Annotated in this window: 55 protein-coding genes (2 of these 55 cut by a window edge); 31 read left to right on the forward strand and 24 right to left on the reverse strand. The window is 68.7% G+C overall.

What is annotated here, in order from left to right; genetic code table 11:
• On the forward strand, positions 1 to 84 hold the end of the coding sequence (locus ABZV44_RS04205) for a hypothetical protein (RefSeq protein ID WP_354831833.1). It extends 621 nt beyond the left edge of the window; 84 of the gene's 705 nt are visible here — the last part of the coding sequence; the start codon falls outside the window, past its left edge; the stop codon is at positions 82 to 84.
• Between the two features lie 177 nt (positions 85 to 261).
• Here the strand turns inward: ABZV44_RS04205 and ABZV44_RS04210 are convergent, their stop codons facing one another.
• From ABZV44_RS04210 to ABZV44_RS04235, 6 genes are all read right to left on the reverse strand, one after another.
• The gene (locus ABZV44_RS04210; RefSeq protein WP_354831835.1) at positions 262 to 999 is read right to left on the reverse strand and encodes an LpqN/LpqT family lipoprotein; all 738 of its coding nucleotides are present in this window, start codon (positions 997 to 999) and stop codon (positions 262 to 264) included.
• 156 nt (positions 1,000 to 1,155) lie between these two features.
• Positions 1,156 to 1,668 (reverse strand): hypothetical protein, encoded by a 513-nt coding sequence (locus ABZV44_RS04215; protein ID WP_354831837.1) that lies wholly within the window; start codon positions 1,666 to 1,668, stop codon positions 1,156 to 1,158.
• A complete protein-coding gene (locus ABZV44_RS04220; protein WP_354831840.1) occupies positions 1,659 to 3,593 on the reverse strand; it encodes a BTAD domain-containing putative transcriptional regulator in 1,935 nt (644 codons plus the stop codon). Before ABZV44_RS04220 ends, ABZV44_RS04215 begins: the two co-directional genes overlap by 10 nt.
• Before the next feature lie 119 nt (positions 3,594 to 3,712).
• Positions 3,713 to 4,723, reverse strand: a complete 1,011-nt coding sequence (locus tag ABZV44_RS04225; RefSeq protein ID WP_354831843.1) for a nucleotidyl transferase AbiEii/AbiGii toxin family protein — start codon at positions 4,721 to 4,723, stop codon at positions 3,713 to 3,715.
• Positions 4,720 to 5,370, reverse strand: coding sequence for a hypothetical protein (locus tag ABZV44_RS04230; protein ID WP_354831845.1), 651 nt, complete (start codon positions 5,368 to 5,370; stop codon positions 4,720 to 4,722). The genes ABZV44_RS04225 and ABZV44_RS04230 overlap by 4 nt, the downstream gene beginning before the upstream one ends.
• 54 nt (positions 5,371 to 5,424) lie before the next feature.
• Positions 5,425 to 6,849 carry an amidase family protein gene (locus ABZV44_RS04235; RefSeq protein ID WP_354831847.1) on the reverse strand — a complete coding sequence of 475 codons (1,425 nt, stop codon included), beginning with the start codon at positions 6,847 to 6,849 and terminating at the stop codon, positions 5,425 to 5,427.
• Between the two features lie 156 nt (positions 6,850 to 7,005).
• On the opposite strand from ABZV44_RS04235, the gene ABZV44_RS04240 reads away from it, so the two are divergent.
• The 7 genes from ABZV44_RS04240 (at position 7,006) to ABZV44_RS04270 (ending at position 12,310) form a co-directional block, all read left to right on the forward strand.
• The gene (locus ABZV44_RS04240; protein ID WP_354831849.1) at positions 7,006 to 7,983 is read left to right on the forward strand and encodes a LuxR C-terminal-related transcriptional regulator; all 978 of its coding nucleotides are present in this window, start codon (positions 7,006 to 7,008) and stop codon (positions 7,981 to 7,983) included.
• Between the two features lie 232 nt (positions 7,984 to 8,215).
• A complete protein-coding gene (locus tag ABZV44_RS04245) occupies positions 8,216 to 8,659 on the forward strand; it encodes a PaaI family thioesterase (RefSeq protein WP_354831851.1) in 444 nt (147 codons plus the stop codon).
• 129 nt (positions 8,660 to 8,788) lie between these two features.
• Positions 8,789 to 9,091, forward strand: a complete 303-nt coding sequence (locus ABZV44_RS04250) for an urease subunit gamma (protein ID WP_326310528.1) — start codon at positions 8,789 to 8,791, stop codon at positions 9,089 to 9,091.
• Positions 9,092 to 9,096: 5 nt separating this feature from the next.
• Positions 9,097 to 9,408 (forward strand): urease subunit beta, encoded by a 312-nt coding sequence (locus tag ABZV44_RS04255; RefSeq protein WP_354833091.1) that lies wholly within the window; start codon positions 9,097 to 9,099, stop codon positions 9,406 to 9,408.
• Positions 9,408 to 11,129: an urease subunit alpha gene (locus ABZV44_RS04260; protein WP_354831855.1), complete on the forward strand. Its 1,722-nt coding sequence runs from the start codon at positions 9,408 to 9,410 to the stop codon at positions 11,127 to 11,129. Before ABZV44_RS04255 ends, ABZV44_RS04260 begins: the two co-directional genes overlap by 1 nt.
• A 121-nt stretch (positions 11,130 to 11,250) precedes the next feature.
• The gene (locus ABZV44_RS04265) at positions 11,251 to 11,922 is read left to right on the forward strand and encodes an O-methyltransferase (RefSeq protein WP_354831857.1); all 672 of its coding nucleotides are present in this window, start codon (positions 11,251 to 11,253) and stop codon (positions 11,920 to 11,922) included.
• Between the two features lie 118 nt (positions 11,923 to 12,040).
• Complete coding sequence (locus ABZV44_RS04270) at positions 12,041 to 12,310, forward strand: hypothetical protein (RefSeq protein ID WP_354831860.1); 270 nt, start codon at positions 12,041 to 12,043, stop codon at positions 12,308 to 12,310.
• Positions 12,311 to 12,350: 40 nt separating this feature from the next.
• Here the strand turns inward: ABZV44_RS04270 and ABZV44_RS04275 are convergent, their stop codons facing one another.
• Positions 12,351 to 12,905, reverse strand: a complete 555-nt coding sequence (locus tag ABZV44_RS04275) for a PadR family transcriptional regulator (protein ID WP_354831863.1) — start codon at positions 12,903 to 12,905, stop codon at positions 12,351 to 12,353.
• Positions 12,906 to 12,981: 76 nt separating this feature from the next.
• On the opposite strand from ABZV44_RS04275, the gene ABZV44_RS04280 reads away from it, so the two are divergent.
• Positions 12,982 to 13,401, forward strand: a complete 420-nt coding sequence (locus tag ABZV44_RS04280) for a nuclear transport factor 2 family protein (RefSeq protein WP_354831866.1) — start codon at positions 12,982 to 12,984, stop codon at positions 13,399 to 13,401.
• Positions 13,402 to 13,405: 4 nt separating this feature from the next.
• Positions 13,406 to 13,816 carry a YchJ family metal-binding protein gene (locus ABZV44_RS04285; protein ID WP_354831869.1) on the forward strand — a complete coding sequence of 137 codons (411 nt, stop codon included), beginning with the start codon at positions 13,406 to 13,408 and terminating at the stop codon, positions 13,814 to 13,816.
• A gap of 30 nt (positions 13,817 to 13,846) precedes the next feature.
• Here the strand turns inward: ABZV44_RS04285 and ABZV44_RS04290 are convergent, their stop codons facing one another.
• From ABZV44_RS04290 to ABZV44_RS04305, 4 genes are all read right to left on the reverse strand, one after another.
• Complete coding sequence (locus ABZV44_RS04290) at positions 13,847 to 14,788, reverse strand: formylglycine-generating enzyme family protein (RefSeq protein ID WP_354831872.1); 942 nt, start codon at positions 14,786 to 14,788, stop codon at positions 13,847 to 13,849.
• 11 nt (positions 14,789 to 14,799) lie between these two features.
• Positions 14,800 to 17,151, reverse strand: coding sequence for an arylsulfatase (locus tag ABZV44_RS04295; protein WP_354831874.1), 2,352 nt, complete (start codon positions 17,149 to 17,151; stop codon positions 14,800 to 14,802).
• 168 nt (positions 17,152 to 17,319) lie between these two features.
• Positions 17,320 to 17,529 (reverse strand): hypothetical protein, encoded by a 210-nt coding sequence (locus ABZV44_RS04300; protein WP_354831877.1) that lies wholly within the window; start codon positions 17,527 to 17,529, stop codon positions 17,320 to 17,322.
• Between the two features lie 39 nt (positions 17,530 to 17,568).
• Entirely contained in the window at positions 17,569 to 18,237 is a 669-nt protein-coding gene (locus ABZV44_RS04305) for a TetR/AcrR family transcriptional regulator (protein ID WP_354831880.1), read from the reverse strand.
• A gap of 112 nt (positions 18,238 to 18,349) precedes the next feature.
• On the opposite strand from ABZV44_RS04305, the gene ABZV44_RS04310 reads away from it, so the two are divergent.
• Positions 18,350 to 19,849 (forward strand): MFS transporter, encoded by a 1,500-nt coding sequence (locus ABZV44_RS04310; RefSeq protein ID WP_354831882.1) that lies wholly within the window; start codon positions 18,350 to 18,352, stop codon positions 19,847 to 19,849.
• On the opposite strand, the gene ABZV44_RS04315 is transcribed toward ABZV44_RS04310, so the two are convergent.
• The gene (locus ABZV44_RS04315) at positions 19,846 to 20,682 is read right to left on the reverse strand and encodes a hypothetical protein (protein WP_354831884.1); all 837 of its coding nucleotides are present in this window, start codon (positions 20,680 to 20,682) and stop codon (positions 19,846 to 19,848) included. The genes ABZV44_RS04310 and ABZV44_RS04315 overlap by 4 nt on opposite strands.
• A 118-nt stretch (positions 20,683 to 20,800) precedes the next feature.
• Between ABZV44_RS04315 and ABZV44_RS04320 the strand changes: the two genes are divergently transcribed.
• Complete coding sequence (locus ABZV44_RS04320; RefSeq protein WP_354831887.1) at positions 20,801 to 21,703, forward strand: SDR family NAD(P)-dependent oxidoreductase; 903 nt, start codon at positions 20,801 to 20,803, stop codon at positions 21,701 to 21,703.
• Here ABZV44_RS04320 and ABZV44_RS04325 read toward each other — a convergent pair.
• Positions 21,692 to 22,669 (reverse strand): zinc-binding dehydrogenase, encoded by a 978-nt coding sequence (locus tag ABZV44_RS04325; RefSeq protein WP_354831888.1) that lies wholly within the window; start codon positions 22,667 to 22,669, stop codon positions 21,692 to 21,694. The two genes, ABZV44_RS04320 and ABZV44_RS04325, sit on opposite strands and share 12 nt — an antisense overlap.
• A gap of 205 nt (positions 22,670 to 22,874) precedes the next feature.
• On the opposite strand from ABZV44_RS04325, the gene ABZV44_RS04330 reads away from it, so the two are divergent.
• From ABZV44_RS04330 to ABZV44_RS04345, 4 genes are all read left to right on the forward strand, one after another.
• The gene (locus ABZV44_RS04330; protein ID WP_354831890.1) at positions 22,875 to 23,102 is read left to right on the forward strand and encodes a hypothetical protein; all 228 of its coding nucleotides are present in this window, start codon (positions 22,875 to 22,877) and stop codon (positions 23,100 to 23,102) included.
• A 61-nt stretch (positions 23,103 to 23,163) separates the two neighbouring features.
• Positions 23,164 to 23,796, forward strand: a complete 633-nt coding sequence (locus ABZV44_RS04335; protein WP_354831893.1) for an urease accessory UreF family protein — start codon at positions 23,164 to 23,166, stop codon at positions 23,794 to 23,796.
• A 67-nt stretch (positions 23,797 to 23,863) separates the two neighbouring features.
• Positions 23,864 to 24,577, forward strand: coding sequence for an urease accessory protein UreG (gene ureG, locus ABZV44_RS04340; protein WP_354831895.1), 714 nt, complete (start codon positions 23,864 to 23,866; stop codon positions 24,575 to 24,577).
• Positions 24,567 to 25,217, forward strand: a complete 651-nt coding sequence (locus ABZV44_RS04345) for an urease accessory protein UreD (protein ID WP_354833093.1) — start codon at positions 24,567 to 24,569, stop codon at positions 25,215 to 25,217. Before ureG ends, ABZV44_RS04345 begins: the two co-directional genes overlap by 11 nt.
• A 25-nt stretch (positions 25,218 to 25,242) precedes the next feature.
• Here ABZV44_RS04345 and ABZV44_RS04350 read toward each other — a convergent pair whose 3' ends face one another.
• Positions 25,243 to 26,247, reverse strand: a complete 1,005-nt coding sequence (locus tag ABZV44_RS04350; RefSeq protein WP_354831898.1) for a nucleotidyl transferase AbiEii/AbiGii toxin family protein — start codon at positions 26,245 to 26,247, stop codon at positions 25,243 to 25,245.
• Positions 26,248 to 26,649: 402 nt separating this feature from the next.
• On the opposite strand from ABZV44_RS04350, the gene ABZV44_RS04355 reads away from it, so the two are divergent.
• Positions 26,650 to 27,351, forward strand: a complete 702-nt coding sequence (locus tag ABZV44_RS04355) for an SDR family oxidoreductase (protein WP_354831900.1) — start codon at positions 26,650 to 26,652, stop codon at positions 27,349 to 27,351.
• 28 nt (positions 27,352 to 27,379) lie between these two features.
• Positions 27,380 to 27,799, forward strand: a complete 420-nt coding sequence (locus ABZV44_RS04360; protein WP_354831903.1) for a tautomerase family protein — start codon at positions 27,380 to 27,382, stop codon at positions 27,797 to 27,799.
• Positions 27,800 to 27,918: 119 nt separating this feature from the next.
• Here the strand turns inward: ABZV44_RS04360 and ABZV44_RS04365 are convergent, their stop codons facing one another.
• From ABZV44_RS04365 to ABZV44_RS04385, 5 genes are all read right to left on the reverse strand, one after another.
• Entirely contained in the window at positions 27,919 to 28,158 is a 240-nt protein-coding gene (locus ABZV44_RS04365) for a hypothetical protein (RefSeq protein ID WP_354831906.1), read from the reverse strand.
• A gap of 197 nt (positions 28,159 to 28,355) precedes the next feature.
• On the reverse strand, positions 28,356 to 28,502 hold the full coding sequence (locus ABZV44_RS04370; protein ID WP_354831908.1) for a hypothetical protein: 147 nt from the start codon (positions 28,500 to 28,502) through the stop codon (positions 28,356 to 28,358).
• 16 nt (positions 28,503 to 28,518) lie between these two features.
• A complete protein-coding gene (locus ABZV44_RS04375; RefSeq protein WP_354831911.1) occupies positions 28,519 to 29,967 on the reverse strand; it encodes an NAD(P)/FAD-dependent oxidoreductase in 1,449 nt (482 codons plus the stop codon).
• A 216-nt stretch (positions 29,968 to 30,183) separates the two neighbouring features.
• A complete protein-coding gene (locus ABZV44_RS04380) occupies positions 30,184 to 30,972 on the reverse strand; it encodes a tat pathway signal sequence (RefSeq protein WP_354833094.1) in 789 nt (262 codons plus the stop codon).
• Positions 30,973 to 31,163: 191 nt separating this feature from the next.
• Entirely contained in the window at positions 31,164 to 31,316 is a 153-nt protein-coding gene (locus tag ABZV44_RS04385; RefSeq protein ID WP_326361853.1) for a hypothetical protein, read from the reverse strand.
• Between the two features lie 231 nt (positions 31,317 to 31,547).
• On the opposite strand from ABZV44_RS04385, the gene recC reads away from it, so the two are divergent.
• The 5 genes from recC to ABZV44_RS04410 all read left to right on the forward strand — a co-directional run bounded on the left by recC (position 31,548) and on the right by ABZV44_RS04410 (position 42,946).
• Entirely contained in the window at positions 31,548 to 34,868 is a 3,321-nt protein-coding gene (gene recC / locus ABZV44_RS04390) for an exodeoxyribonuclease V subunit gamma (RefSeq protein ID WP_354831914.1), read from the forward strand.
• A gap of 49 nt (positions 34,869 to 34,917) precedes the next feature.
• Positions 34,918 to 38,550, forward strand: a complete 3,633-nt coding sequence (locus tag ABZV44_RS04395; RefSeq protein WP_354831916.1) for a UvrD-helicase domain-containing protein — start codon at positions 34,918 to 34,920, stop codon at positions 38,548 to 38,550.
• Entirely contained in the window at positions 38,547 to 40,439 is a 1,893-nt protein-coding gene (gene recD / locus ABZV44_RS04400; RefSeq protein WP_354831919.1) for an exodeoxyribonuclease V subunit alpha, read from the forward strand. Before ABZV44_RS04395 ends, recD begins: the two co-directional genes overlap by 4 nt.
• A 174-nt stretch (positions 40,440 to 40,613) precedes the next feature.
• Complete coding sequence (locus tag ABZV44_RS04405; protein ID WP_354831921.1) at positions 40,614 to 41,456, forward strand: alpha/beta hydrolase; 843 nt, start codon at positions 40,614 to 40,616, stop codon at positions 41,454 to 41,456.
• Between the two features lie 35 nt (positions 41,457 to 41,491).
• On the forward strand, positions 41,492 to 42,946 hold the full coding sequence (locus ABZV44_RS04410) for an NAD(P)/FAD-dependent oxidoreductase (protein WP_354831924.1): 1,455 nt from the start codon (positions 41,492 to 41,494) through the stop codon (positions 42,944 to 42,946).
• 122 nt (positions 42,947 to 43,068) lie between these two features.
• On the opposite strand, the gene ABZV44_RS04415 is transcribed toward ABZV44_RS04410, so the two are convergent.
• Together ABZV44_RS04415 and ABZV44_RS04420 are read right to left on the reverse strand one after the other, a co-directional pair.
• Positions 43,069 to 43,431 (reverse strand): hypothetical protein, encoded by a 363-nt coding sequence (locus tag ABZV44_RS04415; RefSeq protein ID WP_354831926.1) that lies wholly within the window; start codon positions 43,429 to 43,431, stop codon positions 43,069 to 43,071.
• A 47-nt stretch (positions 43,432 to 43,478) separates the two neighbouring features.
• Complete coding sequence (locus ABZV44_RS04420) at positions 43,479 to 44,186, reverse strand: TetR/AcrR family transcriptional regulator (RefSeq protein WP_354831929.1); 708 nt, start codon at positions 44,184 to 44,186, stop codon at positions 43,479 to 43,481.
• A gap of 89 nt (positions 44,187 to 44,275) precedes the next feature.
• On the opposite strand from ABZV44_RS04420, the gene ABZV44_RS04425 reads away from it, so the two are divergent.
• Together ABZV44_RS04425 and ABZV44_RS04430 are read left to right on the forward strand one after the other, a co-directional pair.
• Positions 44,276 to 45,847 carry a succinic semialdehyde dehydrogenase gene (locus tag ABZV44_RS04425; protein WP_354831931.1) on the forward strand — a complete coding sequence of 524 codons (1,572 nt, stop codon included), beginning with the start codon at positions 44,276 to 44,278 and terminating at the stop codon, positions 45,845 to 45,847.
• 34 nt (positions 45,848 to 45,881) lie between these two features.
• Positions 45,882 to 46,709 (forward strand): SDR family oxidoreductase, encoded by an 828-nt coding sequence (locus ABZV44_RS04430; RefSeq protein ID WP_354831934.1) that lies wholly within the window; start codon positions 45,882 to 45,884, stop codon positions 46,707 to 46,709.
• Between the two features lie 725 nt (positions 46,710 to 47,434).
• Here ABZV44_RS04430 and ABZV44_RS04435 read toward each other — a convergent pair.
• Positions 47,435 to 47,833: a VOC family protein gene (locus ABZV44_RS04435; RefSeq protein WP_354831937.1), complete on the reverse strand. Its 399-nt coding sequence runs from the start codon at positions 47,831 to 47,833 to the stop codon at positions 47,435 to 47,437.
• A 102-nt stretch (positions 47,834 to 47,935) separates the two neighbouring features.
• Between ABZV44_RS04435 and ABZV44_RS04440 the strand changes: the two genes are divergently transcribed.
• The gene (locus tag ABZV44_RS04440; RefSeq protein WP_354831939.1) at positions 47,936 to 48,931 is read left to right on the forward strand and encodes a YafY family protein; all 996 of its coding nucleotides are present in this window, start codon (positions 47,936 to 47,938) and stop codon (positions 48,929 to 48,931) included.
• A gap of 939 nt (positions 48,932 to 49,870) precedes the next feature.
• Complete coding sequence (locus ABZV44_RS04445) at positions 49,871 to 50,101, forward strand: DUF6400 family protein (RefSeq protein ID WP_354831942.1); 231 nt, start codon at positions 49,871 to 49,873, stop codon at positions 50,099 to 50,101.
• Between the two features lie 118 nt (positions 50,102 to 50,219).
• On the opposite strand, the gene ABZV44_RS04450 is transcribed toward ABZV44_RS04445, so the two are convergent.
• The gene (locus ABZV44_RS04450; protein ID WP_354831945.1) at positions 50,220 to 50,603 is read right to left on the reverse strand and encodes a transposase; all 384 of its coding nucleotides are present in this window, start codon (positions 50,601 to 50,603) and stop codon (positions 50,220 to 50,222) included.
• A 376-nt stretch (positions 50,604 to 50,979) separates the two neighbouring features.
• On the opposite strand from ABZV44_RS04450, the gene ABZV44_RS04455 reads away from it, so the two are divergent.
• Both ABZV44_RS04455 and ABZV44_RS04460 read left to right on the forward strand, forming a co-directional pair.
• On the forward strand, positions 50,980 to 51,984 hold the full coding sequence (locus tag ABZV44_RS04455) for a metallophosphoesterase family protein (protein WP_354831947.1): 1,005 nt from the start codon (positions 50,980 to 50,982) through the stop codon (positions 51,982 to 51,984).
• A gap of 474 nt (positions 51,985 to 52,458) precedes the next feature.
• Positions 52,459 to 53,919: a class I adenylate-forming enzyme family protein gene (locus ABZV44_RS04460; protein WP_354831950.1), complete on the forward strand. Its 1,461-nt coding sequence runs from the start codon at positions 52,459 to 52,461 to the stop codon at positions 53,917 to 53,919.
• Here ABZV44_RS04460 and ABZV44_RS04465 read toward each other — a convergent pair.
• On the reverse strand, positions 53,916 to 54,170 hold the full coding sequence (locus ABZV44_RS04465) for an acyl carrier protein (protein ID WP_354831952.1): 255 nt from the start codon (positions 54,168 to 54,170) through the stop codon (positions 53,916 to 53,918). The genes ABZV44_RS04460 and ABZV44_RS04465 overlap by 4 nt on opposite strands.
• Positions 54,171 to 54,251: 81 nt before the next feature.
• Here ABZV44_RS04465 and ABZV44_RS04470 point away from each other — a divergent pair, with 81 nt between their 5' ends.
• Together ABZV44_RS04470 and ABZV44_RS04475 are read left to right on the forward strand one after the other, a co-directional pair.
• Positions 54,252 to 55,532, forward strand: a complete 1,281-nt coding sequence (locus ABZV44_RS04470; RefSeq protein WP_354831955.1) for a hypothetical protein — start codon at positions 54,252 to 54,254, stop codon at positions 55,530 to 55,532.
• A gap of 155 nt (positions 55,533 to 55,687) precedes the next feature.
• Positions 55,688 to 56,021: the 5' portion of a hypothetical protein gene (locus ABZV44_RS04475; protein WP_354831958.1), read on the forward strand. The gene runs 32 nt beyond the window's last position; only the first 334 of its 366 coding nucleotides appear in the window; the start codon lies at positions 55,688 to 55,690; the stop codon falls past the right edge of the window.

Below are 56,021 nucleotides of genomic sequence, written 5' to 3' on the forward strand. Positions count from 1 at the left end.
TCGGAGGGCGCCCGCCGCGGCCAGGCCATGCTGGCCGCGTTCGAGGACCGCGGTCTACCGGTCCGCCGGGCCTGCATCAGGTAGGCCCGACCCGCACCTGGCGTCGCCCGGTCGGGACCGGATCCGGTTTCGACCGGGGTCAGGAGACGGCCACCGGCCCTGCTCCGTCGCCCGCGGCCCGGGTAGAGTCGGACCGCCGCCGGGAAACAAGGGCCAGAGCAGAACCCACAGCACGCCACAGACATTGGCGGGCTTCGCTTCTCAGACCGTGATGGTGAGCTGCTGGTCGATGGTCTCGATGGCCGACTGCAGTACCCCGGCCTGGTCCTGGTTGCTGGTGGCGTTCAGCTGCAGGACGTAGTAGACGCCGCCGGGTCCCGGAATGACCACGGTCTCCTGCGCGGACACCGCGGAAATGCCTTGCAGCGTGTAGGTTCCCGCGATCCGGTAGGCGGGGAATCCGGAGACGGTGGTGACCGAGCCGGTGCCGATCCGGGTGAAGCCGGGCAGGTTCTTCATCTCGCCGGCGGCGTCGGCGATCAGCTTCTGCGGATCGACCGTGCCCTGCAGTTTCGACAGCAGCGCAATGATATTCGGGGTGTAGTTCGCCCCCACCGCGTCGGGGCCGCTGTAGACGATCGCGCCGATGGCGTAGTCGGGGGTGTCGGATCCGGCGTCGGCCCAGCCCGCAGGGTAGGGCAGGCTGATCGCCGGTGCGCCCGGATCGCCGTTGTGCACCGGGGTTTCGGTGATGTGCTGGTCTTTGATGTAGTCGGCGATCGTGTAGTTCGAGCCGCCGGTGGTGTCGAGCGTGCGCGGGGCGAGTTTGCTGTTGGCCGGATTCGCCGATGTGGTCGGCTTGGTCGCGCTCGAAGTCACCGCCGCCGAGGACGCCGGAGCGCTCTTCGCGCTGTCCTTGCCACCGCAGCCGGTGAGCGCCACGCTCACCGCCACCGCCGCCACGGCGACCCCGATCAGGCCGCGATTTCCCATCATCATGGGCACCTCCTTGTCGAATCGAGCCGTCGAAAGGTAGCTACCCGGAATTGGGATTCGATTGGAACCGCCGTCCATGCCGGTTCCAATCCGTGCCGGTTACGGTCCGCGAGACCCGGTACAGCGGAACCAAGGAGCGGCCACGTGCCCAGCGTCCTGTTATTCGTGCGTGGCGTCCCGGCGCAGCCCGGCGATGCGGGCCGACAGCAGCGGATCCCACGCGTGCTCGCCGGTGGCGTCCGCGATCCGCTGTGCCCGGGCGAGCAATCCGCGCGACTCGGAGGTGCGGTCGTGGTGCGTTTCGATATCGGCGAGCAGGGCCAGGAAGAACGGGGCCATGACGGTGCTGCCGTCCTCGGTGATGGCGTCGTACGCCGCGAAGGCGGCGGCCGGATCGGTGTGGTCGCCGGTGAGTGTGCGTGCCCAGACCTCGACCACCTTGGCGCAGGCCGCCCACTGGCCACCGCCCGCGGCGCTGAGTTCCGCGTGTACCGCCGCGGCGGCGCCCGCGGTGCCTTCGGTGACGCCCAGCACGCCGTAGACCTCCACGAAGGTCAGCCGCGCGGCCAGGATGTTGAAGACGTCACCGCGAGTCCGGGCCAGCTCCAACGACATTCGGCAGTATGCTTCGGCGGCGGCACGGTCGCCGCGCAGCGCCTCCATCAGTCCCATCCAGCAGTACACCCGGGGATGGAAGAAGTGTGTCGGGTCGCTGACCGTCTCCGGTGGCGGGAAGGTCTCGAGCATGCGGCGGGCGCGGGCACGCGGTGCTCGTCGAGCAGACCCGTCTCGTAGGCCGGTCGCAGCTGCGCCCGGACCGACGGCACCGGCGAGTCGAGGATGCCCGCGAGCGTCGCGACATCGAACTCCGGGCCGATCACCGCGGCCGCGGCGAGCGCGCGCCGGCTGGGCTTGCCGAGCACCGCCAGCCGGCGACCGACCGCGGCGGCGATGGCATCGGGAACGGCGTCGAGGTCGGGCACGGCGGGGCCGCCCGGGTGTGTGCCGACCGCGTGCGCTCGCACCAATTCCTTGATGTAGAAGGGATTTCCGCGGGCATGCGCCCACAGGTGCTCCGACAGTTCCGGGGTGGCCGACGTGCCGGTGAGCCGCTCGATCAGCTCGCCGACCGCGTCGCGATCGACGCCCCGCAGGGGCACGGTCGAGATCTCGCTCGATGCGATGAGCTTCTCGTACAGCTGCCGGTTGACCGGGCGGCCGCTGCCGAAATATGTCCAGGTGCAGACGATCTGGATGGGCAGGCGGGCGATGCGGGCGGCCAGCAGGAGCAAGGCGCTGCCGGAGGCGGCGTCGGCGAGGTCCAGGTCGTCGATGACCAGCAGCAGCGGGCGCAGGGCGGCCAGCTCGGCCAGGACGGTCACGATGCCCTCGAAGAGGGGAAACCCGGCCGCGGCGGGCCCTGGCGCGTCCGCCGCCGCGCCGGTGTGCCATTCGGGCACCAGCGCGTCGATGACGCCGGGTGCCCTGTGGCGCACCGCGTTCCGGCCCGCCTCACCGAATTCGTCACCCAGCCGGCGCAGGATCTGGATCCACATCCACAGTTGGGGGACGCGGATACCGGTGGGGTGGGCCGCCCAGGCGACCGTCAGACCAGCTGCGCCGGCGCGGCCGGACACCGCGTCGGCCAACGCCGTCTTGCCGATTCCGCTCTCCCCGGTCACCACGATCAGACCGCCCGACCCGGCATGGGCGCGTGTCACCGAGTCGGTGAGCGCCGCGAGTTCGCCCGCGCGGCCGACCAGGGCCGGTCGGCGGGCGTCCGGTCCGGTCACGACAAGTGATGCGGGCGAAGGTCTTTCGAGCAGCAGATCGGTGGAGTTCTCGCTGATCTTGCGATACAGGGTACGCAGATCGTCGCCCGGCGGTGCCCCCACCTCGCGGTCGAGTGTGGCGCGGGCGCGCTCGAAGGCGCCCAGCGCGTCGGGCCCGCGTCCGGTGCGGAAGAGCGCGAGCATCAGGTGGCCCCACAGCTTTTCGTGCACCGGATCGTTCGCGAGGGCGGCCTCGAGTTCCGGTATCAGTTCACCCCCACCGCCCAGCCGCAGCGCGGCATCGAATCGGGACTCGACCGCGAGCCTGCGTAGCGCCGAATACCGCAGCACTTCCGCGTGGGCGAACCCGTGATCGGCGAATTCGCCGAAAGGCGTACCGCGCCACAGTCGCAACGCCGCGGTCAGCATGTCGAGCCCGAGTTGCGCGTCGTCGCGGCCGAGCGCCGCACGGCCTTCATCGACGAGGTGTTCGAAGGTGGCGAGGTCGAGCCGATCCTCGCCCAGCAGGGTCAGCCGATAGCCGAGCGGCAAGGTCTCCAAGCGCGTCACCGGGGCATCGGTGTCAGCGGCCGTCAGGCACCGGCGGAGATTGGAGACATAGGACCGCAGTGATACCAGCCCTTTGGCGGGCGGCTCGTCGTACCACAGCGCGTCGGTGAGCCGATCGACACCGACGACCGTGCCACGCTCGGCCAGCAGTACGGCGAGTACGCACCGCTGTTTCGGCCCGCCCAGGGCCGCCGGGGTCCCGTCGACGCACGCCTCGATCGCGCCGAACAGCGAGTACTCGACCGGACCGGTCATGCGGATGCGTCTCTCTCGGATGGGCGAACACGGCGAAAAGCGCAGATTTGGTTTGTAACACGTACCGCCGCGCCCCGCCCGCCGGTCACAGAAATTCAGCGCATGAGCGTTGATCCCTGTCAGCGCTGCTCACCGAGCTCCTCCGGGTGGAAGGCCGGCGCGAGGGCTTCGGTCAGCCGCCGGGCGAAGGCCTCCTGCTGGTCCGCCAGGTCCGGGCGGTCCTTCGCGAACTCGGCCCAGTCGGCGTCGATGGCGATCTGCCGCAGCTGGATGAACCGGGTGTCCGGGGTGACCGCGCGAAGCAGTTCCGGCGTCGGCGTGCAGTGCTCGGCGAGCAGGACGGCGTCGTAGAGGTCCTTACCCTCGGGGAAGCGGTCGTCGGTGAGCCACAGCAGTTTCCACGCCAGCGACAGTTCCGGGCCGGCCGCGAGCATGGCGGCGGCCGGGCCGGGGCGGCCCAGGCGAGGGATCTCGGTCCAGCGCGGCGGTTCGGGCAGGGGTTCGTTGAACACGAAGTCCAATTGCACGGTGCCGGAGGGGATCCGGGCATCGAGGGCGGTCCAGGGCATGACCAGACGGCGACCGGGGACGCGGTCGTAGGTCCAGATGTCGGCATCGACGGCCTCGCCGGCGTGGAGACGGATCGACTGGGAGGCCTCGGCGGACGCGGCCACCCGGGCGGCGATATCGGCGAGCATGCTGTCGGTGAGGTCGCTGTGGAACTCCCACTCGGTGGGCAGCACGATGAAATCCACGTCGCCGGGCTCGCGGGCCAGGTCGCCGAACCAGGCGCCGAGCAGGACGCTGCCGCGCAATACCAGGTGGTCGGTCCAGGGAGAATCGGCGATGGCCGCCAGCACGGAATCGAGGGCGTCGCGGCGAGCGGCGAACCAGGCCGCGGCCAGGTCCGCGTCGTCGAAGTGCGGTTCGCTCAAACGCATCCCCATGCGATGCGCCGCCATGGCGGGATCGAAGACCGGCCGCTGCAGGACGCCGTCACCCGCGACCGGCAGCAGCGTGCGGGGCAGGTCGCGTAGTTCCCGGTCCGCTGCGGACGGCGGCTGGGCCGGGACCACGGCGATGGGCTTCCACGGGCCGGGCCCCAGGGCGGTCCACGGGGTGGTTGTCATGGCCGATTCCCTCCCTCGACGATCCAGCCGGCGTCGATCGACTCGTCCGTGTCGAGGACGACGAATTCACGTTCGGCGGAGAGTACTTCGTAGTTGTTCGCTTGCAGCGCGGTCACCAGGGCGGTGTGGCGGGCGGTGGCGGTGGCGTCGCCGACCAGGCGGCAGCGCTGGGTGACGAACCGCTCGGTGCGGCCGCCGGGACGGGTGCGGCGGGCATTGGCGGAGAGGTGTGCGGTGTGGGCGGTGGCGAGGCGGGCGAGTGCGCGCACCTCGGTGCCGGGTGTGAGCAGCAGTTTGATGTGGTGCTCGAAGTAGTATCCGGCACCCAGTGCGACGGCGGCGTCATCGGTGGCGGGCACGCCTGTCGTCCAGGGTGTCGCCTCGATCTTGGTGCGGACCACCTCGAATCCTGCGGCATCGAGCCGCGCGGTGCGCGCCGCTACCGAATCCGCAACCGCGGGAAGCGATCCCGCGGCGCGGACGGTGAGCATCGGCTGGTCGATGACGCGGCCGCGCTCCAGCACGATGTGCACGAACTTCAATCCGTGTGCGGCGGCGTACCGTTCGAGGCGTCCGGCATCGGTCGCGCGCACGGTGAGGTGGGCTTCGAAGTCGCCGTGGAAGATCGGGGGAGCGGTCGCGGTCACCGCGCCATCCTCGCAAACCCACCGCCGTGCCGTCGCAGGGTTTTCGGCGGCGGATCAGTGCGCGTAGATCCCGGGACGCTGCCGGTGCCAGGGGAGGCGGCGCTCCAGGTCGGCGGCGATGGCGAGCAGGGTGGCCTCCCGGCCGTAACCGGCGACGAACTGCACACCGACGGGGAGGTTCGAGGCCGAGCGGCCCAGCGGCAGCGAGATGGCCGGGTTGCCCGTCGCATTGAACAGCGCGGTATACGAGCCGAATTCGAAGATCTTGCGATACCACGCGGGTGCGGTCAGCGCCGGATCATCGGCGTCGAGGTGGCCCAGCGGCAGCGCCGGCCGCGCGGTGGTGGGGGTCAGGTACAGGTCGTAGTCGGTGAGCAGGCGGGCCACCGCGCGGCGCGCCGTATTGAAGGTCGACTCGACCGCGTACAGATCGGCCGCGGTGCGGGTGGCGCCGTAGTCGACACAGGCGCGGGTGGTGGCCTCGAGGTGATCGGCGCCCGGCGTGACGCCCAGCGCGGCCGCGGCGGTGGCGACGGCGTCGGCGAGGAAACTGCACCAGGCGTCGAGGTTGGCGCGGTGGAACGCCTCGTAATCGACGGCGGGATCGGCCAGTTCGACCTGATGCCCCATGTCGGCCAGTTCGCGGGCGACGTCCGCGACCGCCCGCGCGCAGTCCGGATCGGCCTGCGACAGGTCGGCGGTCACGGCGATGCGCAGCACGGGCGCGGGCCGGGTGATGAGCGTACGGAAGTCGGCCGGCTCGGCGGGGAACAGGTACTTGTCCCCGGGTTCGCTGCCGTGCACGGCGTCGAGCAGGCCCGCGCAGTCCCGCACCGTCCGGGTGACCGCGAACTCCACACCCATACCCAGCAGCGGATCGGCGTAATCGGGTGCGGCGGAGACCCGTCCGCGACTCGGCTTCAGCCCGACCAGTCCGCACACCGCCGCCGGGATCCGGATGGATCCGCCGCCGTCATTGGCGTGCGCGACCGGCAGCGCCCCGGCAGCCACCAATGCGGCTGCGCCGCCGCTGGATCCGCCCGCGCTGCGCGCCGGATCCCACGGATTCCGGGTGGGGGCACCGTAGGCGCGGGCCTCGGTGGTGGCGTTGAAACCGAGCTCGGGGGAGGTGGTCACCGCCATGGTGGCCAGGCCCGCGCGCCGGAAGCGGGCCATCAGCGCGGTGTCGTGCGGGTGCGCCACACCGTCGCCGAACAACCGGCTGCCATTGCGCTGCGGCACGCCCGCCGCGTGGATGATCAGATCCTTGATCGCGAACGGCACGCCGGCGAAAGGACCGGACGGGTCGTAGTCCAGCGGCTGCTCGAAGACCTCGCCCACGACCGCCCCGAGCTGGGGATCGACCTGGGCGATCGCGGCCGCCGCCGCGGCCTGGACCTCGGCGGCCCCGGCCTGTCCCTGCCGCATGAGGGTGGCGAGACCCGTCGCGTCGTGTGCCGCGTAGTCGGCGATATCCATCGGAAACCTCCCGGTGCTGTGTGCTGGTGCGCCAGAACGTAGGTCGCCGCGCCGGGTGTGGCGTCCGTCGATCGACGGACGCGGTTCTGCGGTCCGGGTGCTGTCTGCACACACTCCCGCGGCCGCGGGAATCGTGACCCGCGTCATACTGGCCGGATGGTTGCCGCATCTGATGAGGGTCTGGACCCGGCCGTCGCCCTGCGGGTCCGGACGTCGATCGCGGCGGCGGCACCGGACCGGCCGGGTCTGGCCCGGGTGCTGTTCGAGCTGTCGCGGGTCGTCGCCTTCGAGCACGCGGCGCTGACACGGTTCGATCCGGTCGCCGGAGTGCATCGCACCGCGGCCAGTGTCGGGTATCCGTCGGGCGCGCTCGAGGTCATCGACACCTGCCTGCACTCGCATCCGATGTTCACCCGGCTCCGCGACGAGCGGGTACCGCTGGAACTTGCCGAGGTCCCGGCCACGGCCCGCTCCGGACCGGTGTTCGACCGGGTCATCGTGCCGCTCGGTTACCGGCAGGGCCTCACCCAGCCGTTGTTCGGCGTGGACGGCCGCTACCTGGGCATGCTGAACATGAGCGGCACCGCGGGCGTGCCGTTCTCGCGGTCGTCGATGACCGCGCTCGCCCTGCTCGCCGACGTGGTCGGCGCGGCGCTCGATCCGTGCCGCAGCCCCGAGACCGCGGTCGATCCCGGGGAATCGGTCGTGCTCGTCGGCCCCGGGAATGACGTGCACGCGGTGACGGAGTTCGCCACACCGAGGTTGTTCGCGGCCGGTACCGCCGGATTCCGGCTCGCGCGGTCGGTGGCCGAATCCGGTTGTCCGCGTGACTATCTCCTGCTCGCCGGCGGGGACGTCTACCGGACGCGGATGCGCCCGGCCCGCTCCGGCGGCACCCGGGTCGCCTACCGCCGGATCGACCCGCCGCACGCGCTCACCCTGCGCGAACTCGAGGTCCTCGCGCTGCTCCCGGCGGGCGGATCCAATGCCCGGATCGCCGCCGACCTCGGCGTCGAACCCTCCACCATCGCCACCCATATCGAACGCATCCTGCGGAAACTGAACGCGCCCAACCGAACCGTCGCCGCCACCACCGCGGCGCGCTGGGGCCTCGAGGTCGGCGCCGCGCGCTGATCGGCGCGGAACATGAAGTGGTGGTGGGCTTCACGCAAGGTCATGAGACGAAGGTGGTGGGTTCCGCCGAACGACGGAACCCACCACCGGCAGGGGATCGGGGCCACCGCAGCCCTCGGGGCCTCGCTCGATCCTGACGCCGAAACCAGTATAGGGCAGGCTTACCTAACTAGACAACTGGTGGTGCCGACCCGGCGGTCCGGACCAGGATCCCGCGTGCGAACGTGGAGCCATGAGCGACGACTTCTCCTCGATCAAGTCCCTGGCCGATATCACCCCGGAGCTGATGAACAAGCTCAGCGAGGGTACCTTCACCGACCTGCTGGGACTGAAGTTCACCGCGCTGAGCGGTGACGGGGTGGCCGCGGAGTGGGTGGTGACGCCGCAGCAGTATCAGCCGGCGGGGATCGTCAACGGCGGTGTGTACTGCACGGTCATCGAGACCCTCGCCAGCGTGGCCGCCGGCGCCTGGCTCGGCGATCGCGGGACCGTGGTGGGCGTCAACAACAACACCGACTTCCTGCGCGCGGTGCGGGAGGGCAAGCTGACCGGTGTCGCGAGCCCGATCCATCGCGGGCGTTCGCAGCAGCTGTGGCAGGTGGTGATCACCGACGAACAGGACCGGACGGTGGCGCGCGGTCAGGTCCGGCTGCAGAACCTCAACCCTCGGAACTGAAGGCGCGGAATCGGAATCGCCGCGCCGGAACTCGTCGTCCGCGGATCGGATATCACCGAAACATGCTGGTAACGCAGGTCGTGCCAGAATGACCGACGATCCGTCCCCGCAATTCGACGAGGAGTCCGAATGCGACTGTCGCCGCACGAGCAGGAGCGCCTGCTGCTGAGTTACGCGGCCGAGCTGGCCCGGCGGCGACAGGCCCGTGGACTCAAACTGAACCACCCGGAAGCGATCGCGATCATCACCGATCACGTGCTCGAGGGGGCGCGCGACGGCCGCACCGTCGCCGAGCTGATGGCCTCGGGCCGCACCGTGCTCACCCGCGACGACGTCATGGACGGCATCCCGGAGATGATCCACGACGTCCAGGTCGAGGCCACCTTCCCGGACGGCACCAAGCTCGTCACCGTCCACCACCCGATCGGATGACGGCCATGATTCCCGGCGAATACCTCTGTGCCGAAGGCGCGATCGAGCTCAACGCGGGCGCGGAACGCATCGAACTGGACGTGGTCAATACCGGTGACCGGCCGGTTCAGGTCGGCTCGCACGTGCACTTCCCGCAGGCCAATACCGCCCTGGAATTCGACCGCGCGGCCGCCCACGGCCACCGCCTCGACATTCCCGCCGGCACCGCGGTGCGCTTCGAACCCGGTCTGGGGCAGCGGGTTTCGCTGGTCCCGCTGGGCGGCGACCGCGAGGTGCACGGAATCAGCCTCACCCCACCCGGAAAGCTGGATGCCTGATGGCCGAACTGTCCCGCGCCCGCTACGCCGAACTGTTCGGGCCCACCGCCGGCGACCGAATCCGCCTGGCGGACACCGATCTGCTCATCGAGATCACCGAGGACCGCAGCGGCGGACCGGGTCTCGCCGGTGACGAGGCCGTCTTCGGTGGCGGCAAGGTGCTGCGCGAATCCATGGGCCAGGCCCGCGCCACCCGCGCCGAGGGCACCCCCGATACCGTCATCACCGGCGTGGTGATCGTCGACTACTGGGGAATCATCAAGGCCGACATCGGCATCCGTGACGGCCGCATCATCGGCATCGGCAAGGCGGGCAACCCCGACACCATGAGCGGGGTGCACCCGGACCTGGTGGTCGGGCCCTCGACGGAGATCATCGGCGGCAACGGACGCATCGTCACCGCGGGCGCCATCGACTGCCACGTGCACTTCATCTGCCCGCAGATCCTCGACGAGGCCATGGCCGGCGGCATCACCACCCTCGTCGGCGGCGGCACCGGACCGGCCGAGGGCTCCAAGGCCACCACCGTCACTCCGGGTGCCTGGCATCTGGCCCGCATGCTCGAGTCCACCGACTCCTGGCCGGTGAACATCCTGCTGCTGGGCAAGGGCAATACCGTGCGCGAGGACGCGCTGTGGGAGCAATTGCGCGGCGGCGCGGGCGGTTTCAAACTGCACGAGGACTGGGGCACCACCCCGGCCGCAATCGACCACTGCCTCACCGTGGCCGACGCCTCCGGCGTGCAGGTGGCGTTGCACTCGGACACCTTGAACGAGGCCGGATTCGTGGAGGACACCCTCGCCGCCATCCGGGGCCGGGCCATCCACTCGTATCACACCGAGGGTGCGGGCGGCGGGCACGCACCCGACATCATCACGGTCGCTTCGCATCTCAATGTGCTGCCCAGCTCCACCAACCCGACGCGGCCGCACACCATCAACACCCTCGACGAGCATCTGGACATGCTCATGGTGTGCCATCACCTGAGCCCGTCCATTCCGGAGGATCTGGCCTTCGCGGAGAGCCGGATCCGGCCCTCCACCATCGCGGCCGAGGATCTGCTGCACGATCTGGGCGCGATCTCCATGATCGGCAGTGACGCACAGGCCATGGGCCGCATCGGCGAGGTGGTCATGCGCACCTGGCAGACCGCGCACGTCATGAAGCGCCGTCGCGGCGCGCTGCCCGGCGACGGCGCGGCCGACAACAATCGCGTGCGGCGCTACGTCGCGAAATACACCATCTGCCCGGCGGTGACACACGGCCTCGACACCGAGATCGGCTCCGTCGAGGTGGGCAAACTGGCCGACCTGGTGCTGTGGGAGCCCGCCTTCTTCGGGGTCCGCCCGCACGCGGTCATCAAGGGCGGCGCGATCGCCTGGGCCGCCATGGGCGACGCCAACGCGTCCATCCCCACTCCGCAGCCGGTACTGCCGCGCCCGATGTTCGGGGCGGCGCCGAGCGTGGCGGCGGGAACCTCGCTGCACTTCGTGTCCGAGCAGGCCATCGAGGACGGCCTCGCGAACCGGCTGCGGGTGAACCGGAAACTGGTGCCGGTGGCCAATGTTCGCAGCCGCACCAAGGCCGACCTCCCCAACAACGACGCCATGCCCCGCATCGAGGTGGAGCCGGACACCTTCACCGTCCGGATCGACGGGGAAGTGTGGGCCGAGCAGCCCGCCGCCGAACTGCCCATGGCACAGCGGTACTTCCTGTTCTGAACGGAGCCGGCGCCGGGCGCGGCGAGCGCGCGCCCGGCACCGAGCCCGGCTCCCGAGTGGGAAATCTCTCGGCGTGAGCGCAATGCTGGGAGTGCGCCGGAGGCGGTGGCAGACTTCGGATATGACGACTGCCGATTGGGCCGAAGTTGATCGCTATCTCGTCGAAACCCTGGTGGGAGACGAGGATTCGGAAACCTTGCGGGCGAACGCGGAGGCCGGACTGCCCGCCATCGACGTCTCGCCGCCGCAGGGCAAGCTCCTGTATCTGATCGCGAAATCCGTGCGGGCGCGGCGCGTACTCGAGGTCGGCACGCTGGGTGGATACAGCACCACCTGGCTGGCGCGGGCCGTCGGGAAGGCCGGCCGGGTGGTGACACTCGAATACCAGCCGAAGCACGCCGAGGTGGCGCGCCACAATCTGGATCGCGCGGGGGTGGGGGAGCGGGTCGACATCCGGGTCGGCGCGGCGCTGGACTCGCTGCCGGTGCTGGCAGAGGAGCAGCCGGAACCGTTCGATCTGGTCTTCATCGATGCCGACAAGGTCAACAACGCCAACTATGTGCGGTGGGCGCTGCGGCTGACCCGGCCCGGGTCGGTGATCATCGTCGACAATGTGGTGCGCAATGGTGGCATCGCCGACGCGGCGTCGGCGGATGCGGCGGTGCGGGCCAGCCGGGAGGTCATCGAATTGATCGCCACCGAGCCACGATTGGACGGGACCGTACTGCAGACCGTCGGCGGAAAGGGCTGGGACGGTTTCGCTTACGCGGTCGTGCTGGGCGAGGACGACTGAGTTTCACGTCACTGAACGGAGGGCGAACTGGGCATACTCTGCCCGGTCCGCCCCGTCCCGGAAAATTTGCTGCACGTTTGCTTGTCATTCGGCGGGTGTCGACAATACGGTCGTACGCATGACGGACCCGTACGGCTCGACCTATCCGCCGCCCGCCTTCGCGGCCCCGCCGGAATCCGGCCATCGACCCGGCGCACTCGAGCGGTTGCGCTCGGCCGTGTTCGTGGCCGCGCCGGTCGTCGCGCTGGTCGGGACGGTGGGTGTGCTCGCCGTCGTCATCTATCGCGGCGAGCATCCGGCCACCGCCGACCCCGGCCGGAACCAGCGGGCCGGGGTCTCCACCACCGTGTCGGCCAGTCCGGTGCTCCCGGTCGTGCACGCGTCGTAATGCCCTGCGGGGCAGTCACTGTCACCTGCTCTGTGGGCGATCACGCTCGCGAACCGGGCGTTTCGTCCGGGTTCGCGGCCAACTCCTCCCAATAGTCCACGTACGCCTGCTCGTGCATGATGCCCAGCCGCAGCACGCGGGCGCGTGAGGTCGCGCGCTCGCTGTCGTCCGGATCGATCTCGTCGTAGAGCGTCCGGTACAGCTCCAGCCAGCCGCGATGCTCGGCGGCCTGATTGCGGGCCAGCGCCACCACGTCACCGGGCTCGCCGAGGTCGGCGAAGAACAGTTTCAGCTGCGCGGGATCGCGGGTCTCCGGCGGCGGCGAGGTGGGGTCGCCCAGCCAGCGGGTGAGCTCGGCGCGGCCGGCGGCGGTGAGGTGGAAGACGCGGCGGCGGCGTCCGCTCTCCTCGGCCTCCTCGTGCAGCAGGCCCTGCTCGGCCAGGCGCGGCGGGACGCGATAGAGCTGGGCGTGCGGGATGGGCCAGAACTTGTCGACGCTCTCCTCGAGGCGGGCCTTCAGGTCGTAGGGCGTCAGCGGGCCGTGCCGGGCGATGAGGCCCAGCACGATGTGGTCCTGCGGGCCGAGGTCGTGCATTCGGCAACTCCTCTCGGGTTGACACGGTATCGATGAGACTATACCTTCATTCCCGTCATACCGTATCAATGAGACTATGGGAGTTGGGATGCGCGACTACGCCATCGATCTGTACAACCGCTGGGCCGCCCTCTGGAACGGCGACCTCGCCATCGCCGGCGAGATCATGGCCCCCGAATTCACCCTCCGCTACGCCCAGCCCGGCGCGACCGTCTTCGACGACGTCCACGACCCCGCGGCCCTCGCCGCCGTCGTCGACGCCTTCCGCGCCGAGCGGCCGGGCCTGGAGTACGAGCCGCAGGGCGTGCCCGTCGTCGACCTGATCGACGGCCGAAGCGGATTGATCGCCCAGCCCTACGGGGCCCGGGTCGTCGATCCGGACGGCACCGTCGTGCGCGACATCAGCGGTACCGACATCCTGCGATTCGAGAACGGGCGGATCGTCGAAGTCTGGTCGGTGTCCGGTGGACCCACCGGACGCAGCTTCTACGCTTGAGCCCATGTCGAAGCGCCGCACCCCCCGTCCCGTGCCCGAGGACTGCCCGTGCGGGCTGCCCGCCGCCTACGCCGACTGCTGCGGGCGCCTGCATCGCGGCGAGGCCAGTGCGGGCACCGCCGAACAGCTCATGCGGTCGCGCTTCAGCGCCTTCGCGGTGCGGGACGAGGCGTATCTGCTGCGCAGCTGGGCCCCCGAAACCCGGCCCGCCGACGTGGATTTCGACCCGGGACTGCGCTGGGACCGGCTCGAGATCCTCGGCACGACCGGCGGGGGGCCGTTCCACACCGAGGGCACGGTGGAGTTCCGTGCCCACTACCGTGCCCACGGCAGGGCGGGACAACTGCACGAGAACAGCCGCTTCCGCCGGGACCACGGGGCGTGGGTCTACCTCGACGGCGATATCGAGAACTGATCAGCGGATTCGCTTCTGCCACATCACTCGTCACGGGCCTTCGTCGCGCACGACACAACGGAATCCGAGATGGCAGGTGGCGGTGTCCTCGGTCTGCCCCTGCCGGGCGGCCGGGCGGTAGCGCAGACAGTAGTCGGCCGCGCACAGATATGAGCCACCCTTGACCACCCGACGCGGAAAGTGTTGCGCCGCTTCGACTTCGGGTGTGTCAACCCGTGGGTTGCGTGGCGCGCAACAGGACGACGCCGAGTGCCCGGGGCGAAAGAAGTCGACTGTCCACTCCCACACGTTGCCGGTCACGTCGTACAGCCCGTAACCGTTGGGCGAATAGGTGCCGATCGCCGTGGTGCCGGGCGTGGACGTCTGCCCGCGGCCGGGATGGAACTTCCAGGGGAAGGCGCCGACCCAGACATTGGCCAGGCGCCGGCCGGTGGGTTCGAACTCGTCACCCCAGGCGTAGGTCGCCGAATCGAGTCCGCCGCGGGCCGCATACTCCCATTCCGCCTCCGTGGGAAGCTCTTTGCCGGCCCAGGCCGCGTAGGCCGCGGCGTCCTCGTAGGCGACCTGGGTGACGGGGTGGCGGTCGAGCCCGTCGAGCGTACTGCCGGGCCCGTGCGGATGGCGCCAGTCGGCTCCCGGAACGTAGCGCCACCAGCGGCGCCAGTTGTCCAACGACACCGGACCCGAGGTGGGCCGGAACACCAGCGCGCCCGGTGTCAGGTCCGCCGGCTCCGCATCCGGGTAATCCTCGGCCGCCGGAATGCGTTCGGCGACAGTGATGTAACCGGTTTGCTTCACGAATCGCCGGAAGGCGGCGTTGGTCACCGGGTGCGGGTCGATCCAGAACGGATCGACTCGCACCCGATGCACCGGCCGCTCCTCGGGGAAGAAATCCTCCGAACCCATGCCGAAATCGCCACCGGCTATCCGGACCATGCCGCGGTAGACCTGTGCGCGGATCGCAGTGGCCATGGGTGCTCGCCTCAATCGCGTGAAAAGGCCGCGGCCGCAGCCATTTCCAGATCCTGGTACGGCTTTCCGCTCACGTCCTCGATGACCTGGTGCATCGTCCCACCGGTGAACGGGAACGGTGACCGGTACCGCGCCGAAACGGACTGACCGGTGTCCCGGCCGACCCGGACGCCCTCCCCGACACCGGAGAACACGGTCGGCTGGATCCGCATGTCATCGAGTGAACCCACGGGGTTCTCATCGATGTAGAGGACAGCCTCACCCGTGGGCGTGAAGTGGTCGGGCCGGGTGCCGTGCCGTTCGTACCGCACCCCGAGGATGTGATCACCGAGCGGCACCCGGCGGTCGGAGACGATGGCCTGTTCCTCCTCGCCGAGGAAGTTGTAGATGTAGCACAGGTGACCGTCCTGGACGAACAAGGCGTGCCCGCCGAGGCGCCCACCGTGGGCGAACAGCACTCCCTCCGCGTCCGGGCTGGTGATCGTCGTCTCGGCCAGCAGTGCGAACGAGCGTCCCAGAATCTCGAGCGCCGCGCCCGGTCCGACCTCCGCGCTGTCCGGGTAGTACACGGCCCGGTCCAGGCCTTTGGCATAGGTCGGGCGATAGCGCACCATCGCGGAGACGATGTCGAGATCGTTGAGCGGCATCCCGTTGTATTTCTCGGCCTCCGAGAACCACAGTGCCTTCAATTCCTCCAGTTTCTCGGGATGGACCTCGGCCAGGTCGTGCATCTGGCTGCGGTCCTGTTCGAGATGGAACAGTTCCCAGCGGTCCTTGTCGAAATGCCCCCAGCCGGACGGGCATGCCGCGTGAACGGTGTCGGCGAACCACCCGCGATGCCAGATGCCGCGCGTGCCCAGCATCGAATAGAACTGGGTGTGCTTGCCGACATCGGCGTCGGCGTCTTCGAACAGGGCCCGGAAGCTGACCCCCTCCAAGGGGCGCTGCTCCACGTTCTTCACCGTGTCCGGCGGTGTGATGCCGAGCAGTTCGTAGACGGTGGGGGTGATGTCGCAGACGTTGAGGTACTGGTGGCGGATCTCGCCGCGGGCCGGAATGCCGGCCGGCCACGACATCACGCATGGATCGGCGATGCCGCCTTCGTGCGAGGCATACCGCTTGTACAGCTTGTACGGGGTGTTGAAGGCCATCGCCCACCCGATGCTGTAGTGGTTGTAGGTGGTCGGCAAACCCAGCTCGTCGAGCTTGGCCAGACTGTCCTCGATCGTGTCGATGTAGCCGTTGAAGAACTTCATCTCGTTGACCGAACCGTTCGGACCGCCCTCACCGCTGGCGCCGTTGTCGGAGAAGGCCACGATGATGGTGTTGTCGAGCTGGCCGCTCTCCTCGAGATAGTCCAGCAACCGGCCGATCTGCGCGTCCGTGTACGACAGGAATCCGGCGAACACCTCCGCCTGCCGGGCGAACAGCCGTTTCTCGTTGTCGGACAGCGAATCCCATGCCCGTACCGTGTCCTGCGCCGGCCACGGCTTGCCGTCGGCGCTGGTGACGTTGATGTACGGGTTCATGGGTGACAGCTCGGTGTTCTCCGGCACCAGGCCCATGCGCTTCTGGTTCTCCAGCACTATCTCGCGATACTTCTCGTAGCCCATGTCGAACCGGCCGCGGTATTTGTCGGCCCACTCGTGCGCGACGTGGTGCGGCGCATGCCCGCATCCCGGGCACAGGTACATGAACCACGGTTTGTCGGGGGCGATCACCTTTGCGTCGCGAATGAACTCGATCGACTTGTCGGCCAGATCCTTCGACAGGTGATACCCGTCCTCCGGCGGATACGGCTGCGAGATCGGGTGATTGTCGTACACCAGGTTCGGATACCACTGGTCGGCCTCGCCGCCCAGGAAGCCGTAGAACCGCTCGAACCCGCGCCCCAGCGGCCAATGCCGCTTCGACGCCGCGAGATTCTCCTCCTCGAGCGGCGTCATGTGCCATTTGCCGACGGCGTAGGTGTTCCACCCGCGCTCGGCGAGCACCTCCGAACACAACGCGGTGTCGGCGGGTATGCGCCCCGACAGGCTCGGGAATCCATCGCTGAACTCTTCGATCGTGGCCATGCCGACCGATGACGCATTTCGCCCGGTCAGCAGCGAGGCCCGCGTGGGCGAACACAGTGCGGTGGTGTGGAACTGCGTGAACTGCACGCCACGATCGGCGATCCGCTTCATATTCGGCATGTCGACCAGACCGCCGTAGCAGTCCCAGGTAGCGATTCCGATGTCGTCCCACACGAGATACAGCACGTTGGGCGCACCCTGCCTCGCGGTCGGCTCCGCGTAGGGCCCCCAGTCGGCGACAGAGTCACGGATATCGAGGGCGACATGTCCTTCGAACTTCCTGGCCATCATTCACCTCGGGAAAAGGAGAATCGTTGGTAGTGATACCCAGCTCCGGCGAGCCCGCTGGGAGTTCATCGACGCGTCGGTGACCATGCCATTCCTGGACTCGGTGTCCGGAACTCTCGCTGCTCACCGGCCTCTCGTTCCGATAGAAGAGTACCGACCGGAATGGACTCATAGCAGCGGTTGGCCGAACACGAGGCCCGAACGGTCGATGATGTAGAGCCCGAGCACGATCAGTACGACCGGCATCATCCAACGGCTGTAGCGCCGAGTGATCGAACAGGGGCACAAGACACCGTCGCCGGGTTGCACGCAGAAGCGGCAGAACTGCATCGTCCGCAATGTTGCAGTCCATGCAAGGGTGCGGGCGATGCCGGACAACGGGATTCGGTGGTGCCCAGGATGATGATTCCTGGCGGATCAGTGAGCGGCGCGGGCCTCGAAGCCGTCGCACAGTGCGGTGAGACCGGTGTCGAGCAGATGCTCCGGATTCAGCAGGGCGGTGTCGCCCGTGCCGACGAGATCGGCCAGCGGGGCCGGGGTGGGCCAGTGCGGGTCGCCGTCGAGCAGGGCGGTGAGCCCGGAGCGTTCGTCGGCGCTGCTGTCGCGGCCCTGCAGCAGCCGGGCGCTGACCTCCTGCAGGGCGACCCCGGCGATGTAGCTCCACACCGACAGTGACATGCGGGTCGCCTCCCGGGTGTCGACGCCGAGCTCGGCGAAGCCCTCGACCAGCCAGCTCAGCACCACCAAGCTGTGCTCGCCGAAGTTGTAGCGCGGCACCGCGAAGGTGAACAGCACCCACGGATGTTCCTGGTAGAGCCGCCAATCCACCTCGGCCGCGATCCGCACCCGGTCCCGCCAGGTCCAGCCCCGGCCCTCGGCCGGCGGGTAGGGGTTGCGCCGCGAGACCTCGTCGGTCATGGCCGCCAGCAGGGTGTCCTTGTTGGGGATGTGCCGGTACAGCGACATGGCGCCGGAGTTCATCCGATCGGCGATGCGGCGCATGGACAGGGAATCCAGTCCGGACTCGTCGGCCAGGGTGATGGCGGTGTCGACGATGGCGGCCCGGGTGAGCTTGGCCTCGGTCATCGGACGAATTGTTCCCTTCCGCGCAGGGGATGCGTACACTGTACTCGCGCTCGTGCGTACAACGTACGCGCGCATTGTCTTGCAAGCCCGAAATCAGCCCGAAGGATAGGTCATGACGAGTACCCTCGCGCGTCCCGGCGCGAAGACGCCGCGCCGCGCCTGGGCGGGCCTGGCGGTTCTGCTGCTGCCGGTGCTGCTGGTGTCGATGGACATGTCGGTGCTCTACCTGGCCATGCCGACCCTCACCCAGAGCCTGGATCCGTCCGCGACACAGCAGCTCTGGATCCTCGACATCTACGGTTTCATGATCGCCGGATTGCTCATCACCATGGGCAATCTGGGCGACCGCATCGGGCGCCGCAATATTCTGCTCGCCGGTGCCACGGTCTTCGGAATCGCCTCGGCGCTGGCCGCTTTCGCACCCAGCGCGGGCGTGCTCGTCGCGGCGCGGGCGCTCATGGGCATCGGCGGCGCGACACTGCTGCCGTCCAGCCTGGCCCTGATCTCGACGCTGTTCCCGAACGATCGCGCGCGTGCCACCGCCATCGGCGTCTGGACCGCGTTCTTCGCGGGCGGGTCGGCGGTCGGGCCCATCATCGGCGGCATCCTGCTGCATCACTTCTGGTGGGGCTCGGTGTTCCTCATCAATACGCCGGTGCTGCTGGTGCTGCTGGCCTTCGGTCCGCTGCTGCTGCCCGAGCACCGCGACGCCGGGCGCGGGCGCCTGGACTGGGTGAGCGTATTGCTGTCCATCGGCGGCATCCTGCCGCTCGTATACGCCGTAAAGCATTGCGCGGCCGAGGGATTCGACCTGCCGGCCGTCGGCATCGGGATCCTCGGCGTGCTGCTGCTGACCGCGTTCATCCGGCGGCAGCGGATGCTGGCCGAACCGCTGCTGGATCTGAGCCTGTTCCGGCGCGGGCTGTTCTCGGTGGCCATCGGTTCCAGCACGGCGGGCATGCTGGCGCTGGCCGGCATGAGCTACCTGACCAGCATGTACCTGCAGTCGGTGACCGGACGCGACGCGCTGCAGTCGGCGCTGCTCGGGATTCCGGGGGCCGTGGTGGTGTTCGTGTTCTCGATGAGCGGCGCGCGGATCGGGCGCAGGCTCGGCACCAAGACCACCTTCGTGCTGGCGCTGAGCATGGCGTCCCTGGGCAATCTCATGCTGCTCGGGGTCGGTGTGGACGGCGGGATCGGCTGGTACATCGCCGGTTCCGTGGTCGCGGGCGCGGGCTTCGGCATCGCGTTCACGCTGGTGTCGGAGGTGGCGGTGTCGTCGGTGCCGGCCGAGCGGGCCGGGTCGGCGGTCGGTATCTCCGAGACCAGCTTCGAACTCGGCAACGGGCTGGGCCTGGCGCTGCTGGGATCCCTGGCGGCCCTGGTCTTCCGCTCCGGCGGGGACTTCGGGCCGACGCTGGGCGAGACCGTCGACCAGGCCGGCGGCAATGCCGCCCTGGTCGAATCGGCGCGCGAATCCTTCGTGACCGGCATGCACGTGGCGACCACCACCGGTGCGGTGCTGCTGGCCGCGATGGCCGTGGTGGCGTTCTTCGCCAAGCCCGGCGCCCCGGCGACCAGCGCAGCGGTGCCGGCCGGTTCCGCGCACTAGCCGAACAGGGTGGTCCACACCTCGGTGATGCGGGCGCGCCAGGGCATGACCACCCGCTGATACGCCTGGCGCACCGGGCCCGAGAGGGCATGCCAGGCGCGGGCGACGGCCGCGAAGAGTGGTTGCAGGACAGTGCGATTGAACCAGCGGCAGGGGGTCACCACCGTGATGTGGACGACGGTGGTGGCCACTCGCCAGCCGAAGACAGCCGTCACGATCACCGCGTAGACCAGCGGACGCAGCACCCATCGCCACAGCTGCTGCGCGGGCCACACGATCAGCCAGGTGACGAGCGGCTCGATCACGGTGACCAGCAGCCAGTGGCCGCCGGGCCGCAGGATTCGCCGCCACAGGGCCGAGATCGGCACGGCGACCAGCCACTTCCACGCCATGGCCAGCGTCCACCCGATCGCCTCGGCGATCGGTCTCACCACGGTGCGGAAGATCCACGGGATGCCCGGCTTCAGGACCCGCCGCCACAGCCACTCCTCGATGGCGCGCTGGATCGGGCGCAGGACATAGCCGAGCAGGAATGCCCCGATCGGGGTGAGGACCATGCCGAACAGCAGCTGCTGGATCAGCAGGTGCCAGAGATGGTTGCGCACGAAATTGCGCAGCGGGCGGAAGACCCAGTCCCGGAACAAGATCGCCAGCGGTCGCGCCAGATGCTCGTCGAACAGCCTGAATGCCGCGGCGATCAGTCGCGGTATCCGGGTGAGCGCCTCCCACACCAGTCGCGGTGGCACGAACAGCACCAGCACGATGCCACGTGCGATCCAACCCGGGATCGAGACGTGTTCCGGCGTCGGCTCTTCCGGCGCTCGATACGACATGACGGATTCCTTCCCCCCGTAGACCGCCTCCCATCCTGGTGCCGGAAAGTGGGCTGCGCCCAGGGTATTTCCACTCAGTTCCCGATCACGTACCGGTCCGCCGGTTAGGCTCGGAAACGTGGCTGAGCAAGACGCTCCGAACAGTGCGCGACCGGCCGGGTCGAACGGACGTCCGTTGGCGGAACGCGTGGCGACCAGGCTCTTCTATCCGACCTCCCGGCCGCGCGAGAAGGCGCTGCGCGAGTCCGTGTCCGGCGAGGTCATCCTGGTGACCGGCGCCTCGCACGGCATCGGCAAGGCGGCCGCGCGGAAACTGGCGGCCGCGGGCGCGACGGTGCTGCTGGTGGCGCGGTCGCTGGAGGACCTCGAACGGGTGGCCGCCGAGATCCGGGAAACGGGCGGGACCGCGCACGTCTACCAGTCGGACATCACCGAATTCGATGCCGTCGAGGCCCTGGGTCAGCGGGTGCTGGCCGAGCACGGCCGGGTCGATGTGATGATCAACAACGCGGGCCGGTCGATTCGCCGCCCGATCGACAAATCCTATGACCGGTTCCACGACTTCACCCGCACCATCGATGTCAACTACCTCGGACCCGTGCGGCTGCTGCTCACCCTGCTGCCGAGCATGCGCGAGCACCGGCGTGGGCACATCGTGAACATCTCCACCTGGGGACTGCGCATGCCGCCCGCGCCGCGGTGGTCGGCCTACGGTGCGTCCAAGGGCGCCTTCGACATCTGGTTGCGCACCGTGGCGACGGAGATCGCCGCCGACGGTGTCACCACCACCTCGGTGTACATGCCGCTGGTGCACACCCGCATGAGCGCGCCCACCGATTTCTCCGGCGTGCCCGGGCTCACCGCCGACGAGGCTGCCGATCTCATCTGCCACGCCGTGGTGGCGCGGCCGCTGGAGATCTCGCCCTGGTGGACCGGTGCGGTGCAGGCGTTCTCGGATCTGCGGCGCGGGGCCGCGCAACGGTTCATGGAGCGCGGCATGGGTCGCAGGTCAGGGAAGTAGCACCACTTTTCCGGTCGTCTCGCGCGACTCCAGGGCCCGGTGCGCGGCGGCGGCTTGCGCGAGTGGGAAGGACTGGACGGCCGGGCGCAGACGACCGGTGGCGGCCTCGGCCAGCGCGCGAGTCTCCAAGGCGCGCAAGCCGCCCGCGCGTTCGAGCATGGGCGGGCCGAGCACGACCTGCGAGGTGATGCCGCGTGCGGCGAGGGACCGCTCGTCGAGGTCGATCTGTCCGCCGGACCAGCCGAACACCAGTCGCACGCCGCCCACGCCGAGCAGATCGACTGCGGTGCGGGCGATCTCGCCGCCGACACCGTCGAACAGCAGGGTGCCCGGGCGGTCGCCGTAGCGGGCGCGCACCGCGTCCGGCCATGCCGGATCCAGGTAGTCCACCGCCAGATCAGCGCCGTTCTCGTAGACCTGATCGGCCTTCGCCTTGCCGCCGGCGAGTCCGATGACGGTCGCGCCCGCGGCGGCCAGGTACTGCACCAGCAGGGTGCCGATGCCACCGGCCGCGGACGGCACGATGGCGACGGTCTCGGCACTGACCTCGGCGAAGCCGAGAATCCCGAGCGTGGTGCGTCCGGTGCCGATCATCGCGACCGCGGCCCCGGCATCGACACCGTCCGGAATCGGGTGCAGCCGTTCGGCTTCGGTCACGGTGAGTTCCGCGTATCCGCCCGGCACCTGCCCGATGTGGGCGACGACCGCGCGGCCGAGCCAGCTGTCGTCCACTCCGGAACCGATCCGGTCCACCGTCCCCGCCACTTCTCGGCCGGGGATGGTCGGCAGTTCCGGGATCGGCGTCGGCGATCCCGAGAAGCCCTGCCGCAGTGCGGTATCCAGCAGATGCACCCCCGCCGCGCGGACCGCGATCCGGACCTGGCCGGGCCCGGGCTCGGGGTCCGGGACCGTCTCGTACCGTAGATTCTCGGCAGGTCCGAACTCGTGAAGACGGATGGCGCGCACAGCAACTCCTAGCCTCGGCAATGAACGTGTCCCCAAGCCTGCAACCTGAACATTGGTTCAGGTCAAGTGTTCTTGCGTGGGGTCCGCCGACCGCGGCGAGGAATTCACCCTGCAATTTGAAACGAATCACGTTCACATTCACGGCTTTCGGGTTAGTCTCGCTGCGTTCCACTTCCTGTGAACTTGCTGTGAGAGAGGACTATTCATGAAAACCGTTGTGCTGAAAGCCTGTGCGATCGCTGCCATCGGCTCCGGACTCGGCGCGGCCCCGGCCCTGGCCGCTCCGCTGTCGGTGCAACCCGCCGCCCCCGAACCGGCCGCGGTGAACCCCGTCGCCGGGCTGGTCCCCGAGACCGGTTCCGCGGGTGCGCTCAATTCCTTCACCTGTGCCCTGAAGAGCATCTCGGCCTCGGCGCCCTGCCTGCTCACCTAGGCGAGAGGACGCGGCCGGGCACGGCCTAGGATCAGGCCATGCGCTATCCGGACGTGCGGCGATGAGCCTGGCCACCCTCCTCACCCTCGCCGATTCCCGGCTGCCGATCGGCGGGCACGTGCATTCGGGCGGGGTCGAGGAGGCGGTCGCCTCGGGTCTGCTGCGCGATGTCGCGAGCGTCGAGCTCTACCTGCGGCGGCGCGTCCGCACCTCCGGGCTGGTGGCGGCCTCACTGGCCGCCGCCGTCTGCGCGGGGACCCTCGAACCGGGGCGCGCCGAACTCGAGGCCGACGCGCGGACGGCGTCGCCGGCGGCTCGGGCGGCGTCGCGGGCGCAGGGGCGCGGGCTGCTGCGGCTGGCCAAACAGGTCTGGCCGCAGGCCGATTGGCGGGCGCTCGGCGCTCGGCCGCATCTGTCCACGGTGTTCGGGGTGGTTGGCACGGTGTGCGACGCCGCACCCGAGGACATCGCCGCCGTCACCGTCTACACCACCATGACCGGGGCCGCGACGGCCGCGCAGCGACTGCTGGCCCTCGATCCCGCCGCGATCGCCGCCTGCACCGTTCGGCTCGCCGAGGTGTGCGACGCCACCGCGCGGCAGGCGGCGAAATCGCTTGCCGCGCTCTCCGACCCACTGCAGGACGTGCTCGCCGAGCGGCACCTGCGGCGGGACATGCCGCTGTTCGCGTCCTAGCCGGTCACCGGGTTGGTAACAACCGGTTTACGTGGCTGGGCAAGGATGGGGGTGAAAGGAGCCGCACATGCCACCTCACCTCATCGACGGGGAACCACACGACCACAGCCACGACCGGCCCAAGCGGGAGCGGACGCCGGGCGAGCCGCTGCGGATCGGGATCGGCGGGCCCGTCGGGTCGGGGAAGACCGCGCTGACCGCGGCCCTGTGCCGGCAGCTGCGGGACGAGCTGTCGCTGGCCGTGCTGACCAACGACATCTACACCACCGAGGACGCGGACTTCCTGCGCCGGCACGCGGTGCTGCCCGACGAGCGGATCACCGCGGTCCAGACCGGCGGCTGCCCGCACACCGCGATCCGCGACGACATCACCGCGAACCTGGACGCCATCGACGACCTGATCGAGGCGAACCCGCCGCTGGATCTGATCCTGGTCGAATCGGGCGGCGACAATCTGACCGCCACGTTCTCCTCCGGCCTGATCGACGCGCAGATCTTCGTGGTCGACGTGGCCGGTGGTGACAAGGTGCCGCGCAAGGGCGGACCGGGCGTGACCTGGTCGGATCTGCTGGTCATCAACAAGACCGACCTGGCCCCCATGGTCGGCGCGGATCTGGCCGTCATGGACCGGGATTCGACCAAGGTGCGCGAGGGCCGGCCGTTCGTGTTCACCTCCCTCACCGAGGACCCGGCCGCGACGCCGGTCCTGGCCTGGGTGCGCGAGCAGCTGCGTGTGGCGGCCGAGCAGGACGCGGCGGCGGGCAGTGCCCATTCGCACTGAGCTCCGCATCACCGCGACCGCCGGGACGCTGCCGCACATCCACGCGGTCGGCGGCCTGGCGGCACGGCATACCGGTGTGGACACGGTGCATCTCATCGGCACCGCCGCCACCCCGCTCGGCGGCGACGTGCTGGACATCGTCGTCTCGGTGGGTGAGGGCGCACGGTTGACGCTCCGGTCGGTGGCCGCCACCATCGCGCTGCCCGGGCGCGAGACCCGGAAGTCCGTGGCGCACTGGCACTTCGACGTGGCCGCCGGCGGCGAACTCGATGTCGATCCCGAGCCGACGGTGGTCGCGGGCGGCGCCGAGCACGACACCTTCACCACCATCCGGCTGGAAGAGGGTGCGCGCCTGCGCATTCGGGAACGCATCCAGATCGGCCGCACCGGCGAGGACCACGGCTCCTGGAGCGGCGAGCTCACCGCCGACGTCGGCGCCACTCCACTCCTGCGTCACCGCCTCGAACTCGGCGCCGACACCATCACCGATGACGCCCTCTCGGCCCCGCGCGCACTGGAGAGTGTGCTCACCTACCCCGACGACCGCCTTGCCGACACCGCCGGCCTGGACGCAGCACTCCTACCCCTCGCCGCAGGCGGCACCCTGTTCACCCGAACGGGTCGGCTGTTGATCCACTGACCCGCGGTTCCCCTCTCGAGGAGATCTATGCTTGGGCTCTGGTGAGCGCTCGGACCAGTCGTTCGAGCCATTCGCGCAGGCTGCCGGTGACGTCAGGATGGTTCTGCCGGAACGTGTCCCAGCGGACGTTCCAGGTGAGGATGTCGTCGGCTTCGAAATCGTCGGCTGCTGCGCCGAGGGCTCTGCGCAACAGCGGCCGGGGTAGCCGGATGCGCGGGGACTCCGCCAGGAGCACGGCGTCGTAGAGGTCCTTGCCCGCGCCGCCTTCGCGGAGGTCGACGTACTCCGAGTTCGTGGTGGATTCGGTGAACAGCCACAGGAGTTTCCATGCCAGGGACAGCTCCGGGCTCGCCGTGACGCAGGGGGTGGGCGCGCTGCCGTCACCGCGTGGCACGAGGGTCCAGACGGGCGAGTCGGGGAGGGATTGGTCGGCGGCGAAATCCACGTGGACCTCGCCTGCCATCGCGTCGGGGCCGGTCGTGTACCAGGGCACCCGGACCCTGAGGCCGGGGGTGTCGTAGTAGTCGAGGGCATAGCTCCCGTCCGCGGCGTCGTCGATACCGTCGGCGCTCAGGACCACGCCTGCCGGGGTCGCGGGTCGCTGCCGGATCGTCTCGATCAGGTTGTCCAGCAGGGGAGTCCAGGTGTGGTTCTCGCTGTAATCGTCCGGGTCCACCCAGTGCAGGCCCTCCGGCGGCAGGATCGGGCGCAGCCCGAAGGACTCGAACTGCTCGTCCTCCCACATCTCGTCGGTCACCGCTCCGAACGCGGCCTCGGGCCAGTGCTGTACCCAGGACATGTCGTCGACATACGGGAACGGGTCGGCCGGATCGGTGAAGGCGATATCGGTCGGGTCGGGGACGATCCAGTCCAGATCGGCCGGCGGCCTCGCCTTGTCGCCGACCCACGCGGCCATGGTGATACTCCCGCGCAGCACGAGGCCACGGCCCCACGGTGATTCGGCGATCAGCTCCAGCGTGTGGTCCAGCGCCGCCCGATGAGCAGCGCGGAACCGCGGTGTCCTCTCCACCTCCCTGACGCTAGAACAGGGGTGTGACAGGAAATCGCGGTCATTCCAGGTTGTAGACCGCGAAAGCGGCACGCGCTCACCAGACTTGGACGATCGAGATCAGGAAGCTGTCACTGCGGAATTCTGCCTTTCTCGTCCGGGAGCTCCCTGATCTTGTCGCCAGCCTTGCGCCGCAACAGATTCGGGCTCCGATCGTCGCGCTGCGCTGGGTGCCTGGCCGGCGATGCTCGTCGCTACTGTCCGGTCCGGGCCCGAGATAGCGAGACCAGGTGGTTTCGCGGCGGCCTCGGCGAGATCGATGCCCACCCCGACGACAGCAGATCTGCGACCTGTACCTGCTCGCCCGACGTGGCTATAGTTAGATATAGTCAGACGGGACCGTCGGTGAATAAGGAGGTAGATATGACGACAATCGAGGGCGCGAATGTCCTGGTGACGGGCGGGCAGCGTGGGCTGGGCCGTGCGTTTGCCCGGGAGTTTCTGGACCGCGGTGCGGCCAAGGTGTACGTGAGCGCGCGGAAGCCGGAGTCGAGTGACGATCCGCGGATCGTGCCGGTCGAGCTGGAGGTCACCGATCCGGATTCGATTTCCGCGGTCGCGGAGCGGGCCGGGGATGTGAGCATTGTGGTGAACAATGCGGGGGTGCTGCGCCCGGCTCCGCTGTTGCAGACCGAGATGGCGGATGTGGTGGAGACGTTCGAGACGAATGTCTTCGGGCCGCTGCGGATCGCGCGGGCCTTCGCGCCGATCCTCGCCGCGAACGGTGGTGGGGCGCTGGTGGATATCCACTCGGTGCTGTCCTGGAGTTCGGGGGCGGCTGCCTACGGCGCGTCGAAGGCCGCTCTGTGGTCGATCACCAATTCCCTGCGGATCGAATTGGCGGGGCAGGGTACGCAGGTGGTCGGTGTGCATCTCGGGTTCGCCGACACCGACATGGTGAAGGCCATCGCGGCGCCGAAGATCAGTCCGGCCGAGGTGGCGGCGGCGGTCGCCGACGGGCTGGAGCAGGGGGCGGCCGAGGTGCTCGTGGACGACTTCACCAGGCAGGTGAAGGCCGCTTTGTCCGGCCCGGTCGAGAGCCTCGTACTGCCGTTCGGTCGCTGAAAATCGGTCTCTTCCAAGGGAGTTCATCATGCCGCTGTGGCACATCTATCACCCCGCCGACACCCTCACGGCCGAGGACAAACAGAACTTCGCCAAGGACATCACGGCTTACTACGCGCGCTTCGGGCTGCCGGAGTTCTACGCGGTGGCGCTCTTCCACGAGGTCCCGGCCGACTCCTTCTACGTCGGCGGTGTATCGATTCCCGCGGTGCGGATCACCATCGACCATCTGGCACGCCAACTCGACGACCCCGATCTGCGCAAGCACATGAGCGAGCGCCTGCACGACCTCATGGCCCCGTACACCCTCGATCGCGGGCTGCATCTCGAATTCAATATCAACGAGGTACCCCGGGACACCTGGATGATCGGTGGACTGTTCCCGCCCCCGCCCGGCGGCCATATCGAGCGCGGCTGGGCCGAGGCGAACAAACCCATTCCCTACTGACCGAGGACGTGGCCCCGTATCGGGCGCGATGGGATGGCGGGGCTGGTGGGAACCGGCCCTCACCGCCGGTTCCCACCGCGAGCACAGCGGTGCTCGATCGAACTGGTCGTCGGCGAGGGTCAGTCGCCGACGATGCGGGGTGGAGCATCGAGCGCGTTGAACGCACCGACTGCGGCGGCAGCCGGCCACTGCGTCCTGGGCGCGTCGTCCTGCTGTGCCATCGGAGCGACCTCGGCCGGTGCCGCGTTCGCGGTGCCCGATCCGACGATCGCCAGTAATAGCGGAACCGCCCCTGCCGCAACCACATTGCCGACCTTGTTCCGGTGAGGGTTGAGTGGTCGGTGCTTACCTGCCGCCATGCAGAACCTTTCTGTCCAGGTAGAACATCTAGGGGTACATCGACGCTCGGCATTCGAACCCACCGGTCGCCTGGATTGGTGACAAAGTGGACAACCGGAAATCATTGCCATAACTGAAAATTAGCCGCTGCGCTCGTGAAAAGCCATGAAAGAGGCCGGAATCCAGTTCAGGGATTCCGGCCTCTGTGTATCTGCACTCACTCCCGAGTTGCCGACTCGTCGGCGACAATTCCGCCGACGGGTGCAGAGTTGTCGATTCCGCTCGCCGACTGCTCGGCCGGAGCGCCGGGGGTGGCCGGCGCCAGGTAGTCGGCGCCCGCGGCCGCCACCACCGGCGCGGCCATCGGGTAGGGCTTGCCGTCAGCCCGCGCGCTGCTGCGAGGACTTCTCCGCTTCCGCATTCGCCGCGGATTTGCCGTTACCGGAAGAACTTTCGCCGCCGATCTGTTTGGCGAGCTGACGTGCCTCGGCTGGATCGTCGAGCGCCTCGAGCGCCAGCCGCGCGAACACCCACTGCTCGGTGGCGGCCATCTGACCGCGGTGGCGGCCCAGGAAGGAGACGAACCATTCGAGCACGGTCACGAAACGGCTGCGGAAGCCGACCAGGTACCACAGGTGCAGGCCCAGCCAGGCCAGCCACGCGAAGAAGCCGCTGAACTCCAGCTTGCCCACCTGGCACACCGCGCTGAATCGCGACACCGTGGCCATGGAGCCCTTGTCGAAGTACTTGAAGGGCTTGCGGTCGGCCACTGTCTGCTTGCCCGCGACCTCGGCCCTGATGGCCTTCGCGGCGTAGGTGCCGCCCTGGATGGCGCCCTGCGCCTGCCCGGGGACGCCCGGCACCGACATCAGGTCGCCGACCACGAAGACGTTCGGGTAGCCCTTGATGGTGAGGTCGGGTTCGACGATGACGCGCCCGGCCCGGTCCACCTCGGTGCCCTTGGACCGGTCGGCGAGGATCTTGCCCAGGCCGCTGGCCTGCACGCCGGCCGACCACACCTTGCAGGCGGATTCGATGCGCCGCTCGGAGCCGTCCTGGTCCTTGATGGTGACGCCGCGCGCGTCGACATTGGTGACCATGGCGTTGAGCTGGATCTCCACGCCCATCTTCTCCAGCCGCTGCTGCGCCTTGCCGCCGAGCTTGGGGCCCATCGGGGCGAGCACCGCGCCCGCGCCCTCGACGAGGATGACGCGCGCGTCGCGGGTGTCGATATTGCGGAAGGAGCCTTCCAGGGTGCGGTCGGCGAGTTCGGCGATCTGCCCGGCCAATTCGACGCCGGTGGGCCCGGCGCCGACCACCACGAAGGTCATGAAGCGGTCGCGGACTTCGGGATCGGTGGCGAGCTCGGCCTCTTCGAAGGAGCCCAGGATGCGCGCGCGCAGTTCGAGGGCGTCGTCGATGGTCTTCATGCCGGGCGCGTAGGTGGCGAAGTGGTCGTTTCCGAAGTAGGACTGCTGCGCGCCGGTGGCCACGATGAGACTGTCGAACGGGGTGACGTAGTCCTGGTTGAGCAGGCGCGAGGTGACGGTGCCGTTCTCGACGTCGATGTCGGTGACCTCGCCCATGACGACGCGCGCGTTCTGCTGCTGGCGCAGCACGATGCGGGTGGCGGGGGCGATCTCGCCGGTCGAGAGGATGCCGGTGGCGACCTGGTACAGCAGCGGCTGGAACAGGTGCGTGGAGGTCTTCGAGATGAGGGTGATGTCGACGTCGGCCTTGCGCAGCTGCTTGCAGGCGAACAGTCCACCGAACCCGGACCCGATCACCACCACGCGATGACGCTGTGCGACGGATTTCTCGGCGTTCATCTAGTTCCTGCTCCTCGCCAGACGGGGAAAGTACGACAACTCACCCGTAACGGTAATGCAGTGTGAGTAGCGCGGACCAATCAGGATCGACCGAAAACAGACCTTTTAGACAACAACCTTGAAACTACAATATCGGCGGTCGTCCGGCGAGGATTGCCCAGAAGCGCGCCACGGGCGGCCCCGGCCGTGCCGGAACCGCCCGTGCGGGGTTCGGTGTCAGCGCCCCTGGAACAGCAATTGCGCCACGTGCGTGGTGGTTTCGGAGCCGTCGGCGTAACCGCCCTGATCGCCCTGCTCGGTCATGATGGCGAGGGTGTAGCGCTCACCCGGGCCCGCGAAACCGACCGAATTGACCACCCAGCCGCCCTGCTCGTCGGACCAGCCGTTCTTCAGGCCCGGGTTCATGGCGGCGCCCGCGCCCCACACGCCCCAGTGCTGGTTGGTGTCGACATGACGCATGCGGTCGAGCAGGTAGGCGCGGTCGTCCGGGTGCATGCGGGTGAGGACGTTGTCCATCAGCCGGTCCAGGTCGGCGGGGGAGCACTGCTGGAAACCCCAGTCGGGAAACAGCTTGACCTGCTCGATCGAGGTGGTGGGCGGCATGGGGACCAGACCGGTCATGCCGTTGGCGCGGAAGGCGTTGTTGAACGACATGCGGTCGATGCCGGCGTACTTGTTCCACAGGATGTCGGCGGCATTGTCGTTGGAGGTTGCCAGCATGGACTCCATCAGCGCGCGGTCGTCGGGGCCGAGCTGGATGGCGCCGATCCGGGCGCGGTTCAGCAGATCCTCGGCGATTGCCAGCTTGATGGTGGAGGCGGTCCAGAAGTTGGTGTCCGCGTTGCCGTTTCGATAAATGCCGCCGGTGACGCGGTCACGCATCACGTAGCCGGTGACGCCGGGGCGGGTGCCGAGGTAATTGTCGACGGCCGCGATGCGGCTGCTCATATCGGCGTCGAATCCCGCGATCGGACCCTGGGTGTGCACCGGTGCGGCACCGGCCATGGGAACGAAGGCGGGGGCGGCCGGAATGAGGGCCGCGGCAGCGAGAACACAAGCGGAGGAGGCCACGCGCCGGGCCTTGGGGGAACGCACGAGGGAACACAATAGAGGGGACCATGCCCGATACGCACGTCTTGAGGTGAATCGGTGCCCGTGTTATCGAATCGACACTGTTGCACGGACTTTCACGCGAGTCAGTGGAAAGCCGCTTGTAGCTCTTCGATGCTGCGCCCATTGAGGCGGTAGCAGTGCTCGAATGCCTCGGTGTGCCGCTCCCGCGGCCACGACTGCAGCACCACGCCGCGCCCGTAATGCCGGGAGTTGACGAGTTCCCAGCGGTCTCCCACCCGCCGAACGGTGAACCCGGTTCTGGGCACGAGTGGAATCACCGAGGCAGACATCGACGCGGACCAGCCTTTCCTGAGAACTTCGAACCTCCCCGAAAGGCACTGTCGCATACCACACTCGCATTTCGGGGTGACGCGCCCTAGCAAATCCTGGGCATGTGGCAGGTGTCACCCGGCGAGCCGGGGCGCTCGGTGTTTGCATGTCGTTCGCCGACTGTATAAACACAGCTCGTGCACATTCACCGGGCCGAACGAGCGGATACGCTCGCCGACGCGCTGGCCGAGCTGCTCGCCGATCCGCTCGGCGATCCGTTCACCCCGGAGGTGGTGGCGGTTCCCGCCAAGGGGATCGAGCGCTGGCTGAATCAGCGGCTGGCCACGGTGCTCGGCTGTGGCGCGGCGGCCGACGGTATTTCGGCCAATATCGATTTCGCCGATCCGGCGGCCCTGGTGGCGGCGGTGCTGGCGGAGGCGACGGGGGTGGATCCGGAGCAGGATCCGTGGTCGCCGGAGCGGCTGGTCTGGACTCTGCTGCCGGTGCTGGACGGCGTGCTGGCCGAGCCGTGGGCCGCGGTGCTGGCGCGCCATCTCGGGCGCGGGGACGCGGGCGGCCATCGGGTCGGCCGCCGGTACGCGACGGCCGCGCGGATCGCGTCGCTGTTCGACAGCTACGCCACCCAGCGCCCGGCCATGATCACCGAGTGGGCCGACGGCCGCGACACCGACGGCGCGGGCCGGGCGCTGCCCGCGGATCTGGTGTGGCAGCCACTGCTGTGGCGGCGGCTGCGCAGCGTGGTCGGGGTGGCGAGTCCCGCCGAGCGCCTGGGCGCGGCGTGTGCGCGGCTGCGGGTGGAACCGTCCATCGTGTCGTTGCCGGAACGGATTTCGCTGTTCGGCGTGACCCGGCTGACCACCGATCAGCTGGAGGTGCTGTCGGCGCTGTCGGCGGAGCGGCAGGTGCACCTGTGGCTGGTGCATCCCAGCCCCGCGCTGTGGACCAAGCTCGCCGATGCCGAGGTGATCCCGAGTCCCGGTGTGCGCGTGCGGCATCCGCTGCTGGCGGCGCTGGGCCGGGACGTGCGGGAGCTGCAGCAGCGGCTGTCCGGGTACGACCACATCGACACCTATCACCCGCGCCCGGAGACGGCCGCGCCGCGCACGCTGCTGTCGGAGTTGCAGGCCGCGGTGCGGCAGGACCGGTGGTCGCTCATGCCGGAGCCGGGCCTGGCCGACGGGACCATCGCGGTGCATTCCTGCCACGGGCCGTCGCGGCAGGTGGAGGTGCTGCGCGACGCCCTGCTCGGAGTGTTCGCCGCCGACCCGACGCTGGAGCCGCGCGACGTCATCGTCATGTGCCCGGACGTCGAGCGTTACGCGCCGCTGGTGCGCGCGGCCTTCGGGCAATGGTCCCTCGACGGGGCCGAGCCCGGGCATCCGGCGCACGGGCTGCGGGTGCGGCTCGCCGATCGCGCGCAGCGGGCGGTCAATCCGGTGCTGGATGTGGTCGGCACGCTGCTGGAGCTGGCCGACGGGCGCGTCACCGTGACCGAGGTGCTGGATCTGTGTGCCGCCGAACCGGTTCGGGTGCGCTGCGGCTTCGACGACGACGATATCGAGCGGCTGCGGGAATGGGCCGCCGAGACCGGGGCGCGCTGGGGGATCGGGCAGCGGCAGCGGCAGGCGTTCGGGCTCGGCGACTTCGCGCAGAACACGCTCAATGCGGCGGTGGATCGCATCCTGCTCGGGGTGGCGGCCGGGGAATCCAGCGAGGACTGGCTGGATCTGGTGCTGCCGCTGGACGACGTGGACAGCAATGACATCGATCTGGCCGGCCGGTTCGCCGAATTCGTGGACCGGCTGGCGGTGTGCCTGCGCGATCTGCGCGGGTCCACGCTGGAGGAACCGGCGGGCACCGCACGGCCCGCGGCCGAGTGGGCGGCGGTGCTGGGCCGGGCACTGGACCTGCTCACCGAGATGCCCGCGAGCCAGGGCTGGATGGGTGTGCAGGCCCGCCGGGAACTGGCGACCGCGCTGGAGCCCGCCGGCGGGATTCCTTTGCGGCTCAGCGATATCGGGTCGCTGCTGACCGCCCGGCTGGCCGGGCGGCCCTCGCGCGCCAACTTCCGCACCGGCGAGCTGACGGTGTGCACCATGGTGCCGATGCGGTCGGTGCCGCACCGGGTGGTGGTGCTGCTCGGCCTCGACGACGAGGTGTTCCCGCGCGCGGGCGGCGTGGACGGCGACGACGTGCTGGCCCGGCACCGCTGTCCCGGGGATCGGGATCCGCGCAGCGAGGACCGGCAGCTGCTGCTGGACGCCATCATGGCCGCCGGGGAGCGACTCGTCCTGCTGCACACCGGATCCGATCCGGTGTCGGGTGCGCACCGCCCGCCCGCGATTCCACTGGCCGAGCTGCTCGACACGGTGCGCGCGCATGTCGGCGCGGCCGCCCTGGAGCGGGTGGTGACGCGACATCCGTTGCAGCCCTTCGATCGTCGCAACTTCCGGCCCGAGCAGCCGTTCAGTTTCGACACCGTGGCACTGGCGGGCGCGCAGGCCGCCGGGCGCTCGCCGCAGCCGCGGCCGTTGTTCCTGGGCACGCCGCTGCCCGCGCGCGAACGCGGCGATGTGGAGCTGGCCGATCTGGTGGCCTTCGCCGAGCATCCGGTGCGGGCATTCCTGTGGCAGCGCTTGGGCATCCGGGTGCCGGAGGACGAGGAGGAGATCGCCGATCGCCTCCCGATCGAGCTCGACGGCCTGACCAAATGGAACATGGGCGAGCGCATGCTGTCCGCGCGCCTGACCGGCGTGGACCCGAACGTGCTGCGCGCGGCCGAATGGCGGCGCGGCACCCTGCCGCCGTTCACCATGGGCGCGGCCGTGCTCGACGAGGTGGAGGGCACCGTCGACCAGCTCGTGCGGGTGGCGCGCCCGCTGCACGAGATCCCCTCCCGCACCGTCGATATCGCCGTGGATCTCGGTGACGGCCGCCGCCTCACCGGTACCGTTCCCGACGTCCACGACGACGCGCTGCTGCGCACCACGTTCTCGCGGCTGGCTCCGAAACACCGGATGGCGGCCTGGATTCGCCTGCTCGCGCTGGCCGCGACCGGGACCCACCAGTCGTGGCGGGCCATCACCATCGGCCGCGGCAAACACCATCGCCCCGCCTGGCAGTCCACCCTCACTTCCCCGACCGCGCCCCTGGCCCGCGGCATCCTGCGCGACCTGGTGCTGCTGCGCGACGAGGGCCTGTCGGAACCCCTGCCCATCGCCCCCTCGGCCTCGGCCACCTACGCCGAACGCCGCCTCGCCGGTGCCTCCGCCGAGGACGCTCTGCACGCGGCCGGACAGGACTTCGACGACCGCTTCGGCGAACACACCGACCGCTACTTCCGTCACATCCTGGGCCGGTCGCCGCGCTTCGACCAGCTCACCGAGGCCGCCGCACCCGCGCTCCCCGGCGTCGACTCCGAACCCACCCGTTTCGGCGATCTGGCACGCCGGCTCTGGAACCCCTTGCTCACCAACGAGAATCAAGGTCAGCCATGACCACCCCGAGGAGGAACCCCCTGCCCCTCACCGCGCCCGGGAGCCCCGAATGACCGACGACCTCTTCTCTCTCACCGATCCGGACCTGGCCCCCCGCCCGGCCACCCGCACGCGCCGCAGCAGCGACGGTCCCGCCGGTGAGAGGCGCCGCCGGGAGACCGCGTCCTCGATCGGCGACACCCCGGACCTGTTCGATCTGTCTGGCGCCGAGCCGGATTCGGCGATGCCGGGCGGCGAACGGGAGCGCGATCATTCCGGGGCCGCCGACGACGGGCTGTGGGATGCGCCCGCCGACGTCGGCGATGATGCTGGGCCGCAGGATGATTCGGTCGCCATCTCCGCAATTTCCCATCCGTTCGCGGATTCAGGGAATCGGTTCGAGCTGACGGGGCCGTTGCCGGTCGGGACCACCGTGCTCGAGGCGAGCGCGGGGACCGGGAAGACGTACGCCATCGTGGGGCTGGCGGTGCGGTTCGTGGCCGAGCTGGGGGTGGATGTCTCCGAGTTGCTGCTGGTGACATTCAGCCGGGCGGCGACGCAGGAGTTGCGGGAGCGGACGCGGGACCGGTTCGTGGGAGTGGCGGCGGCACTGGGGGATCCGGAGCGGGCGGTGACGTCGGGGGACGAGCTCATCCGGCATCTGGCGCAGGGGCATCCGGGGGAGATCGCGACGCGGCGGGAGCGGCTGCTGGCGGCGCTGTCGGACTTCGACGCGGGAACCATTGCCACCACGCACAGTTTCTGTCAGCGGATGCTGGACGAGCTGGGGCTGGCGGGGGAGCAGGATCCGGGAGTGCGGCTGGTGGAGGGGATCGAGGATGTGGTGTCCACGGTCGCCGATGACCTCTATCTGAGCCGGTACGCACGTGGCGGTACGCCGTTCGGGCCCGCCGACGCGCAGCGGCTGGCCGCGGCCGCGGTCGGGGATCCGCACGCCCTGCTGCTGCCCGAGGCCGAGGGCGAGGAGGATCCGGCGGCCGAGCGGGTGGCGTTCGCGACGGCGGTGCGGGTGGAAACGGCTCGGCGGAAACGGCTTTCGGGCCTGCGGGACTTCGACGACCTGCTGGTGCTGCTGCACGAGGTGCTGGCCGATCCCGAGCACGGGCCGCGCGCCTGCCAGCGCATCCGGGACCGGTACCGGGTGGCGCTGGTCGACGAATTCCAGGACACCGACCCGCTGCAGTGGGACATCCTGCGCCGCGCTTTCCACGGACACGCCACCCTGGTGCTGGTCGGCGACCCGAAGCAGGCCATCTACGCCTTCCGCGGCGCGGAGGTGCTCAGCTATCTGGACGCGGTGGCGCACGCCGACAGCAAGCGCGAGCTCACCACCAACCGGCGCAGCGACGCGGGCCTGCTGACCGCGCTCGAGCATCTCCACGGCGGTGCGGCCCTGGGGCACAAGGAGATCACCGTGCACAGGGTGGCGGCGACCAGGCCGTTCTCGCGGCTCTCCGGCGCGCCGGAGCGGATCACGCCCCTGCGACTGCGGTGCCTGCCGCGCAGTGGCGCGGGTCCGCTCAACAAGTCCGGGTATCCGACGGTCGGCCGTCAGCGGGAACGGGTCGCCGTCGACGTGGCCGCCGATATCGTGGGCCTGCTCGCATCCGGGGTGCTCATCGACGCGGGCACACCCGGCGAAAGGCCGATCGGGCCGGGCGATATCGCGGTCCTGGTCCGTAACCGGAACCAGCTGGAAATGGTGCGCACCGAACTGGAGGCGGCCGGTGTCGCCGCGGTGCTGGCGGGCGGCGCGAGCGTATTCGGCACGCCCGCGGCCACCGAATGGCTGTGGGTGCTGCACGCTTTGGAGCAGCCGCACCGCGCCGACCGGGTACGCCTGGCCGCCGGCACCGCGTTGCTCGGGCTGAGCGCCGAGGACATCGACGCCGGGGGAGCGGATCTGGTCGGCCGGCTCAGCGCCGAGCTGCGCGACTCGGCCCGGCTGTTCGCCCGCGCGGGCTTCGCCGCCGTCGCCGAAAAGCTCAGCGCCGAAACCAAATTGGCCCCCCGACTGCTCGCTCTCGAGGGCGGCGAACGCCAGCTCACCGACCTGCGCCAGATCGCCCAGCTGCTCGACGACGCGGCCCTGCGCGAGGGCCTGGGCCTGTCGGCGCTCACCCGCTGGCTGGCCGACCGGGTGCGTGATCCGGCCTCCGGCAGCGTTGCCGACCGCAGCCGCCGCCTGGACCGCGACGCCGCCGCCGTGCAGGTCGCCACCGTGCACGCCAGCAAGGGCCTCGAATTCCCGGTCGTGTACCTGCCTTTCGCGTGGGACGCGGCCAAACTGCGCAACCCGCCGACCCTGCTGTTCCACGACGAGCAGGGCCGCCGCGTCCTCGATGTCGGCGGTCCGGACGCGCCCGGCTACAGCTCCCGCCGCCTGCGCGCCGAGGCCGAGGAGCAGGCCGAGGAACTGCGCCTGCTGTATGTGGCCCTCACCCGGGCCGGCGCGCAGATCGTGGCCTGGTGGGCCCCCGCCTACGACACCCAGACCGCGCCCCTGCACCGCATGCTGCTGGGCCGCGAGCCCGGCAGCCCGGCCGTCGCCGACAAGGTGCCGGTACCCGCGGATTCGGTACTGCTGGAACGCATCCGGGAGTGGGCCGCCACCGCGGCACCGGGCGTGATCGCCATCGAGCCGGTGCGCGAGATCACCCGCGCCCGCCTGCCGATCGACGACACCGCCACCGCCACCGAGCCTTTGGCGGCCGCCCACTTCGGCCGGGCCCTCGACCAGGCGTGGCGGCGCACCTCCTATTCGGCGCTCACGGCGGGAGCACACGACGCCCTGCCCGCGGCCGATCTGCCCGAGGGCAGCGGCGTCGCCGACGAACCGGCCACCCCGTCCGTGCTCGCCGAGGACCTCACCGTCTTCGCGGGAGCCAGGCCGTCGCTGATGAATTCGCTGCCCTACGGCGCGGAGTTCGGCACGCTCGTGCACGAGGTCCTCGAATACGTCGACACCGACGCCCCCGACCTGGCCGCCGAGATCCGCGCGCGGGTCCAGCACGCGGTGAGCGAGCAGATGTTCGACGCCGACCCGGACGTGCTGTCGGACGCGCTGCTGGCGGTCATGCACACGCCGATCGGTTTCGGCACGCTCGCCGACTTCTCGACCCGGGATCGCCTGAGCGAGCTGGACTTCGAGCTCCCGCTGGCCGGTGGCGACCATCCGGTCGCGGCGCGGGTGACCGTCCCGCGCATCGCCGACCTGCTGCGCCGCCACCTGCCCGCCGCCGATGTCTTCGCCCCCTACGCCGACCAGCTGGCTCACCTCGACGACACCCCGCTGCGCGGCTACCTCACCGGCAGCATCGACGCCGTGCTGCGCACCACCGGACCGCGATTCGTGGTCGTCGACTACAAGACCAACCGCCTCGGCACCGGCGACCTCACCGTCGCGCACTACACCCACGAGCGCATGGCCGCGGAGATGATGCGCTCGCACTACCCGCTGCAGGCCATCCTGTATTCCGTTGCCCTGCACCGATATCTGCGCTGGCGGCTGCCCGGTTACGACCCGGTCGCGCACCTCGGCGGTATCCGCTACCTGTTCGTACGCGGCATGGTCGGACCCGACACCCCGGGCGGCTGCGGCGTTTTCGACTGGCTGCCGCCCGCGGACCTGATCGTCGAGCTGTCGGCCCTGCTGGCCGGGGACCCGGAGGTGGCGCGATGACCGCGATCCAGCTGGCGCAGCGCGGCACCGGCCCGCTGCAGGTGTTCAATGCCGCCGGGGTGCTGTCGGCGGCCGACGTGCATGTGGCGCTGCGGCTCGCGCGGCTCGGCGGCGAGCGGTCCCCGGCCGTCGTCTTCGCCACCGCGCTGGCCGTGCGCGCGGTGCGCTCCGGGTCGGTGTGCCTGGAGGTCCGGCGCATGCACGAGATCGGCGTCGACGCCGAGGGCGCCGAGGAATCGGCGATCGACCCGGCCACCCTGCCGTGGCCGGACGTGGATTCGGTCATCGCGGCGCTGCGGGTGAGTCCGCTGGTGACCGGCAGCCCGTCCGGGCCGCTGCGCCCGCTGCGGCTCATCGACCCGCCCGGCGCGAACGACTCGGGTCCGCTGCTCTACCTCGACCGGTACTACCGGCAGGAGGAGACCATCCGCCGCGTCCTCACCGAACGAGCCGCCACCCATCCCATGGTGGACGCGGAACTCGTGCGCCGTGAACTGGATCGGCTCTTCCCCGACCACGCCGGACCCGGCGAGCCGCCGGACCGGCAGCGGCTGGCGGCCGCCCTGGCCACCACCCAGTGGACCACCGTGATCGCGGGCGGTCCCGGCACCGGCAAGACCCACACCATCGCCCGGGTGCTGGCCCTGCTGGTCGCGCATCAGCAGGCCGTGCCGGGCGCGCCCGCCCTGCGCATCGCCCTGGCCGCCCCGACCGGCAAGGCCGCCGCCCGCATGCAGGAATCGGTGCGCGAGCAGGCGGGCGAGATCGGCCTGCCCGAGCTGACCGCCGCCACCCTGCACCGCCTGCTGGGCTGGCAGCGCGGCGGCGCGGGCCGGTTCAAGCACAACGAGTTCAACCGGCTGCCCTACGACGTCATCGTGGTCGACGAGACCTCCATGGTGTCGCTGACCATGATGAGCCGCCTGCTGCCCGCCGTGCGGCCCGACGCCCGCCTGGTGCTGGTCGGCGACCCGGACCAGCTGGCCTCGGTCGACGCGGGCGCGGTGCTCGCCGACCTGGTCGCGGGACCCGTTCCGGGACAGGCGAATCCGGCGCTGGAGCGCATTCTCGGCGGCGATCCGGCCGCCGCTGCCGCCCATCCGGACGCCCTGTCCGGGCGGGAGCGGGAACGCCTGCGCGGCGGCATCGTCCGGCTCACCCGCGGCCGCCGCTTCGGGGGGCGCATCGCGGAACTGGCCGTCGCGATCCGGGCCGGTGACGCGGACTCCGCCCTGGCCCTGCTGGCCGACGGCGGCGACGAACTGTCGCTCTACCCGCCCGACGACATCACCGACGTGCGCGCCGACGTCCTGCGCGCCGCCCGCGAGGCCACCGACGCCGCCGTCGACGGGAACGCGACCGCCGCGCTCACCGCGCTGGAATCCCATCGGCTGCTGTGCGCCCACCGCCAGGGCCCCTACGGTGTCGAACGCTGGGATCGCCTGGCCGCCGGCTGGGTCACCGCCGCGGGGATCAGCGCCGATCCCGGTGCCGGGCACTGGTACCCGGGCCAGCCGCTGCTGGTCACCGCCAATGACCACGAGGCTCGCATCTACAACGGCGACACCGGCGTCATCGTCCGCGCGGCCGACGGCACCCTGCGCGCCGCCCTGCAGCGCGGCACCGAGCCCTACCTGGTGCATCCCACCCAGTTCCCCGGTGTGACCACCGTCTACGCCATGACCATCCACCGCAGCCAGGGCAGTCAGTACGACACCGTCTCGGTCGTGCTGCCCGGACCGGAGTCCACGCTGCTCACCCGCGAACTGCTGTACACGGCCATCACTCGCGCCCGGCGGCATGTCCGCATCCTCGGCACCGAGGAATCCATCCGCTCCGGCATCGCCCGCCGTGTGCTGCGCGCCAGCGGCCTGCGCAACCGGGAATGACTCGCCGCGCCGACCTCGCAACACCTGGCCACCGCCGGAGTATCCCGCTGGTAGGCCGGCTCGCGGTGGCGCGATCGGCGTAGCGTGGACGGGGCCCGATACGGCTGTCGCCGTGGTCTTTCGGAGTGTGTGCGACCGAAAGTGGCGCGTGCGGCCGAAAGCGGAAGGTTGCCCATGGCCGAGTGGGAAGGCGAGCGGTCCACGGATGCCGTGGTGTCCGCGGACGGTACCCGGATCGCCTACGTGACCGAGGGAACGGGGCCGGGGGTGATCGTGGTCCCGGGGGTGCTGGCGATGGCGCAGGGGTACAGCGGGTTCGCCGACGCGCTGGCCACCGCGTTCACGGTGCACACGATCGAGCGGCGCGGGCGCGGGGACAGCGGTCCGCAGCGGCCCGGCCACGGTGTCGAGGACGACTGCGCGGATGTGCGCGCGCTCCAGGACGAGACGGGTGCGGCGTTCCTGGTGGGGCATTCGTACGGCGGGTTCGTCGCCCTCGAGGCGGCGCGGAACAATCCGGGCACCCGCAAGGTCGCGGTGTACGAGCCGGGCCTGTCGGTGGGGGGTTCGATGCCGTCCGACTGGATGGGTCCCTACGAGAAGTACCTGGCCCAGGGCAAACCCTTCGATGCCTTCGTCGAATTCATCCGTGCGATCGGCCCGGACGGCGCGCGCAAGGTCCCGCGCTGGATGTTCCGCCGCATGATGCCGATGTTCATGGAAGCGCCCGAGATGGACATGGTCATCGGGCAGCTGCCGCAGAATCTCATCGAGCACCGCCAGTACGTGCGGCTCGACGGTACCTACCACCACTACGCCGAGATCACCGCCGAGGTGCTGCTGCTCGAGGGCGACAAGGATCAGCGCGCGTGGACGGCCTCCGATCAGGAGCTGCTGGCCTCGGTGATCCCGCACTGCGAACGCGTCACCGTGCCGGGACTCGACCATTTCGGCATCGACAAGGGCGATCCGGATCGGGTGGCGGGCTTGGTGGGCGAATTCTTGTCGCGTTCGTAGTGGGTCTCGCTCACCGCGGTCGATAGGCTGGGGCTATGGCCACTACGCCCGAGCACGTCGAGGTGCTGATTGTCGGGGCCGGACTGTCCGGTATCGACGCCGCCTACCATCTGCAGCGCGCCTTCCCGTGGCGGACCTACGCCATTCTGGAGATGCGCGAGGCCAGCGGCGGCACCTGGGATCTGTTCCGCTACCCCGGGATTCGCTCCGACTCGGACATGTTCACCCTCGGCTACCGGTTCCGGCCGTGGCTGGGGGAGAAGGCCATCGCCGACGGCGGCTCGATCCTGGAGTACGTGCGCAACACCGCGGCCGAGAACGGAATCGACTCGCACATCCGCTACCGGCACAGGGTGGTTCGGGCGGAATGGTCTTCGGCGGACAACCGCTGGACCGTCACCGCCGACCATGACGGCCAGTCGGTCGCCATGACTGCGAACTTCCTGTTCAGCTGCTCGGGCTACTACCGCTACGACGAGGGCTACACCCCGGACTTCGCAGGCACCGAACGCTTCCCTGGCCCGATCATCCACCCGCAGCACTGGCCCGGCCATGTCGATGTCGAGGGCAAGCGGGTGGTCATCATCGGCTCCGGCGCCACCGCCGTCACCCTGGGACCCGCCCTGGTCGAGGAGGGCGCGCACGTGACCATGCTGCAGCGGTCACCCTCGTACATCATCTCCCTGCCCGACCGCGACGACCTCGCCGACCGCGCCCGCGCATACCTGCCCGCGCGCATCGCCTACGGCCTGACCCGCGCCAAGAATGTCGCCCTCAGCACGCTGATGTATCAACTGTCGCAACGCTATCCGAAGCGCATGCGGGCCTGGATTCGCGGCTTTCAGAAACGCTGGCTGCCCGATGGCTACGACATCGACACCCACTTCAACCCGACCTACGGGCCGTGGGATCAGCGACTGTGCCTGTCGCCCAACGGCGATCTGTTCCGCGCCATCCGCGAGGGTCGGCTGGATCTGGTCACCGACCGCATCGACACCTTCACCGAGACCGGGCTGCGCCTCGAATCCGGCCGCGACCTCGACGCCGATCTCATCATCACCGCAACGGGTTTGAACCTCATCCCCTTCGGCGGCGTCGAACTGGTGGTGGACGGCCGCAAGGTCCACCTCCCCGACACCATGGCCTACAAGGCCACGATGCTCTCCGATGTCCCCAACTTCGCCTTCGTCATGGGCTACACCAACGCCTCCTGGACGCTGAAGGCGGATCTGGTGTGCGAGTACGTGGTTCGCCTGCTGCGCCACATGGACGCCCACGGCTACGCCACGGCGACCCCGGTGCGCGACCCGTCCATCGGCACCGCGCCCTTCCTGAACTTCGAGCCCGGCTACGTGCTCCGGGCCCTCGACATCCTCCCCAAAACGGGCGACCGCGCCCCCTGGCGCCTCTATATGAACTACCTTCGCGACCTCCCCAAACTCCGCTACGGCCGAATCACCGACCCCGCCATGCGTTTCGAGCGGGCCTGACTCCCACGGAAGCAAATCCATTGCAGCTCAGGTGATCAGCTCTTCCCGGGTGGGGCGACTGACGGGCAGCGACCGCCCCGTCTCCAAAATCGACGATAGGACAGGCGGATGCGCGGCCTCGGCTAATTTCCTGGGAATTCGATGGCCGGATCCTGATCCGAGCCGAGCAGGAAGTGACCCAGGAACACGACGTCCTCGTCGAGCGCGTCGAACTGGGCGATGCGCACCGCCTCCGGTTCGAAGAACACATCGCCCGGCCGCAGCACGACCAGCGGTTCGCCCTCGATCCGGTAGGCCACCGAGCCGGACACGATACTGCCCACCACGGGACCATTGTGCGTGTGCAGGCCGGCCGCCGTGCCCGCGGGCATGGAGATGCGGCGGGTCTGGATGCGGTCGGTGCGCTTGGCGGGCGTCACCGTGACGTCCTGGACGATGGTGCGGGTGATGGCCGAGAAGGATTGGGGCGGCGTGGTTTCCGGCATGCGCCGAGCCTAGACCCGGGGCGCCGATGGCTGACCTGCCGGACCGGTCAGTCCTGGGTGGATTCGAACAACCCCGGAATCGTCAGCGCGTATTCGACATCCGCGCGCGTGCCGAGCATGGTGAGCACCCCGCGGATCATGGTCAGCCGGGCCGCGTCGATGGTGGCCTGATCGGGTTCGCCGTGCGGTGCGTCCGCGGAAATGCGGTAGACGACGAATTCGCAGGTCTGCAGTGCGGTATCGAGGTCGAGATCGGTGGGGGCCGGCCGCCCCAGGCCGATGATCTTGGTGCGCACCAGGTCCCGGATGTCGTCGATGGCCTGCTCGCGATAGGCCGACACCGGCGAGCCCGGATCGTGCAGTTCGGCGAACAGCGGCGCCAGCATCCGGCCGTGACCGCCCGCCCAGTGCAGATACGCCTCGATCATATTGATGCCGAGATCGACCGGTTGCTCGCTGCGTTCCAGCGCGGACCGGATGCCGCCGACCAGGTCCTCGTTGGAGACCGTGAGCACCGCGTGCAGCGGCTCGACGGCATTGGCGAAATAGCGGTAGAAGGTGGGCCGCGCCAGCCCGGCCTTCTCGATGATCCGCGCCACGCTCAGCCCGCGCGAACCCTGTTCGGCGAACACCTCGGCGGTAGCCAGCACGATGCGGGCGCGCACCTGGTCGGCCTGCTTCTCCGTCTGCGGCGGGCGGCCGCGGCGGGCCGGGGTGCCCTTGCCCGCCGGAGGGCTTGACATGGTGTGCGTCACGTCCATTAATCTAACATCAGTGTTCATGTAACACCGATGTTCAGTTAATAATGGGTTTCACCCGCACCGACTCCTCGAGAGGGCGACCAATGACGACTGCCCCGCAGCTCGCCGCCGCCGATGCGCTGCCTTTTGACCTGGTCCAGCGCCTGCTCGGCCACGCCGTCGCGGGCGGTGCGCCCTCGGTGGAGGTGTTCGCGCCCGCCACCGGCGCCAAGATCACCGACCTGCCGCAGTCCTCGGTCAGCGATATCGAGGCCGCCTTCGCCACCGCGCGCGCCGCGCAGCAGGAATGGGCGAGGGTGCCGGTCGGGGAGCGGGCCGCATTGCTGGGCCGCATCCACGACCTGGTGCTCGCCGAGCAGGACACCATCCTCGACATCATCCAGCTCGAGACCGGCAAGTCCCGGGTGCACGCCTTCGACGAGGTCTCCGACGTCGCGGTGAACACCCGCTACTACGCCGCCGAGGGCAAATCGATTCTGGCGCACCGCAAGCCGCGCGGCGTCATGCCGGTCCTCACCCAGGTGGAGGTGCGCAACCGGCCCAAGGGCGTGGTCGCGGTCATCTCGCCGTGGAACTACCCGCTCGCGCTGGGCGCCTCCGACGCGCTGCCCGCGCTGCTGGCCGGCAATGCCGTCATCGGGCGGCCGGACAACCAGACCGCGCTGACCCTGCTCTGGGCCATCGACATCGCCGAGCGCGCCGGTCTGCCCAAGGGCCTGTGGCAGGCGGTGCTCGGGCGCGGCGCGGTGGTCGGCACCGAGGTCATCGCGCGCGCCGACTACGTCGACTACACCGGATCCAGTGCCACCGGGCGCACCATCGCCCAACAGGCGGGGGAGCGGCTGATCGGGTATTCGCTCGAGCTCGGCGGCAAGAACCCGCTGCTGGTGCTCGCGGACGCCGACGTCTCGGCCGCCGCCAAGATCGCGGTGCGGGCCTGCTTCGCCTCCGCCGGGCAGCTGTGCGAATCGATCGAGCGAATCTATGTGCACGACACGGTGTACGACCAGTTCGTCACCGAATTCGTAGCCCACACAAAGAAATTGGGCCTCGGCAAGACCCTCGACTACAGCTACGAGATCGGGTCGCTGACCTTCCCTCGCCAGATCGACACCGTCAGCAAGCACGTCGACGACGCGGTCGCCAAGGGCGCCACGGTCCTCGCCGGCGGCACGGCGCGGCCGGACCTCGGCCCCTACTTCTACGAGCCCACCATCCTCGCGGGCGTGCGCGAGGGCATGACCGTCTACCGCGAGGAAACCTTCGGACCGGTCGTATCGGTCTACCGCGTGTCCAGCGACGACGAAGCCGTCGCCCAGGCCAACGACACCGCCTACGGCCTCAATGCCAGTGTGTGGAGCCGCGATACCGCCCACGGCCGCGAGGTCGCCGCGCGAGTGCGCGCCGGATCGGTGAACGTGAACGAAGGCTTCATCGCCGCGTGGGGCTCGGTGGCCGCGCCGTCGGGCGGGCTCGGCATCTCCGGCACCGGCCGCCGGCACGGGCCCGAGGGCCTGCTGAAGTACATCGACACCCAGACCATCGCGGTACAGCGGGTGCTGCCGATCGCGCCGCTGCCGGGCATGTCGGAACAGCTGTGGGCCAAGACGATGACGCTCTACCTGGGCGTCATGAAGACACTGCGGCAGAAGTGATGCCGCAGTTCATTCGACAGGGGTACAGAGGGGTATGAAGACCGTAGCGGGCAAGAAGGTCCTGGTCACCGGGGCAGCCATGGGCCTGGGCAAGTCGTTCGCGCAGCGCGCGGTGGCCGAGCAGGCCGCCGACGTGGTGCTGTGGGACGTCAACGAGAAGGCGCTGAAGGAGACCGCGGCCGAGCTGGCGGCGCTGGGCGGCAGCCGGATTCACCACTACGTGGTGGACGTGTCCGACCGCGACGCCATCGCCGAGGCGGGCGCGACCGTGCGCGCCGAAGTCGGCGGAATCGACGTGCTGGTCAACAATGCGGGCATCGTGCGCGGCAACGGGTACTTCTGGGAGACCGGCAACCGTGCCGACATCGACAAGACCATGGCGATCAATTCGCTTGCGCCCATGTACATCACGCTCGAATTCCTGCCCGCCATGGTGGCGAACAAGGGCGTCGAGGGCCGCGTCCTGAACATCGCCTCCTCCGCCGGGCTGGTGGCCAACCCCCGCATGAGCGTCTACGCGGCCTCCAAGTGGGCGGCGTTGGGCTGGTCGGACTCGGTGCGCCTGGAGCTCGAGCAGTCCGGCAACGAGCACGTGAAGTTCACCACGGTCTGCCCGACCTACATCAACACCGGAATGTTCGACGGCGCCAAGGGCTTCTGGTTCACCCCCATCCTGGACCAGGAGGAAGTCGTCGACACCTCCTGGACCGAAATGAAGAAGGGCTCCGCCCTGGTAGTCCTACCCTGGACCTCCCGCCTCAACCGCGCCATCTCCGGCCTCCTCCCGCTCAAGGTCCGCGACTTCTACCTCAACACGGTGGGCGTCTACCACTCCATGGACGAATTCACCGGCCGCAAATAGCGATTCGAGCCTGATCGGCTCAACGTAGGCGAGTCGATCAGGCTGGGGCCGGTGCCGCAGAATCTGCGACACCAGCCCCGTGCCATTCCCCGGTCGGGAGGCCGAAAGCTGGGTGAGCTATCCGCTGGTGTCGGAGGTCCGACGTCCCACGCCACCTCGGCAGCTGCCCTGGCCGACGCACCACTGTGCCGAGTACGGGACGTTTGTGGGTCAGCATTGACGATGGCGAGGCCATCTCGTGGCCACTAGTTGACGCGACGGACGTACAGCTGCTGAGTGGCTCGGGCAACTAGAACGCCTTGATCGGAAACGATGTCGGTGGTGTGAGTTGTGATCGACTTGCCGCCCTCGCTCGTGGTGTCATGGATCACCGCGACGTGATCGGAGGGAAGCGACATGGAGGCGGTCACCATCTCACGGCCGGGCGCGATGAACTCAATGCTTGCGGCGCTCGTCCAGACGCGATAGCCGCGCTCCGGTTGGGCCGGCCATACCGACCCGCCGACATATCGAACTCGAGGCTCACAAATCCCGAATCACTTTTGCTCACCGACGATTACGGCTAGGTAGTGGATCCTGGCCATCGCTCAGCACCATCACTGAACGCACGACCGAACGCGCTATGCCGCGTAGTCCGCGGCCCGAACCGGCCGGCGCGGGCCGGTGGAAGATCGATGGGCCCAGCGCCTCACAGGTGCCCGCACACACATGCCGATGAGCGGATGTCAGCGGGCAAATTTGGCGACGGCCTGCGCGGTGACCGGGGTGAAGAGGTTGATCAGGTTGCCGTCGGGGTCGCGGAGCAGCAATGACCGATTGCCCCACGGCATCGTCGTGGGCTCGTTGACGAAATCGTCGACCGTATCCCGCAACCGCTGGTAGTCGGCATCGACGTCGGGGACCAGGAACTCGATGATCGCGGTGTGGTTGTCGGCTGGGCGCGCGCTGCCGGCCGCGAACAACGCGACGGTGCGGGTGCTTCCGATCGCGAGGGTGCCGGCCGGTGTGGCGATTTCGGCGAAATCCGGTGTAGCCCAGGAAGCTTCGACACCGGTCAGGTGCTGATAGAAGCCGACCAGCCGTTGGATGTCGCCGGTGATCAGACGGATCGAGACGAGATTCATTTGCGTACTCCTGTTGTTGGTTGGGGCGGAGGCGCCGCCCGCAGGCCACGTTAGAGCCAATACCGGACAGTTTCCGCCCGGTATACATGCGAGAATTTCCTGATGACGCGCCCCACTGCCCGAGTGCTGGCACTCCTCGAGCTGTTGCAGGCCGGTGGTACCCATACCGTCGGCGAACTCGCCGGACGGCTCGGCGTCGATGAACGCACCGTCAGGCGATACGTCACCCATCTCACCGACCTGGAGATCCCGGTGCGATCGGTGCGGGGCCGCTACGGGGGATACCGGCTCGCCCCGGGGTACCGAATGCCGCCGCTGATGCTGACCGATGACGAGGCGGTGGCTGTGTTGCTCGGACTCCTCACCAGCCGCGGCGTCGGTCAATCGACAACAGCCGCCCACGCGGCCGACAGTGTGACGGCCAAACTCCGGCGTGTCCTGCCCGCACGTCTGACGGCGCGGCTGGACGCACTGATCAACACCGCCGAATTCACCGAGGATGCCCGCTCGGCGGTTGCTGTCGAGACCGCCGTCCTCCTCCGGCTCGCCGAGGCCACCCGCGAGCGCCAACCGGTGGCGATCGGTTACACCGACCGGAACGGGCGTCGCAGTGACCGGACCGTACACCCATACGGGCTCGTCGCCCACTCCGGCCGGTGGTACCTGACGGGGATGGACGGCAACAGTGACGACCTACGTCAGTTCCGGCTCGACCGCATCACGGCGGTGACAACACTGCCCGGAACGTTCACTCCGCCAGCGGGATTCGAGCCGACCGCGCATCTGCTGTCCGCACTTGCCACGGCGCCCTATCGGCACGAGGTATCGATCCGAGTGCAGGGCACCCTCACCCAGGTCCGCCCACTGCTCCCCGCGACGATCGCGACCGTGCACGAGATCGACTCACCCCTCCCTGACACCCACCCGTGGGTCCGGGTCCGAATCCGAGCCGAACAACTCGACTGGATTCCCCCCGTCCTGGCCGGTCTGAACCTCCCGTTCGTCATCGAACACCCCGACGCACTCAACGACGCTGTGCGCGCCCTGGCACGCCGACTCACCGCAGCCGCCGACGGTCCACCCGAAGCCCACCGGTAGACCCATTGCTGTTCTACAGCGGATTGTGCGGGATCGCACCGGTCGTCGGAAGCTCGGCATTTGCGTGCACCGCCCGCGGCCGTACGGCGCTCGGGGTACGCCTGGGTGCTCCCCATCTCGAGACGAGAGACGGGGTATGGCAATGGACTTGCGCTACGGCATGAATCCACATCAACACCCGCGTTGCCGCCGAACATGGGGTTGAGCTCGTCATCGAGCCGGGCGGTGCCCTCCAGTCAAACGTCATCGCCGACGCTTGCCGCGAGCACCGCATCACCCTCGCCCGCACCGGAGTTCGACTCTTCCGCCACTGAATCGCGGCGACTGCCGGGGCCCATCGTTCGCAATCATCCGCTCGTGCCGCACACCGCGCTGGCCGAACAGTCCGGCGCGAGCAGGCAAGGATCTACTTGCCGTTGCCGATCCGGGGCCGGCGGAACGTCCGGAACTGCCGGTGATCTCGATGGGTCAGCGCAACGCCATCGCCGACGAACTCAACGGACGCCCTCGACAAACCCTCGGATTCGTCACACCATCAGAAGCGTTCGATGAGGTGTTGCGATGACCGCTGGGCCCGCACCGAATATCGCGCGCTCGTCATTGGCGGCTAATGTCGTGCGGCCCAGTTCGGGTTCGATCGGTGCAGGGGTGTTCGCGTCGGCGTAAATAGCATCAGGGCGGCTGGCAATCGGACCCGGGCGCCAGCGACGGCATTGGCAAGTTCCGCTCTGTTGCGGTGTGGCGTCGCCGCCCCGATTTCAGCGGTGGACGTGTCGTGGCGATTGTGTGGACGCATTTACTCCGAGGTCCAGTCCGCGCGCGGGCATCAAATGTGACGAAGTCCAACCGTGAAACGTGATGCAGGTCATTGCCCGAGACGGCGTGGTTGGGCATCGTCGGCAGTTCGTTTTCGGAAAGAACCTGGTTGGAGATGCCTGAATGGCCGACCACAATTTTGCTTACGACCTCACGTTGGACGAGGTACGCCGGCGCAGCGCCGTCATGGCGGCGCTCGGTGACGACTGGGATCCGGTCGCGGTGCTCGCCGAGGAAGAACTGGCGTACGACATGCTGTACTCGAATCTCGACGATGAGCAGCAGCGGATCTACGACGAACTCGTCGAGGCCGGGATCCTGCCGGATCGGGCGATGCGCCCTGTCGTCGACTGATCTCACCGCCGAGCACGAACCATCACTGGTGTTCGGCTGGTTGCCTCCAGCGAATGGCGACCTGGCCGCTGCGGCTCTCGGCTGAGCTTCGTGACCAGAGGATGCGCATCATTGCCGATTACTCGGTGATCAGGTTGGCCGAACCCCGAGACCGCGCGCGACGTCGAGCTCGACAGCTCACTGCCGTCGAATGGGCGTCGACCGGTTCGGTTTTGCGGCCGTTGCCGGTAGCGAAGACCCGTACCTGCACCGAGAGTTTCACCGGCACGTCCACCACGGTTTCGCCGTCGTGGACCAACCGGTGGGCGAGGTGGCGGCTGATGCCGTTGCAGCCTTGGACGGCCCACACTCGATTAGCGAATCGTGATCCGGCGGTGAGTATTTCGGCGTAGTCCACAGTGTCAGTGGCGTATCGACCGACGGCGAGGACGTGTCCTGCCGAGTAGATGACCTCGATCGTGGTCGAGCGTTTGTGTGGATCCGTGCCGATGATGACGGCCACCGGTGTCGCATTCTGCCTCGCAATGGGTGGGGTCCGTGCGAAGAGGGCACCGCTACTTCGAGCCGGGCAGACCCCTTTCCCGCCACTCCGGCACCCGGCGGGAGGCAAGCCATGAGAGAGCCGGACCGAATCATGCTGGCGGGCAGCCGATTGAGGGAGCATCCCACCGGGCACCCTCACCGAATTCTGGACGGAACCAGGCGCTGACGCCAGTCTCGAGTAGCCGCTGACCGCGCTGGCCGGACCGGCTGACTCGGGGTAGCTGGCGGCGAGACCGACTGCGGCCCAGAGATATTCGTTACTGCCGGATGCTGTGCGGTTCACAGCCGCGATATTCCTTTGCTCGCCGAGCCGATCCGCGTCTACCGTCGTGCGGATGCGGCGCACCGTCATCATCGGCGACATCCACGGCTGCTTCGATGAGCTACTCGAGTTACTCGAGAAGGTTGAAGTCACAGAAGACGATCTCCTCGTCAGCGTTGGTGACCTGGTCGACCGCGGCCCGAAACCACACGAGGTGGTCAGGCTTTTCCGTGAACGCCCGAACTCGGTGGCGGTCATGGGGAACCACGAACGCAAACACGTTCGCGGGATCTTCTCCTACGCCCAGGAAATCACCCGGCTGCAGACCGGCGATGATTACGCCGACATGGTCGACTGGATGCGGGCGCTTCCCTACTATTTCGAAAACGAACATGTCCGCGTCGTCCATGCCGGCATGGTGCCGGGCATCCCGCTCGCCGAGCAACGTGCGGAGGTCCTTTGTGGTTCCACTCGTGGCGAGCGCGAACTCAATGCCCTGTTCCCCGACAGCGTCTGGCACGACCACTACACCGATGCCAAGCCAATCGTGTTCGGACACCACGTAACCGGCGACGAGCCACTGATTCGCGACAACCGGATCGTGGGCCTGGACACCGGGGCATGCCACGGCGGGACCCTGACGGCACTCAGCCTGCCAGACTTCGCGATTCACTCGGTGCCGGCACATACCGATCACTGGTCGCAGGTCAGGCGCCGATGGCAGCTGCCGGTTCTGAAGACCAAACCGTGGGCCGACTACACCTGGCCGGAACTGAGCGAGGCGATCGCACGGTTCTCCTCGACACCCGATACCGTCACCCAGGCCTGGCTGACAGCGGTCGAGGAATGGGCAGCCGAGCTCCAGTCGGCGTTCCCCGCTCTTGTCGCCGCCGCCCACCACACCGCCGACGGACTCGACACCGATCAGCTGCGACAGCATCCCGCCGCGCTGTTCCTGTTCCAAGCCCGCCACAGCAGGCTTGATCTGCACAGCCTGACCCGGCAATGCAGCACTCCCCGCAGAACGATAAACCTCGCGACCGCACTGGCTTTCGACGTGCCCGAGCTACCCCGATAGTCGAAACATCTCGGTCATTTCAGACCGATTACTGCACAGCCGCAACGCATTTCCAGGCCGTTGCTCGCGTTACCGCGGGGTCTGCCATGCCGAATTGAGTGCCTGTTTGTATGTTTGCTTCCCGGCGTCGAGCTCGAGAACACTCGGACCCTTGGTCTTCGGCGATCGACCGCACGGTGCCGTCGCCGGAGAAGAACTCGTCGCTGACACGGAAATCGATTGCGAAAGTACGGAATTGAGCTGCCTTCACCCGGACTTGAACTGAGTCTCCTTGTCTCGCTGTTCCTTTTGAGGGCAGCATCCGGCCTTCTCAATGGCGACCACGATAACGGCTTGGTTTGAAACGGACGGAAGCTCTGACGTTCGATACCGGCGTTCTCCAACTGACTTTCTGGCGTGATCGTTGACGGCTTGTAGATGCCGCATCCCACTTCTATCCTTACGAGCAGAGGGGACGGACCCTGCGGAGTAGAGATGATCTACGACAATCTGCTAGCGCTGACAGCGCGGGCACCGATCACCAGTGGATTGCGGCAGGGCGAGGCATTCACGCCCTACGCCGCTTTAATCGAGCGGATCGGCCGGCTCGCCGCCGGTTTCATTGACCGTGGCATCGGGCGCGGCGATCCCGTTGCCCTGCTGATTCCGAACTCGCCCGATCTTTTCGTGACCGCCCACGCGCTCTTCGCCATCGGCGCCATCGCGATGCCTCTGGGCGAGACGGCCACGCGAACCGAACTTGCCGCACTCGCGCAAAAGACCGGACCCCGCGCAGTCGTCTCAACTCCCGGTCATGCCGCCGTTGCCGAGACGCTGATCGCAGATGCAGCCCCCGGCATTCCCTTGCTCTTGACGAGCGCCCTTCCCGAAGGAAGCGCAACCGCCCAGCTGCCGAAACTGGGAGGCGATACAACGGCGCTCTACCTCTTCTCGTCCGGCTCGACCGGGTTGCCCAAGGTGGTGCCGCACACCCATGCCGAGCTCGTCGCCGACGGTGAACGAGCCAGCGCAGCCTGGGAAATTCAGCCCGACGATGTCGTTGTGGACATTCTGCCGGGCAACTTTTCGTTGGGCTTCTTACTGGGCGCTACGCAGACCGTCGCCGGCGGTGGAACGACGCTCTATTGGAGCGATCGGCTGCCGCTGGCGCTTTCGCGCAAGAAGCTGCTCGACACCATGGTCCGCGAGCGCGTCACCGTCATGGGCGCCGTTCCGGCAATGTACGAAATCGTCACTGGTCAGACCGGCAGTTTCGACCTCAGGATGCGCCTGGCCTTCTCGGGTGGCGTCGCACTGAAAAGGCCGATCTTCGAAGCGGTGCGCGAGCGCCTCGGTACCCCACTTCGTCAGGATTACGGCTCGACCGAAGCGAGCATGTTCTCGCACAACAACTCCGCCGATCTCGACGCGAGCTGGGCCTCGGTGGGCAAGCCCGCGGGCGACGCCAGGGTTCGCATCGTCCCGTTCGACACCGACTTCGGCCCATCCGTCGGCGAAATGGAAATCAGATCGTCCTCGCTCATGCAGGGCTATCTCGGCGATGCCGTGGCCAATGCCGAGGCGTTCGATGACGGCTGGTTCAGGACCGGCGATCTTGCCTCGCTCGACGAAGAAGGTCGCATCTTCATCCGTGGCCGCAGCAAGCTGCTGATCGAGGTATCCGGCTACAAGATCGACCCCATCGAGGTGGAGGAGACGCTCATGGCCTTGCCCGCCGTCGCCGAAGCCGCAGTGGCGGGTCTCCCGGACTCGCGCAACGGCAATCGGCTGATCGCGTTTGTCGTCAAAGGGGCGGAGGTGTCGGCCGATGAGTTGATCCGCTATGCCCGCGAAAGGCTGTCGGTTCAGAAGGTCCCGGACGAGATCGCGTTCATCGACGCACTGCCGCGGAGCGCGGCCGGCAAGGTGCTCCGCGCGCGGCTGCGCGAGCTCTAGGCCGGTTGAGCCGCTCGCTGCGAAACATAGGCCGCTATGTTCGCAGGCGATTCGAACAGCTCCGGCCGTATCTCCGTGTCCGGGATGCTGATCTTGAATCGCTCCTCGAGGAAATACACCAGCTTTACCAAACTGATCGAGTCCAGCAGGCCTGTCTCGAGCAAAGGCGTCTCGCGATCGACCGGCGCACCGCCGGTTTCGGCCACCATGGCGGAGATATACTCGACTATCGGTCGTTCGATATCGTTCATCACTCGAGTCCCTTATGTAGTCGGCATGTTAGCCAATTTCATCGCGACCTGTAACGGTATTCGAAAACGCGGGAGGAAAGCTTGGGCGATACACGCCCGCTGGGCGAAAAGGAACAACTGCTCAGCCATTTGCATGTCCATGGCGGGCTGATCACCATGCAGGTGCTGCATGTGCGCGGCCGCCTCGATCCGGCGCTGGTGAGGCGCGCGCTCGCCTGGCTACAGACCCAGCACCCCATCCTTCGCGCTCATGTCCGCTACGGCAAGCTGGTCTGGCGGCACATGCCGTTCTTCGCCTATCGCCAGCCCTGGTTCGACACCGACGGCACGACGGAGATCCCGCTGAAGGTGCTCGAGGACACCGACCCAGACGCTTGGCGCACGGTTTTCGCCTCTGAGATCCGCACACCGATCCCGAAGGGCAACCATCCGCGCCTGCGGATCACGCTGGTGCGGCAGTCGCCCGACGCCGACCTCAACCACATCGTCATTTGTGCCGATCACGCGACGCTCGACGCCCAGTCCGCCAACATGCTCGCTCGCCAGCTGCTCGAATTCCTCGCCGATCCAGCCGCGGCGCAACTGAAACCCCCGCTCGACACCACACTGCCCCCGTCGATCGAGGACAGCCTGCTCAGCAAGTCCGGCAGTGGCAAGAAGACCGTCTATACGCCGGCCATTCGGATACCCAAGCAGGCGGTACCCGACCGGAAGAAAGAAACGCGAGTACTGGCACGTCACCTCGACCCCGTCGTAACGGCGACGCTCATGGATGCCATCAAAGCCAACAGAACGACGCCTCACGGCGCGGTAACGGCAGCCTTCCTGCTTGCCTTGCGCGAGCGGTACAGGCTCGATGCCATGACCGTGTTGACCACGGTCGACCTTCGTCGCCTCAGCAGACTCGCGCGGGCGCACGAGACCTTCGGTTGCTACGTCGACATCCTGCGCACCGAGCACCCGATCACCGACGACTTCTGGGCAACCGCCCGTGACGTCTCGTTCAAGCTGATCGCCGCGCTGGCCAAGGACCACGAGTCCGCCTCGATGATGAAGTTTCCGGGATGGGAAGTGTATCGGCACGAAGTCGGCCCAGGGATCCGGCACAACCGGCGCCTCGACGGACTTGCGGTGACCACGACCGGCGAGTCCGGCCTGCAGGCCGCCTACGGCGCCTACACGCTCGAGGACGTCACCAAGGCGGTTTCGCTCGACATGTTCGGCCCGTCACTGTTCGTGATCGCCAACGAGCGGCTCGGCGGCCTCGACCTCAGCGTCGGGTACTCGGCACTCGCGATGAGCGACGATGAGGTATGCCGGCTCACCGACAACGCGGTGGCCCGGCTCGAGCTAGCTGGATAGAACGCCACGCCGATCGCAGCACGCCCCGCGTCGTGGACGAGGTCCCGGAGACCGACCTGGCCGGCCGCCGAGTCGTCCTCTGGCGCGGGCGGATTCGAGTCCCTCGAGGGCGCCCTCGCTGATGAGATCGTTCGCCGGTCGATGCGATCGAAACCGTGCCGTCCGCGGACAGCGGTGGTGGGATGGGTGCTGTGAGCTTCCCTCGGCGGGCCGGGCCGGTCGCGATCCTCGCCTCGCTGGCGCTCGTGGCCGGGTGTGGGCCGGACAACGATGCCTACGTCGCGCTGCAGAACGCCATGAAGGAGAACATCACCGCCAAGGATCACCGGCCGGTGCGGTCGGTGTCGTGCACACCGCATGTCCACGACACGATGCGTGAAGAGACGGCGCATCTGAAATGCGTCGTGGTGTTCACCGATGGCTCGTCGTATACCGCCAATGCGGTGATCCAGAACCAGAATTCCGGCGGCAGGCACAACATGCCGGATG

The sequence above is a fragment of the Nocardia sp. NPDC004860 genome, from assembly GCF_040609015.1.
Lineage (GTDB): Bacteria > Actinomycetota > Actinomycetes > Mycobacteriales > Mycobacteriaceae > Nocardia.

Excerpts from the sequence above, each read along its gene's own strand:
- ABZV44_RS04210 (WP_354831835.1), bottom strand. The coding sequence starts at position 999 with ATGATGATGGGAAATCGCGGCCTGATCGGGGTCGCCGTGGCGGCGGTG.
- ABZV44_RS04215 (WP_354831837.1), bottom strand. The coding sequence starts at position 1,668 with ATGGGACTGATGGAGGCGCTGCGCGGCGACCGTGCCGCCGCCGAAGCA.
- ABZV44_RS04220 (WP_354831840.1), bottom strand. The coding sequence starts at position 3,593 with ATGACCGGTCCGGTCGAGTACTCGCTGTTCGGCGCGATCGAGGCGTGC.
- ABZV44_RS04225 (WP_354831843.1), bottom strand. The coding sequence starts at position 4,723 with ATGACAACCACCCCGTGGACCGCCCTGGGGCCCGGCCCGTGGAAGCCC.
- ABZV44_RS04235 (WP_354831847.1), bottom strand. The coding sequence starts at position 6,849 with ATGGATATCGCCGACTACGCGGCACACGACGCGACGGGTCTCGCCACC.
- ABZV44_RS04240 (WP_354831849.1), top strand. The coding sequence starts at position 7,006 with ATGGTTGCCGCATCTGATGAGGGTCTGGACCCGGCCGTCGCCCTGCGG.
- ABZV44_RS04245 (WP_354831851.1), top strand. The coding sequence starts at position 8,216 with ATGAGCGACGACTTCTCCTCGATCAAGTCCCTGGCCGATATCACCCCG.
- ABZV44_RS04250 (WP_326310528.1), top strand. The coding sequence starts at position 8,789 with ATGCGACTGTCGCCGCACGAGCAGGAGCGCCTGCTGCTGAGTTACGCG.
- ABZV44_RS04255 (WP_354833091.1), top strand. The coding sequence starts at position 9,097 with ATGATTCCCGGCGAATACCTCTGTGCCGAAGGCGCGATCGAGCTCAAC.
- ABZV44_RS04260 (WP_354831855.1), top strand. The coding sequence starts at position 9,408 with ATGGCCGAACTGTCCCGCGCCCGCTACGCCGAACTGTTCGGGCCCACC.
- ABZV44_RS04265 (WP_354831857.1), top strand. The coding sequence starts at position 11,251 with ATGACGACTGCCGATTGGGCCGAAGTTGATCGCTATCTCGTCGAAACC.
- ABZV44_RS04270 (WP_354831860.1), top strand. The coding sequence starts at position 12,041 with ATGACGGACCCGTACGGCTCGACCTATCCGCCGCCCGCCTTCGCGGCC.
- ABZV44_RS04275 (WP_354831863.1), bottom strand. The coding sequence starts at position 12,905 with ATGCACGACCTCGGCCCGCAGGACCACATCGTGCTGGGCCTCATCGCC.
- ABZV44_RS04280 (WP_354831866.1), top strand. The coding sequence starts at position 12,982 with ATGGGAGTTGGGATGCGCGACTACGCCATCGATCTGTACAACCGCTGG.
- ABZV44_RS04285 (WP_354831869.1), top strand. The coding sequence starts at position 13,406 with ATGTCGAAGCGCCGCACCCCCCGTCCCGTGCCCGAGGACTGCCCGTGC.
- ABZV44_RS04290 (WP_354831872.1), bottom strand. The coding sequence starts at position 14,788 with ATGGCCACTGCGATCCGCGCACAGGTCTACCGCGGCATGGTCCGGATA.
- ABZV44_RS04295 (WP_354831874.1), bottom strand. The coding sequence starts at position 17,151 with ATGGCCAGGAAGTTCGAAGGACATGTCGCCCTCGATATCCGTGACTCT.
- ABZV44_RS04305 (WP_354831880.1), bottom strand. The coding sequence starts at position 18,237 with ATGACCGAGGCCAAGCTCACCCGGGCCGCCATCGTCGACACCGCCATC.
- ABZV44_RS04310 (WP_354831882.1), top strand. The coding sequence starts at position 18,350 with ATGACGAGTACCCTCGCGCGTCCCGGCGCGAAGACGCCGCGCCGCGCC.
- ABZV44_RS04315 (WP_354831884.1), bottom strand. The coding sequence starts at position 20,682 with ATGTCGTATCGAGCGCCGGAAGAGCCGACGCCGGAACACGTCTCGATC.
- ABZV44_RS04330 (WP_354831890.1), top strand. The coding sequence starts at position 22,875 with ATGAAAACCGTTGTGCTGAAAGCCTGTGCGATCGCTGCCATCGGCTCC.
- ABZV44_RS04335 (WP_354831893.1), top strand. The coding sequence starts at position 23,164 with ATGAGCCTGGCCACCCTCCTCACCCTCGCCGATTCCCGGCTGCCGATC.
- ureG (WP_354831895.1), top strand. The coding sequence starts at position 23,864 with ATGCCACCTCACCTCATCGACGGGGAACCACACGACCACAGCCACGAC.
- ABZV44_RS04355 (WP_354831900.1), top strand. The coding sequence starts at position 26,650 with ATGACGACAATCGAGGGCGCGAATGTCCTGGTGACGGGCGGGCAGCGT.
- ABZV44_RS04360 (WP_354831903.1), top strand. The coding sequence starts at position 27,380 with ATGCCGCTGTGGCACATCTATCACCCCGCCGACACCCTCACGGCCGAG.
- ABZV44_RS04365 (WP_354831906.1), bottom strand. The coding sequence starts at position 28,158 with ATGGCGGCAGGTAAGCACCGACCACTCAACCCTCACCGGAACAAGGTC.
- ABZV44_RS04370 (WP_354831908.1), bottom strand. The coding sequence starts at position 28,502 with ATGGCCGCGCCGGTGGTGGCGGCCGCGGGCGCCGACTACCTGGCGCCG.
- ABZV44_RS04375 (WP_354831911.1), bottom strand. The coding sequence starts at position 29,967 with ATGAACGCCGAGAAATCCGTCGCACAGCGTCATCGCGTGGTGGTGATC.
- ABZV44_RS04380 (WP_354833094.1), bottom strand. The coding sequence starts at position 30,972 with ATGGCCGGTGCCGCACCGGTGCACACCCAGGGTCCGATCGCGGGATTC.
- ABZV44_RS04395 (WP_354831916.1), top strand. The coding sequence starts at position 34,918 with ATGACCGACGACCTCTTCTCTCTCACCGATCCGGACCTGGCCCCCCGC.
- recD (WP_354831919.1), top strand. The coding sequence starts at position 38,547 with ATGACCGCGATCCAGCTGGCGCAGCGCGGCACCGGCCCGCTGCAGGTG.
- ABZV44_RS04405 (WP_354831921.1), top strand. The coding sequence starts at position 40,614 with ATGGCCGAGTGGGAAGGCGAGCGGTCCACGGATGCCGTGGTGTCCGCG.
- ABZV44_RS04410 (WP_354831924.1), top strand. The coding sequence starts at position 41,492 with ATGGCCACTACGCCCGAGCACGTCGAGGTGCTGATTGTCGGGGCCGGA.
- ABZV44_RS04415 (WP_354831926.1), bottom strand. The coding sequence starts at position 43,431 with ATGCCGGAAACCACGCCGCCCCAATCCTTCTCGGCCATCACCCGCACC.
- ABZV44_RS04425 (WP_354831931.1), top strand. The coding sequence starts at position 44,276 with ATGACGACTGCCCCGCAGCTCGCCGCCGCCGATGCGCTGCCTTTTGAC.
- ABZV44_RS04430 (WP_354831934.1), top strand. The coding sequence starts at position 45,882 with ATGAAGACCGTAGCGGGCAAGAAGGTCCTGGTCACCGGGGCAGCCATG.
- ABZV44_RS04435 (WP_354831937.1), bottom strand. The coding sequence starts at position 47,833 with ATGAATCTCGTCTCGATCCGTCTGATCACCGGCGACATCCAACGGCTG.
- ABZV44_RS04440 (WP_354831939.1), top strand. The coding sequence starts at position 47,936 with ATGACGCGCCCCACTGCCCGAGTGCTGGCACTCCTCGAGCTGTTGCAG.
- ABZV44_RS04445 (WP_354831942.1), top strand. The coding sequence starts at position 49,871 with ATGGCCGACCACAATTTTGCTTACGACCTCACGTTGGACGAGGTACGC.
- ABZV44_RS04455 (WP_354831947.1), top strand. The coding sequence starts at position 50,980 with ATGCGGCGCACCGTCATCATCGGCGACATCCACGGCTGCTTCGATGAG.
- ABZV44_RS04460 (WP_354831950.1), top strand. The coding sequence starts at position 52,459 with ATGATCTACGACAATCTGCTAGCGCTGACAGCGCGGGCACCGATCACC.
- ABZV44_RS04465 (WP_354831952.1), bottom strand. The coding sequence starts at position 54,170 with ATGAACGATATCGAACGACCGATAGTCGAGTATATCTCCGCCATGGTG.